The following is a 57,671-nucleotide window of genomic DNA, read 5'->3' as shown; positions in this document are numbered from 1 at the left end:
ACCACCCTCGCTTCCAGGGCCATAAACGGAGGGAAATTCGATGACAGTAATGCAATCGAATGGCATAACCCGGCCAGTCGCTGGCCGACTGCAGCGCCTGCTGGAATGGCTAATATCGACGCCACCAAACCGATACAGCCGATCCCGGGCGGTCGCAGATAATGCTCAGGTCGTCATGCAGCGATTATTGCCGGATCTGGCCTGTGATATCGCCAGCTGCCAACACCCGGCAACCGATCTGGTACCGCTGTTGGCTCCAGTACAGTCCTGGCTACAACAACAGTTCAAATCGACCCGTGCCAGCGCGCATGACGGCGTCCTGAAAACCTTATGGCTGCCCGACATCAAAGGCGCAGGCTATCGCTGTATCGCTCTATCCAGCCTCACGGAAACGGGTACGGGTACGGGTAACGATCCGGCCCATCAACCACTGCCCGCTGGCAGCTGGATGCAACCACTGGCACTGAGTCAGGGTTGTGGCTGGTTACTGGTAAACGGACAACCACTCAAGGCCCACGATCAAGAACAGCTCGAACAGTGCCTGACACTATTCACTGCCGTACTGCGACGTGGCCTCAACGGCTGGTATCAACAGCAGCAACGACTGCAACAAGCATTGCAGGAAGAGCGCCAATGGCACGCCGCCGAGTTACACGATTCGGTGGCCCAGGTACTCGGGTATCTGCGTATGAGCAGTGCCCGGCTGGCCAAGCGCTGTGATAACAACGCAGAATTGGCGCCGCTGTTACCAGATGTCCTTGATCTCTCCGAACAGTGCCTGTTTGCCTACCGTCAAACCCGCGAACTGATTGCCACCTCACGCCTGTCGACTCTGGCCAGTGAACTGGGCAGCGGACTCAATCAGCTGGTTGAGGAATTTGAAGAACGCTCGGCACTGGTGTTTGAGCTGGACAATCGCTGCGAAAACCTGCCAATCGACGATCATCAGGCTACCCAGTTGCTCTACATTGTGCGGGAATCGGTGTGTAATCTGGTGCGTCATGCCCATGCCAGCCACGCCCGTATTCGTCTCTGCCGCGAGGCCGACGATCAGCTGGTCTGCGACATTGAAGATAACGGCCGAGGTATACAGGCAACCGCCAACAGCGGCAGCTTCGGGCTGCAAATCATGCAAGAACGGGCACAACGTATTGGCGCCAGACTGACCATTGGCCCACGCCAGCCCAGCGGCACCCGCGTCCGACTGCAGTTGCCGTTAGTCTCTTCACCCGCAACCGTCCGGCACGACAGCCCGGCAGCCACTCATCCGGGGGGAAAACCATGACCTTGTCATCCAACATAACGCCCAACAGCACACACGGCCATCCATCCATACCAGCAACACCGGCCCGCGTCGTGGTGGTCGATGATCACCCGCTGTTTCGCCGGGGAGTGGTGCAGCTGCTGAACGATAGCGAACACTTCAGCGTCGCCGCCGACCTCGAACATGGTGGTGATTTGTTAGCGACACTGGAGCAGCATCAGCCGCATCTGGTGTTACTCGACCTGAATATGCCGGAAATCAGCGGCCTTGATCTGCTGCGCCAGATTCGTCAGCAGGAACTGGACATCAAAGTGGTGGTGATTACCGCTTCCGAGCACGACAGCGACCTGTTTGAAGCTCTCAGCAGCGGCGCTAATGGCTACCTGATGAAAGACACCGCGCCCGACGACATGCTGGCCCAGCTGGATGGTGTATTGTCTGGTGAGGTGGCCCTCAACAATCACAGCGTGACCCTGTTGGCCCAGGCGTTCCGGCAACCCGGCCTGAGTGATCATAGCGCCAGCCACCCGCTAGCCGAATCGGAGCCCAGCTTGCCCGGCGGCATCGACCTGACCGCTCGCGAACGCCAGACCCTGACTCTGATTGCCCAAGGCTTGAACAACAAACTGATTGCCCGCGAACTGGGCATCAGTGATGGTACGGTCAAGGTCTACGTCAAAAGCCTGCTGCGCAAACTGAATTTGCATTCACGGCTGGAACTGGCCGCCTGGGTACACCAGCACCCCGATGCCGTGAGCCTGAGTCTTTGAGTTGGTTACGCCGCAAGCCCCGGCAGCCTTCAACCCAGCTAGCAGCGGCTGACCTGCAACACCTGCTCGACAGCCTGAGTGATGCGGTCTTACAGCTTGATCGCCAGGGACGACTGACCTATGCCAACCAGGCCTGGCATCGTCTGACCGGCCATACTCTCGACGCCAGTATCGGCCGACCATTGGCAGACTTTCTGCACCCGCAGGATCGCTCCGGCTGGCTTCAGCAACTCAATGGCAACGTCACCGACGGCCAATCCCCTGAGCCACTCCAACTGCGATTGGCCAGTCATGAGCATCCCCTGGTCTGGTGTGAGCTGCGCCTGCAAACGCTGGATAAGCAATATCTCTCCGCCACCCTCTGCGATATCACCCGTCAGGTTCAGACCGACCAGCAAAACAAGGCCACCCAACGTGGTCTGAATGCCCTGATGTCGCGGCTACCGGCCATGATTTATCGCTCCCGCAACGACCGCGACTGGACGATGGAATACGTCAGCGAAGGCTGCCTGGCACTGACCGGCTATAGCGCCGACGACCTGGTCAGAATGACCCACAAAAGTTACGGCAAACTGATACACCCGGCCGACGCCGACTATGTATGGCAACAAGTACAGGAGGCACTGGCGCAGCATCGCAGCTTCGAACTCAACTATCGGCTGTTTCATACCAATGGCCAGATGCACCATGTCACAGAGAAAGGCTGCGGCGTTTACAGTAGCAACGGCAATGTGCTGGCGGTGGAAGGCGTTATTTTTGCGCGGGTAGACTGGAGAGCACAGGTGAAATCGGCCTGATCGGCCTGATGAATGCGCTACCAGCCTTCCCATCCCGTGAAATCATCTGAGCATGAGCCTGTATGGTTTGCCCGTTTGCGAGCGAACAGGCTACTGGCGTGTTGTTCGGACTCAATCAGCACCCGGCTGACATCCGGATTGACCCACAGGCTGCCGGTATAGCTGGCCAGCATGGAAACTCGCCGCTCCGTACCGTTTAAAACCGAACCGGTTAACCCAACAACAAGTCCCCATCAATCGGGAAATACTCGCTGGCAGCGTTAATCAACGCAGCCGCCGTCAGTTTGGCTACGCCATACACTTCCACCCGCTTACCCTCACCGACCCTCAGTTTATTGGCCAGTAAATCAAAATCGCCATCACCAGAGACCAGCACCACCACGTCTGCCTGCTGACCAAATTCCAGCGCATCAATGGTAATACCCACATCCCAGTCGCCCTTGGCGGAGCCATCGGCACGCTGAATAAAAGGTTTTAACCGCACATCGAAACCAATCGCCCGCAGGATATTCTGGAATTCCCGCTGTTTCTGATCACCACGGTCGGTGGCATAGGCAACGGCTTTGACAAGGTCACGCCCTTCTGTGGCTTGTGCCCAGAAGCGGTTGTAGTCGAAGTTGCGTTTAAAGGCACTGCGAGTGGTGTAATAGACATTTTGTACGTCGACAAAAATGGCGACCTTTTCAGGGGTAGCAGCAGTCATAACGGGATTCCGAAGCAAGAAACTCCGATCAAATCACACCCGGCTCTCAATCGCTATTTCCGAGCGCATTACTGCCTTGTCTTTCCCCGGTGGGGCGCCGAATAATTTGCGGTAGTCACGGCTGAATTGCGATGGGCTTTCGTAACCGACCTGATAGCCAACGCTGGCCACTTCGTGCTCGGTAAGCAGTAATCGCCGGGCTTCTTGCAAGCGTATCTGTTTTTGGAACTGTACCGGCGTGAGCTGGGTAATCGCCTTGAAATGGCGGTGAAACGAGGCGGCACTCATGCTGGCCATCGCGGCCAGATCGGCCACTTTGAAGGCTTGCTGAAAATGGGTACGTATCCAGGCCGTGACCCGACCAATACGGGCAGTATCGCTGTCTTCCAGGCCTGTTTGCAGCAGCGCAGCGCCCATCGGTGAACGTAATAATCGCCAACAAATTTCCCGTCGGATCAGCGGTTCAAGAATATCGAGGTGTTGCGGTTGATCCAGCAAGTACAGCAGGCGCATCAGCGGATCGTACAGGTCGGCGGGGATCTCACCCGTCGATAACGCCGGTTGTCTGGTGGTACCAGACATAGCGCTGGCAAGCGCAGTGACCGGCGTTACAGCAGTCTGAATGTCCGGGTGTTGCAGCAGCAATTCCGACACCATCGCCGGGTCGATGGCCAAACTGAACGCCACGTAGGGCTGCTGGCTGCTGGCGTCGACAATACGGGAGTTCACCGGCACATTCACCGACGCAAACAGGCATTGGCCACGCTGATAGTGAAACCGGGAGTCGCTCAGTTCACTGATCTTGCTGCCTTGCAGCACCACACAAAATGAGGTCGGGTAAATCGCCCGAATAGTGCCGCTGGGCTCGGTGGCGAGGGTCAGCCGCAAGCCATCAATGGCATTGTTATGGCCATGGGTATGCCACTGCCGTTCTGCCAACACTCGCAGTTGGTCGAGCGCCGTATCCTGTCGGTCATCAACAGCAGCACCTGTCGGTTCTGGCCGTTTGAATGGTATCACCCCGGATTGTGTACTCATATTGATGCTCTCCCGTTCGTTCTGCTACAGCGGCCACCAGTCTCTAACCGTCTCTCACCAGCACCGACTATCACCTGGAACCACCTTACTCTGACGTCCGTCAAAAAGAAGGCCCCGGCAAACAGTTTGACAGGATCAGGCAAGAGTCTGCGAGTTTCTGCCAGCGGTTCTGACAGCTTCTGGCGATAGCATAACCCCATGCCTTTGCCACAGTCGCACAGGCAATCACAAACCAACCAAGGTGACTTGTTATGCCAACCACACCCAATATTACTCCCCCGGCCACCAATTCAGGCGGGATGCGTATGCGTCAGCTGGGCAATTCCGGCTTGTTTGTGTCTGAACTGTGCCTTGGCACCATGACTTTTGGTGGCAGTGATGGCATCTGGGGCATGATCGGCCAGCTACAACAGCAACAAGTCGATGAACTGGTGACGACCGCACTGGCGGCAGGCATCAATTTTATCGATACCGCCAACGTCTACGGTGGTGGCGCCAGCGAACGCTTGCTGGGCCAGTCATTAAAGAACCTGTGCGTTAACCGCAGCGAGGTCGTGATTGCGACCAAGGTGCTCGGCCCCATGGGTGCCAGCCCCAATACTCGGGGGGCATCACGTGGCCACATTATGAGCCAGTGCAAGGCCAGCTTGCAGCGCCTGCAACTCGACTACATTGATCTTTACCAGATTCACGGTTTCGACAAGGCAACGCCAATCGCAGAAACCCTCGAAGCCCTCAACACTCTGGTACAACACGGGTTGGTGAACTACATCGGGCTATCGAACTGGGCTGCCTGGCAAGTGATCAAAGCGGTCGGCATCGCCGAAGCCCGTCGACTGTGCCCGATTATCTCGCTGCAGGCCTATTACACCCTTGTCGGCCGCGATCTCGAACGGGAAGTCATCCCCATGCTCGAAGCGGAAAACATCGGCTTGATGGTCTGGAGTCCTCTGGCCGGTGGCTACCTGTCGGGTAAATACGAAGGCCCGGAAGCATCGGAAGAAAACCGTCGCGCCAAGTTCGACTTCCCACCGGTCAACCGCGAGCGCGGCAGTCAGGTCATTGACGTGATGCGAGGCATTGCCGCCAAAAAACAAACCAGCGTAGCGCGGATTGCACTGGCCTGGCTGCTTCACCAGCAAGCCGTCACCAGCGTGATTATCGGTGCCAAACGCATCGATCAACTGCAGGACAATATCGCGGCAACCCAGGTGCAACTGACGCTTGAGGAGCGAGCAATGTTGGATGAAGTCAGCCGTTTGCCAGACGAATATCCGGGCTGGATGCTGGAACGTCAGCTGGAATATCGGGCGCATATGCAAGGCTGAGCCAAACGCAGCAAGGGCGGGTTAATCACCCGTCCGTCTTCGTCTTAGCCGAGTTTATTAGCCGTGACTCCAGAGTGGACGTTCGGGTGGTCTTGGGAGGGCTTTAAGGCAATGGCAGTAGCGTCACCGGGTTAGATTATTGTTTGCCAATCATCGCATCAATGATACTTAATTGATTATCTCGCTGGGGTAAAACACCCATGCAGACAGCAGCATGGGTGCCTCGTTTAGCCTATCCACACCTGTTTGGCGTTGGTGAACTCCCGAATTCCTTGCGGCCCCAGTTCGCGACCGTAGCCGGATTTTTTGATACCACCGGATGGCAGCCGTGGATCGGTTTTGACGATGCCGTTCACCGCCACTTGTCCGGCTTGCAGGCGCAGGATGGCCTGACGTTTCTGCCGTGGGGTATTGGTCCAGATGCTGGCACCAAGGCCGTATTCTGTGGCGTTGGCGACCGTGATAGCGTGCTCAAAATCGTCGACTTTCATCACCGCCATCACAGGCCCGAAGGTTTCTTCTTCAAAGGCGGCCATGCCCGGTTCGACGTCTACCAGCAAGGTCGGCGGGTAATAAAATCCCGGACGATGTAGTGGTTCACCACCCAACAGGCAGCGAGCACCGGCGTTAATGGTGTCGGCGACCTGGCGATGCAGGTTGTTCATTAAATCCTGACGGGCGATCGGGCCTATCTGGGTGTCGTCCAGCAACGGGTCGCCAATCACCAATTGTTCCATCCGGCTGGCCAGCTTGTCGACAAAGTCGTCGTACACTGGTGCTTCGACCAGTATCCGTTTGGCGGCAATACAGGATTGACCGGCATTGATCATGCGCGACAACACGACGATGTCTGCAGCCTTGTCGAGGTCGGCATCGGCCATCACGATGCAGGGGTCTGAGCCACCCAGCTCCAGTACAGCATGTTTGATTTCGGCAGCAGCAATGCTGGCAACTTTGGCACCAGCGGCACTGGAGCCGGTAAATGACACCGCCTGAATTGCCGGATGCCGAATAGCCGCTTCGATCTGTTCCGTCGCCACGGTCAGATTGACCATAATGTGGGCTGGTACTTTGTTGACCGCACATACGTCATCAAAGACCGTCTCAATCAGCTGTGCACAGCCCTGCACATTCGGATCGTGTTTCATCACGCAGGTGTTACCGGCCATCAGCGCCGGAGCGAGAAACCGGAATGCCAGCCACAGCGGCGCATTCCAGGGCAAAATACCCAACACCGCACCTAATGGTTGATAGGTGACATAGCTTTGCACAGCGTCCGATTCAATCGATTCACTGTCGAGATACACCGCTGCCTGTTCAGCGTAATGTTCGGTGCACCAGGCGGCTTTTTCCACTTCTGCCAATCCTTCCCGGATTGGCTTGCCCATTTCCAGTGCCATCATCTCGGCCAGCGCCTGCTTGCGTTCACGCAGCTTGGCCGCAACCCCCAGCATTACTTTGCAACGCAAGCTCAATCGGGCACTGCCCCAGTCTTGATAGGCGTTGGTGGCCTGTGTTATGCGCTGATTTATGTCATCCACAGACAGTGTGGGGTAAGTTTCCAGCACCATCCCGGTGGTCGGGTTTGTTACCGTCAGCATACTATCTCCTGCGGCTGCCGCTGCGGATATCCAACAGGGCAGCTCGGTTAATTCAAGGGTCTGGTCAGCCATCGAGTCTATCGATGGCTTATCGCATCAGGCATCGGCGGTTTTCTTTTTGGCTGCGGGCTTGTCTGCCAGTGCCAGCTCGGCGGGGGCAGATTCTGGCTTGCGGGCAACGGCACCCAGATCCACCAGATTGCTGCTCGGCTCCGGCTTCACCACAAAATCCCGCTCCATACTGAAGAAGGACTTGCAGCCCTGGTCAGTGATGTAAATGGTATCGGAGATGCCGCAGGTCTTGTCGCCGTCGACGCCCCACATCCAGGGAATAATATGGAAGGTCATACCCTCTTCCAGAATTGCCGAATCGCCCTGATTGAGGCTGACAATGTAGCCTTCATCCCAGCTCGGTGGAAAGGCGATGCCGATCGAGTACCCGGAGCGGGTCGCCAGCCGGGCACCCACATCGTTGTCGGAAATGATATTACGGATCATGTTATCCACATCCGAGACGGTCATGCCCGGCTGCACAAACTCGTGCACGGCATCTAACGCCTGCTTCATCTTTTCCTGCGCTTTGTACATGGAATCACTCAGCTCGCCAAGTACCACGGTGCGCATCATGGCGGTGTGGTAACGCCGATAACAACCGCCGACTTCCAGGAAGATATGTTCGTTCGGCTGCACCACCCGTCCTTCCCAGGTCGCATGACCAATCATTGAGCGAGGGCCGGAGGTGACATAGGGCATCACCGCCGGGGTTTCGCCACCAGCGCGGAACATGCCGGAGCTGATGGCGGCACCAATTTCGTTCTCACTGGCACCCGCCATGCAAGCCTCAATACCTGCGGCCATACCCGCTTCGGTGGCAGTAGCGGCCCGTTGCATAATCCCGATTTCGTGTACGGATTTACAAATCCTCCCTTGCTCAACAATGCCAAAGCAGTCCAGCAGCTTGGCATTACGCATCCGGGTGTGGATAAAGTCCTGGTGGTAGGCCGGGAAAAAGTAGGAGTTACGTTCGTAACCAATACGTTTGTTGGCCAAGCCAAATTCAGTCAGCGCATCCACCAGCATCTGGATGGCATCGCCGGTATCCGGGTAAGGACGGGTCACTTCCACCCAGGTGCGATGAATCACATTGGATTCTTCCATCGCCCGCGTGATCATGAATGGTTCGGCTTCCAGCGGTACTACCAGCGCCTGAAAGAAACTGTAGCCGGTGGTCTGGTAATCGGTCAGGTACATGATGTTTTCCGGGTCGGAAATCACCACGGCGTCGAGCCGGCGGTAGGCAATACGCTCTCGCAGGGCGTCCATCCGGCGTACGTATTCTTCGTGCGGGAAAGTCATATCATCACGCTGTCTCATCGGGCTGCCTCCAGTGCGTTGTCGGTGGCACGAACCAGAATGGCCAGTCCGGCCCTGAGGTCACTTTCAGGAATGGTTAACGGTGGAATCAGCTTCAGCACCCGACCACCGGTGCCGCAACTGGCGATCAGCAGACCGTTGTCAAAGCACTCGGCCACGATAGCTTTGGCGTGTTCGGTATCCGCCACATCGAGGCCAATGATCATGCCCTTGCCACGAATGGCAACCTGTGAATATTTGCGCGCCAACGGTGCCAGAGCGGTGTTCATCACCTCGGTGTAGTTCGCCACCTGATCCATCAGTTCACTGTCGCGGAAGTAGTTCAGCGCCTCGACACCCGCCACAAAGGACAGGTTCTGGCCCCGGAAGGTGCCGGTATGCTCACCCGGTGACCAATGTTTGTCGTGCTCCGGTTTGACCAGGTTCATCGCCATCGGTGTGCCCATACCACCAATGCCCTTGGCCAGACAGATAATGTCTGGGTCGATGCCAACATCATCAAAGCTGAAAAACGACCCGGTGCGGCCACAGCCCACCTGGATTTCATCAACAATCAATAAGGCACCATGGTCATGGGCGAGGGCTTGCAGTGCCTGCAACCATTCTTTGCTGGCGACATTGACGCCGCCTTCGGCCTGAATGGTTTCGACAATAAAGGCAGCCGGCGGCTCAACGCCGCTGGACGCATCGGCGTATTGTTCACGCAGTTTGTCCAGATGCGTGATTTCTGCAAACGGCTGATGCGTGACGTTATCGAGCGCAACGCCTGCCGCACCCCGGAAGTAACTGTTGGCGGTACAAGCCAGCGCACCCAGTGTCATGCCATGGAAGCCTTTCGAGAAGGCCACGACCTGCCGCCGTCCGGTAACCCGCCGCGCCAGTTTCAAAGCGGCTTCAACAGCATTGGTGCCGGTTGGCCCCATAAACTGCATCCGGTGCTCCATGGCGCGTGGTTCCAGAATCACGCTTTCAAACACTTCCATATAGCGACGCTTGGCGGTGGTGTGCATATCCAGACTGTGCAGCACACCGTCTTGCTGGATGTAGTCGATCACCGCCGCTTTCATGCGTTCGTTATTGTGGCCAAAATTCAGTACCCCGGCCCCGGCAAAAAAATCGATATATTCATTGCCCTGCTCATCAATCTGACGGGCGTTGGAGGCTTTATCGAACACCACGGGATAAACACGACAGTAGGCACGAATATCGGACTCACGTTGCGTAAAAATGCTCATCAATTACTCCTTCATCAAACAAAACTGGCGGAACCGGTTGGGTAACATCGGTCTGCTCAGGGTTGGGGGGCATGCACCAGCCGGGCATACAAACGGGTCACCTGTTCAATCAGGCGATCGTTAAAATCGTAATGGGGACTGTGACAGGGCCAGGCGGGTGCCGAGCCGTCATCGGAACCGACCAGCGCAAATGCGCCGGGAATCTCATTGAGGTAATAGCTGAAGTCTTCCGACGCCATAATGGGCAAGCGCACGCCATGCTCTAGCGCCTGAGCACCAAACAGTTGTTCCCACCCCTGACGCATCTGACGCGCCTGCTCCGGGTGATTGATGGTGGCTTCGTAACGGGGCTGGTGATCAACCTCTGCCGCGACGCCATAACCAGCGGCTGTGTGCTGACAGATTTCGTCGATCAGCGAATTCACCTGCAAACGGGTGGCGCTGTCTGGCACCCGGATGCTGCCGGATATGACGGCGTTCTGGGCGATCACCGTCGGAGCGCTGACCGCTTCGATCGAGGTTACACTGACCACGGCGGCCTGCTGCGGTGCCAGACGACGACTGACAATCTGCTGCAACGCCATCACCAGCGCACTGGCCGCCAATACCGGATCCCGACACAACTCCGGTTGACTGGCATGGCCGCCACGACCACTCACCCGAATCTGGAAGGTGCCGTTGCCACACATCACAATGCCATTGGGACAGGCCAGATGACCAAACGGAATCGCGGGCCAGTTGTGCCAACCGAAGATGGCGTCTACCCCTTCCAGCGCACCGTCGTCGATCATGGCCTTGGCACCATGTCCGCCTTCTTCGGCAGGCTGAAACACCAGCGTCACCGGCGCTGGCAACGCTGTTTCGTTGAGCTTCAGCCAGTGCGCCGTCGCCAGCAAGGTAGCGCTGTGGCCATCGTGACCACAGGCATGCATACAGCCATCCTGACGCGACTGCCAGGCAACGCCGGTTTGTTCCTGAATCGGCAACGCGTCCATATCGCCACGCAGGGCAATATGCGGGGAGAGAGTATCACTGGAACGAATACTCGCATGCGCACCGCCAAGCCAGGCGACCGTACCGGTACGAGCACAAGGACGCCAGCGAATACCCAGATGATCCAGTCGTTGACGCACAACCAGGGCCGTGTGCTCTTCCTCCCAACTCAACTCCGGCTGCTGATGCAACTGCCGCCTCAACACCGTGGCTTGGGTGATTACTTCAGACCAGTTATTCGCCATCACACATCCTCCGGTTCATACACAGGCTTCAGCACAGGGCGTTCCGATTAACGTGTTGGCTTGATTCAATTGTCTACTTTGCCATACGCTAAAAATTTTAATCCTTTAAAAACAATGAGTTATAGCGCACAAAAAAGTGACACGGTAGAGTGTGAAAATATTTTTAAAATATATTAAAGCTATATAAATAGTTAATTTAAAACAATCACACTATCAACAAAGTTGACAAAATAAAGAGGGTTTAGCCAGAACGGCGAGTTTTAACAACCATAGAGAATAAATAAATAGCTATAAAGACCAGAAAAAACTATACAAACAAGAGACAAGAAACTAACGATCGATAGAATGGTAATAGCGCACAAAAATAATGCCTTTAGATCTTTTTTGGTGCAAAAAAAACCCGCACTTGGCGGGTAGAAGGTCGGGGGGTGTCAAAACAAGGGCCTTGCCAGGCATTTGCAGATTCCCGAAAGATCCGCCGATGCCGTAAACCGGTGGTTGTTCTTTTAAAAGTAGCAGCCAGGACAGCATGCGCCGGGATTCGAGGAATATTTGTTCAAATAATCACCAATTGGCCAGTCTGTTTTATGGCGTACCGTCTCTGAGCTGCCAGACAGGACTTTCTCACCGACATCGTCCGCTCATGTACCGCGACCACCTGCGGACATTACCGCGCTGCCTATACACATATCGCAATGAACAAGTGATGGTTAACAGGAAATAAATCAAGGGCATATGGCAGGTGTCAGGGCCAAGTCATCCTTGATCTTGGGGAAGCGTCTATATATGTCCCCTAAATATTACTCACGTTTTTTAAAGTAACAAAGATCCAAATCCACACTCATGGATATAGCAAAAATGCTTCAAACCGGCTTTTTATGGGGGCTTATAGAATAAATGGGGAAATGATCCGAGCGATCACAACCTGGAGACGGCATTCAAATGGTTAGTTTATTTCAGCATTCTGATTAGAAAGCTTCGCTTTTTTGCCGGTACAAAGATCACTACTATGATTCTGCAAGCTAACCCAACCAAGGAGTTCATCTTATGAACAACAACGACCTCTCAGTCAACGTCTGCAGCAAAGACGAAATTGATATGCACATTGCCCAAGCCAAACAAATGCGTTCTGATTATATGGCGGCTTTTTTCAGCGACCTGATGACCAGCATCAAACATGCATTCCACATCAAATCTCACAAAATGATTTCCGGCCACTAAGTTCCAGACGTCTTTCAGGCACCACCGACACAATAATAAGTCGTCGGCACCCAGCCTGAGTCTGGCAACGATTTTTGCTTCACACTATTCGAAGACGTAATGGGGGCCACATGGCTACCCAATTGTCTCCGACCTACCCTGAACCACTCTTCTCCCTGCATTCCCTGCATATCCAAACAACCACTTGATTACTGACTGGCAAAAGGTGAAGGCCCCCCGCGACCAGAGAGCGTCCAGCGGCCTGAAGATATTCAGAAGGGTACGTCATCGTCATAGTTCGGCATACTCTGGGCGAACGGATCGCCACCTCCAGACTGCACTGACTCGCCCGCCCGCTCAACACGCCAGGCCTGCAGACTGGTAAAACATTTCTCCGGCTTACCTGGTGCATTCCACAGGCGACCAGAGAAATTGAAACTCACCTGGATTTCATCACCAAGATTGTAGCTGTCCATCAAGGCACATTTGTCTTTGATCAGTTCCAGCGCAACATAATTCGGGTATTCGGCTTTCTCACCCTCCCCCGTCAGCTTGATCACAAATTCACGCTTGGTGAAGCCGTTCTGACCGTAGGCTTTGGTCTCGTCAATGGAATGCACGATTCCCTGCAATTCAAACGCTTTGGACATGATTACCCCCTGAATATTGATGGCAATATCATAACATCGAATCCCGCCGTGGGTTTCCGATCAGTCAATACTGCGTCCTTATCTCAACTGGCTTGTACTGCTGTGGTGATGATAATGGCTGAATTTATGCCTTCAACCAGCATTTGCACACCAATAACGGCCAGAATCAGTCCCATCAGCCGAGTAATGATGCCAAGCCCGTTTTCACCGATGACCGAGAGAATTCTGGCGCTGAAAACAAAACAGTAAAAAGTAATAAAACACAGTACGGTGAACGCAAAAACGGTCAGGACAATTTCCAGCCACCCACCCGCTGCCGAATAATTCATGGCGGTGGCGATGGTGCCTGGCCCGGCAAGCAGTGGCACTGCCATCGGTGAGACCGCAATGTCAGTATCAGAATCTTCTTCGGCCGTGTGTAGCTTTGAATTTGCCCCCTGCAACATGTGATAGCCGATGATAAACACCAGCACACCGCCGGTTATGCGCAGGGCAGGCAAAGTGATGCCAAACAGGTGGAAAATTGATTTTCCCAGCACAGCAAACAACAACACAATCACAAAGGTAATGGTCAGTGCTTTTTTAGCGATTTTACGCTGCTCGCTGGCGCTTTTTTCACCAGCCAGTCCAAAAAAAACCGTGGTATTGGCGATTGGGTTCATGATGGCAAAAAAGGCCATAAAAACCGCCAGGGCATGCTCAAGTAATGGATTCATCGTGCCTTCATTTCAGAATGGAGATTAGCGACAAGGTATGGAATAACAAATGCCAAGCAGGGGGTCAGCGCGCCGCATCAATCGCATGCGCCAGCTTGTCGACCGCCTCTTTGGCGGACAGGTTCTTGCTGTTATAAAAAGCCGTCACGACGTCATAAATGGCGCTCTGTACCTGCGAACTCGTTGCCATACCATGCGCCATACTCGGTACCAGTTGAGCAGTCGCCGCGCTGGCAACAAAAGCATCCATTGAAGCATGCGCGCAGCTGTCGAATACCGCACGATCCATCCCTAACCGCGCCGGAATAGAACCCTTGTTGACGTTGAAGGTTTGCTGGAACTTCGGTTCCATTACCAGCCGCGCCAAATCAGCCTGAGCTGCCCTGGCCTTGGAATCGCGTAGCTCGAACATGGCAAAACTGTCGATATTAAAGATAAAGGCACCACTGGTATCCGGTGCGGCCAGACACACATAATCGACATCGGCATGCTGACCAGCGGCGGTGAATTCGCCTTTCGCCCAGTCACCCATGATTTGCATCGCAGCTTCACCATTACTCACCATGCGGGTGGCAAGGTGCCAGTCCCGGCCAGGTGCATCGGCATCGGTGTATTCGCGGGTTTTCCTGAAGGTTTCAAACACCTTGACCATGGTCGCGCTGGTCAGGGTTTTCTGGTTCAGATCAACAAAAGCGCTGGAGTAGAACTCCGCGCCGCCAACCCCCAGCGCCACGGTTTCAAAGAAAGTGGCGTCCTGCCAAGTCTGGCCACCATAAGCCAGTGGCAGAATACCCTTGGATTTTAATACGTTGGCCACTTCAAAAAACTGATCCCAGGTTGTCGGTATGGCAACTCCGGCCTTGCGGAACACGTCGGGATTAGCCCACAACCAATTCACTCGATGGACATTCACCGGCACCGCAACATACTCACCCTGATATTTCATCATATTGCTGACCACCGGAGGCAGTAGCTCATCCCAGTGGCCAGCGCTGGCAATGCTATCCAGCGATGTCAGTAAGCCCTGTTCGCCCCATTCCTGAATCTGCGGCCCCTTGATCTGAGCAGCAGCCGGTGGATTGCCAGAAAGTGCCCTGAATTTCAGCACGGTCATGGCGGTTTCACCGCCACCACCGGCAACAGCAACCTCTTTCCAGGAGTGGCCGCTGGCTCGCAGCTCCTCTTTCAGAACCTCAATTGCAGCAGCCTCTCCGGTAGAGGTCATGTAATGGAGCACCTCCACGTCACCCGCCAGAACAGCGGTGGACAGCAGCATCAAGGTGATAGCGCTAACGAACAGGTTGATCGTCGCCATGTGAGCAGTCCTTTTCTTATTTTGATACACGACAGACAAGGAGTCCCTGTCGGCCAGTTCAAGGTATCAAGTTCCATGCAGCAAGACAGTATGATTCAGTACGGAAAACTTGCAAAGTGCTACGAAGAAAATCTGGCGGCTGTGTGGATAACTAAATAACTACACGGCATCAACAAAAGAGGGCACCATGGTGTCTCAAATCTGTGCATCGCCCTCTCCGGCTCGACACGATAGCAGGCGTTTGCTAGCCAGACAGCTCATTATCCGCCGCCAACCAGACAGGAGCGGATCTTGCATCTGAATAGCATCAACACGCTCGAAGCCTGCGGGTTCTTGGCCACTGGTGATAAGTACCGATTTTTATCCCCGTTTGCCATGCCCTGTAATACACAAGCCGGATTATCCGGGCAGTCTGATCCATAAGCCGCGCGCAAGGAGTTGTTATGACAGCAAGCAATTATCCAGACACCTTTATCCAGCAAATTGATGATCTGGTCGCTTTGGCACCGGTGATTCCGGTATTAAAAATCGAACATCTGGAAGACGCCGTACCACTGGCCCAGGCACTGGTCGACGGGGGCTTGCCAGTGCTGGAAATCACCCTGCGCAGCGATGCTGCACTGGATGCCATCCGCGCCATCTGCAAGGAAGTCAAAGGCGCTCGCGTCGGCGCTGGCACCGTTACCAATGTCACCAACCTGCAGGCCGCTATCGACGCCGGCAGTGAATTTATCTTTACCCCTGGCGCTACACCAGCGCTGCTGGCTGGCGCTATCGCCGCCAACATTCCAATGGTGCCCGGCATACAGACCGTATCCGAAATGATGACCGCGATGGATTTTGGCTACCGTCGCTTCAAGTTTTTTCCGGCCGCTGCCGCCGGTGGCACCGCCATCCTGAAATCCATTGCCGGCCCCTTCCCTGAAGTGCGTTTCTGCCCTACCGGCGGTATTCGCCCGGCCAATGCCAACGAATACCTGTGCCTCAGCAATGTCATGTGTGTCGGCGGCACCTGGCTAACCCCGGATGATCTGCTCGAAGCCAAAGACTGGGATGGCATTCGCGAGCTGGCCAGGGCGGCCAGATCCCTGCGCGGCTGAACCAGAACAACCAGCGGCTGAGAAACAGATGCACGACGAAACGTCAGCAGGGGCCAACGGGATGTGGGCACAGCAAGCGTTGTCTCACCCGTCCTCTTGCTGTAACAACGAACAATAACAATCCGCTTACCGTAAGACAGATAAGGAATACGTCATGTCCGCCGTTACCCAATTACCCGCCTGGCAAGCTTTGCAGCAACGCATCGAAACGGCACTTGAAACCCCCATACTGTCGCTGTTCGATGACCCGGAGCGGTTTGACAAATATTCGCTCAAGGTTCAGAACATCCTGTTGGATATCTCCAAAAACCCGATTGACGATGACACCTTCCAGCAACTGCTGGAACTGGCACGCCAGTGTGATCTGGAAAAACGTCGCGACGCCATGTTTAACGGTGAGCACATCAATGTGACTGAAGACAGGGCAGTATTACATACCGCCTTGCGTAACCGTGGTCATTCACCGGTTTACGTGGATGGCGAAGATGTCATGCCCATCATTGAACACGAACTCAAACGTATGCGAGTGTTTGTCAATGCCGTACGCAAGGGCCGCTGGCGAGGACATTCCGGCAAGCGGATTACTGATGTGGTCAATATCGGTATTGGTGGCTCTGATCTCGGCCCCCGGATGGTGACTCAGGCGCTCAAGCCCTACGCCGACGACCAGATCAATATCCATTTTGTTTCCAACGTCGACGGCATGGAAATCGCCAACGTCCTGAAAGGGCTGAACCCGGAGCGGGTGTTGTTTGTTGTCGCGTCCAAAACCTTTACCACCTCCGAAACCATGACCAACGCCCAGACTGCCCGCAACTGGCTGATGGCTTCCTCGTTCGACAGCCGTGCCGTCGCCCAGCACTTTGTTGCCGTATCCAGCAATGCGGTCGCGGTAAAAGCCTTCGGCATCAAACTGGAAAATACCTTCCAGATGTGGGATTGGGTCGGTGGCCGCTTCTCGCTGTGGTCTGCCATTGGTCTGCCCATTGCCTTATACCTGGGCTTCAAGCAGTTTGAAGAATTGTTACAGGGTGCCCACGATATGGACTTGCACTTCCGTAACGAGCCACTGGAACGTAACGCCCCGATGTGGCTGGCACTGACCACCCTGTGGAACAGCACTTTCCTGGGTCGTCATAGTCAGGCCATCCTACCGTACGATTGGCCGCTAAAAAAATTCTCTGCTTACTTGCAACAGGCCGAAATGGAAAGCAACGGTAAATCCGTTGATCGCAACGGCGACATCGTTCCTTACACCACCGGTTCGATTATCTGGGGACAGCTGGGTATCGACGGCCAGCATGCCTTTTATCAGTACCTGCATCAGGGCAACACCATCGTACCCGCTGACTTTATTGGTTCGGTAGAAAGCAGCACCCCAGTAGCGGGCCACCATGAAAAACTGATGGCCAACTTCTTCGCCCAGACCGAAGCCCTGATGTGTGGCATCAACGCCGACGACGTACGTCGTGACCTGACCGCCAAGGGCATGTCGAGCGCCAATATCGAACGCCTGATCCCGCACAAGATCCACCAGGGGAATCGGCCAACCAACAGTCTGATTCTGGATCACCTGAGTCCACGCACTCTGGGTGCCCTGATTGCGCTGTATGAGCACAAGATTTTTATCCTTGGCACGATCTGGGACATCTGCTCATTCGACCAATGGGGCGTCGAGCTGGGCAAAACCCTGGCGCAAAACATCCTGCCCGAACTGCAAAGCGGCGACGTTCGTGACGATCACGATGACTCCACCCGCAACCTGATGCAGTACTTTGTCGACCAACGCAAAAGTATCGGAAATATGGAATAAACGGGAAGAGGGAATAAACGGAAAGAGGGAAAGTATTTGGGCTGCCGGAAAACGATTCAGGCAGCCATCATTGCAGAGACGCGACGAAAGCAAGATATTAGAGGACGACTATCAGCCTCAGAAATACACCCGCAAACCCAGATCCACGCTATTGATACCTGAATCATAACCATCGCCATCACTGCTCAGGTCATAGCGTGTGTAACCCAACCCGGCACCAAAAGCATCATCCAGGCGGACATCCAGACCCACGCCATACAGCAAGCCAAAACCATCCATACTGGTAGAGCCAGACGCGGTTTCACGCTCGGTCGACCAGCGATGCAAGCCCAGCTTGAACATCAGATCCGTATGTTTGAATATATGGCGACCAAAGCGGGTGGCTACCTGAATGGAAGACGTCGTGTCATTAAAAGCACCCAGCGAGGCTGAGCTTTTTACCTTGGCTTCACCCAGGCTTTGATAACCCAGCAACACATCGAAGCGACTACGATCAACCAGCTCAAAACGGGTACCGAAGAACACCCCCAGTGTCGTTACACCAACCGACTCGGATTCGCTCGTAACACCTGCCGTACCCACCGTTGCTTCAACAAAGTGATCAATGGTCTTGCCAGCACCTTCTTTGACTTCGCTCACAGCGTAATTGGTTTTGCCACAGCCCAGACAGCGAACAAAAGCCGCCTGCAACGGGGTCACCACCATGGCTTCTGCTGCTTCATCCGAATTACCACCCATCAGCGTAAACGGCAGCGTCACAGAATAAAGCACCGCACCCGCCTGCGAGATGATGAAATAGAGCGGGCGCACCAGCAAGGTGTCTGCCACCATGGCACCCACACTTGGTGTCTCTTCAAAATCTTCCGCCTGCGCCATAGCCGACATCGTCAGCACACAGGCTGCAAGTCCGATACGTAAGGAGGTTCTCAGGGCCGTCAGTTGCATCGTGGTTCCTCGTTTAGCTCCACATGAGAATGTCGCGGACTATAGCAGCACTCTGCGATCACGTCACTGACGCAACTTCCGAGCTGTGACATAGAGGTTATTCTCAATATTCTGAGAGCCACAGGCACTCAACAGGCCCGGTCTATACCTCGCAACGAACGTCTACTTTTGACAGGTCGGGCAGTACACCGTCGCTCGCTGGCCTTGCCGAATCTCATACAATACCGCCTCGCAGACCCGACACGGCTTGCCGCCACGCCCATACACCTGCAACTGCTGGGCAAAATAACCGGGATTACCATCGCTGTTGACGAAATCACGTAACGTCGTGCCTCCCTGCTCAATTGCCTGCGCCAGTACCTGACGGATACAAGCCAACAAGCGGGCAAATCTGGGTTTACTGATTTTGCCAGCTGCTGTCGTTGGCCGAATACCGGCCATAAACAGACTCTCATTGGCGTAGATATTACCGACCCCAACCATGGTGTGGTTATCCATGATAAACAGCTTGATTGCCTGCTTCTTGCCACGACTGCGCTGATACAACGACTCGGCCGACAAGCCGGACAGCGTTTCGGCTAATAACGGCTCTGGCCCCAGCGAGGCAATCTGACTCAGCTGCTCTCCCGGCGGCTGCCACAGCAACGCACCAAAGCGCCTGGGGTCGTGATAGCGCAAAATCCAGCCACTCTCTAACACCCAGTCAATATGGTCATGAATACGAGGATCTTCCTCTTCTTTCACCAATCGTAGAGACCCCGACATGCCCAGATGCCAGACCGCCGTACCGGTAGCAAACTGCACCAGCAAATACTTGCCCCGACGGCTCAGGCCCGTCACCCGTTGGCCCGCCAGCGCAGACACCTCTTCAGCAACCGGCCAGCGTAAGCGCGGCTGACGCACAACGACGCCCTGAATAGTCTGGTTCAGCAGGTACGGTTCAATACCGCGCAGGGTCGTTTCTACTTCAGGAAGCTCTGGCATGGTTTGGATTGTATCGGATGTTGATAACAGGAAGAGCCTGGCGGCGAGCGCCAGATACGAAAAAACCCGGTTATAGCTCAGGAGCTATCCGGGTTTTTCAAGCCTGCACAGGAAGGATCAATTACTTGATCTTGGCTTCCTTGTACATCACATGCTTGCGGATAACGGGATCAAATTTCTTGATTTCCATTTTCTCAGGCATGGTGCGCTTGTTCTTGTCTGTAGTGTAGAAGTGACCGGTACCGGCACTGGACACCAGACGGATTTTGTCGCGTGGCATAATCAGTCTCCTTAGAATTTTTCGCCGCGAGCACGCAGCTCGGCCAGCACCGGATCGATGCCTTTCTTGTCGATAATACGCATACCTTTAGTTGATACACGCAGACGAACAAAACGGCTTTCGCTTTCTACCCAAAAACGGTGGTATTGCAAGTTGGGTAAAAAACGGCGCTTGGTTTTGGTATTTGAGTGGGAAACGTTATTCCCGGAAACAGGACCTTTTCCTGTTACCTGACAAACCTTAGACATGGATCTAGCCCCGATTCTTAACTGTATCGATCAATCTGAATTTCGTTAGCAACCGTGGGCATGGAGCGCTTTTTCAAGCGACACCAGAGAGGCCCTGGCTGAAAAGAGTTGCGCTTTATACCAAAACGACAAGCGCCACGCAAGCTGAAGTTTGTTTTTTTGTACGAAATTCACTCGAAACCAGAGGGGGTTTCCGGCAGCCGAACGTGCTCCGCCAGAAAGTCCAGAAACACCCGGATCCGCTGTGGCATCAACGCTCCCTGACCCACGTATACCGCGTAAAAAGTCTCTTGGTCACCAGGGTTCCATGGCTCCAATACGGGTAACAAACGGCCGGTGCGAATATCATTTTCAACCTGAAAGCGGGAGAGTCGTGCAAGCCCCGCCCCCGCCAGCACCAACTGCCGTAATGCCTCGCCATTACTGACCCGAAGATGATTCCCAGGATAAATCACCGTTTCTTCCGACGTGCCATCCTGTAGCCGCCAGCCAGAATCGGCACGCCGATAATTCACATCCAGCAATAGGTGACCCGCCAGCTCGCCCGGAGTCTGCACCAGCCCCCGCTCCTCAAAATACCGGGGAGCACCGACAATAACTTTTGCAGTACTCCCCAGGTGACGAGCAATCAAGCCCGAGTCTCGCATTGGTCCAGCTCTGACCGCAACATCGGTTCGGTGCTCATACAAATCCATCACTTCATCTGCGAGCACGATGTCCAATTGCACCTGCGGATAACGTGTGTAAAAAGCAGGCACCATAGGAAGTAAAAGATGCTGCCCATAAGGGACATTGACATTCACTCTCAGGCGTCCCTTTGGCACACTGCTGGCCGCAGCACTGCACTCAGCATCATCCAGATCGGCCAGGATACGAACACCCCGTTCATAAAAGACGCAGCCTTCTGTGGTCAAACGCAATTGGCGACTGGAACGAACCAGTAGGCGTGTCCCCAAACGCACTTCCAGACGAGCAACCAACTTGCTGACCGCAGACGGCGTCATATCCAGAGCTCTGGCGGCGGCTGAAAAATTACCTGCATCAACCACCCGAACAAACACTTCGAGTTCAGCGGATCGATTGATTTCCTGACGAGCCATAAAGCCACACTCTATGAATCTATTTCATACATGGTAGGCATTCTGAATATCTGTTTCCAAGTACTTTTTTGACGGATTCTGTCGCTCAATCCATGACAGAGGAAATCAGACAATGAAACGCCACCTTTCGCTTTGGGCCACGACTCTGCTAACAGCCTTGGTCAACATACCCGTGAGCACTGCCGCCCAGACGGACCACTGGATAACCAGCTGGACAGCCAGCCCACAACCCGTTTGGGATGAATCTTTTATTTTTCCGACCAACCTGCCAGCCACATTGAAGGATCAATCCATTATTCAGAATGCACGCATCAGCCTGGGAGGAAACCGCTTTCGGCTGGTGTTGGGCAACGAATACGGCAAAACACCGATTGTTATTGGTCATGCCAGTGTGAGACTGGAGCAGGGTAGCAAAAACACAACTGTCCAGCCGACCGCAGTGACCTTTCATGGCCAGACAGTTGCCCGGATCATGCCGGGGGCGCGACTTATCAGCGATCCGATTGCATTACCGATTCCCGATCTCTCCCAAGTGACCGTCGCGCTTTATCTTCCCGAGCCAACGCCAGTCCAAACGTTCCACTGGGATGCCAGACAAACCAGCTGGCTTGTTGCTGGTGATCAAACAGCGTCGATGACAACACCGTCACAACTCAGAGACGCATTGAGCAGTACAGCCCGAGCCATCCTCAGTGGCATTGAGGTCAATACCAACCAACAGGCCAGTACCGTTGCGGTTCTGGGCGACTCTATAACCGATGGGGCGACGGCCTCTCTGGACACCAACAGCCGCTGGACTGACTTTCTGGCACAACGTCTTATCCGGGAAAATCAGGCCGTGATCAATGCCGGCATTTCCGGAGCCAGATTACTGGTTGATGGCATGGGTGAAAACGCACTGGCCAGGCTGGAGCAGGACGTACTGTCACAACCCGGTGTCAAAACACTGATCGTCCTGATGGGCATCAATGACATTGCCTGGCCAGGCACTGCCTTTGCCCCGGACAGCCAGATGCCGTCACTTGATCAATTGACCGAGGGGTATCGTCAACTCGTTCGTTTGGCAAAACGTCAGGGCATCCGTGTATTGGTCGCCACACTCCCGCCATTCAAGGGTGCTCTTCCCGATACGCCGCTGGACAATTATTACCAGCCTGAAAAAGACCAGCTCCGTTTAACACTTAACCACTGGTTTAGAACGTCTGACATTTTCGCTGGTGTTATCGATATGGCAGCGATCCTTGAAGATCCACACAACACTGGTCACCTGAATCCAGTTTATGATTCAGGGGATCATTTACACCCGGGAGATCGCGGCAACCAGGCAATGGCAGAGAGTATCAGTCTTTCATTGCTGAAACCTTCGGCCTCACCACACCGTTCTGTGACGGTCAAGCAAACTGGCGCAGGAGAGTGACATGTTGTTTTCTCCTTATCAGCTGGGACACCTGCTCCTGCCCAATCGCATCATCATGCCCCCCATGACCCGAGCCAGAGCGACCAGCGGCGGGCTTGCAACCCGGCTAATGGCAGACTATTACGCCCAGAGAGCATCGGCTGGCCTGATTATTTCGGAAGGCACCCAAATTAGCCAGCAAGGCCAGGGCTACGCCTGGACTCCGGGGATATACACACCTGCCCAAGTGGCAGCATGGCAACACGTTACCCATGCTATTCATCAGCAAGGTGGCAGAATCTATGCCCAACTGTGGCACGTTGGCAGGCTCTCACATACGTCATTGCAAGCTGATGGGCAGTCGCCGGTTTCATCATCAGCACTACAAGCCAAAGGGGTGCAGGTGTTTATTGACCCGGAAAAACGAGGTCCGGCACTCGGCTCAGGCGAAATGGTCCAGCACTCCATGCCCAGGGCGCTGGAGCCGGGTGAAATCGGGGACATTATCAACGACTTCCGTCAGGCCGCCGAAAATGCCCTCAGAGCAGGCTTCGATGGTATCGAGCTGCACGCGGCCAATGGCTATCTGATCAATCAGTTTCTGGACTCCCGGGCGAACACCCGCGAGGATAAATACGGCGGATCACTGGAAAACCGGTTAAGGTTTTTGTCCGAAGTGGTAACGGCCACCACGCAGGTATATCCACCAGCCCAGGTAGGCGTAAGACTGTCTCCCCTGACCACACAACAGGGCACCATTGACGATACGCCAGAAGCTACTTACCTTGCTGCCGCTTCCCGTTTGCAGGAACTGAACGTGGGTTACCTGCATATTGCCGAGGCCGACTGGAGTGATGCGCCCATCATGCCGATACCGTTCAAACAGGCCATACGGCTTATTTTTCATGGCACCCTGATCTATTCCGGGAACTACAATCTGGATAAAGCCAATCAGGCAATCTCGACCGGCTGGGCCGACCTGATCGGATTTGGCCGACCATTTATTGCCAACCCGGATCTGCCTGAACGATTACGCTCTGGCTACCCTCTGTCATCGTTAAACCACGCCCATTTGTTTGGAGGAGACTCGGCAGGCTATACCGACTACCTGCCATACACAGCCAACTAACCAGAAGCTAACCAGAAAACGTTCCGGGTCTGGCGGCAAGTGTTACACCCAGCCCCGCTCGGCAAAGGACACTTCTTCGCCATCACCAACAACAATATGATCAAGCACCCGGATATCCATCAACCCCAGTGCTTGTTGCAGCTTATCGGTAATATGCCGATCCGCCCGGCTTGGCTCCGCCACTCCGGAGGGGTGATTATGGGCAAAGATCACAGCGGCTGCGCCGCAGGCCAGCGCCTGCTTAGCCACCTCACGCGGATAAACCGCCGCACCGTCAATCGTGCCCTGAAACAGCTCCTTGTACTTGATAACCCGGTTCTGGTTATCCAGAAACAGGCAGACGAACACTTCGTGGTCGCGATCCCGAATCTGCGATGCCAGATAACGCCGGGTCAGTTCCGGGCTGGTCAGGGCATCACCTTTTTGCAACTGCTCGGCCAAATGACGCCGGGCCATTTCCAGCACCGCCTGTAACTGGGCAAACTTGGCTGACCCTAACCCCAACGGCTGACAAAAACGCGTTTCACTGGCCATCAGCAACGGTCGCAGACCGCCGAAGTCTGCCAATAGCTCGCGTGCCAGATCCACCGCACTCTTGCCCTTGACGCCGGTGCGCAGGAAGATCGCCAGCAACTCCGCGTCAGACAATGCCTCGGCTCCTTGGGCCAATAATTTTTCTCGGGGACGTTCCTGGGCTGGCCAATCGGTGATTGCCATAAGCTGCCTCCTTGCAGTGATGTGGGCATCCGTTATATCTGCGCTGTACGTGTGTGCCGACAGTGCCTGCGCCATGAAAGACGCCTTCAATCCGCCGCTGCGTTATACTGACGCCATTTTACCCCGGTACTGACGAGTCCTGCCATGCTGCAACTAGCCAATAAACGTATTTTACTCGGTATAAGTGGCGGCATTGCTGCTTACAAATCGGCCGAATTGGTGCGTACCCTGACCAAGGCCGGTGCCGACGTTCGCGTGATCATGACGTCAGGCGCACTGGAATTTATCACGCCGTTAACACTACAAGCCTTGTCGGGAAATCCGGTACATCATGCCCTGCTGGATGAAACCGCAGAAGCCGGCATGGGCCATATCGAGCTGGCTCGCTGGGCCGACACCATACTGATTGCGCCAGCCACTGCCGACGTCATCGCCCGCCTTGCCGCTGGCATGGGCAACGATCTGTTAACCACGGTTTGTCTCGCCAGCGCCGCGCCGCTCTGCCTGGCACCCGCCATGAATCAGCAAATGTGGGCCGCACCGACCACCCAGAACAACCTCGCAACCCTGACACAACTGCTCGGAGAAAAGCTGGCCCTGTTTGGCCCCGACTCCGGCGCCCAGGCCTGTGGCGATATTGGCCCCGGCCGCATGTTGGAACCGGAAGCCATTGCCCGCCTGCTGGCCAATCGTTTCACAACCGGTGCATTGGCCGGTAAGCGCGTGGTGATTACCGCAGGCCCAACCCGCGAAGCCCTCGACCCGGTGCGTTACATCAGCAATCACAGCTCCGGCAAAATGGGTTATGCCTTGGCTCGGGCAGCACAGGAAGCCGGTGCTGAGGTAACGCTGATTTCCGGCCCCGTCCACCTGCCAGCACCGGACAGGGTTACGCTGGTATCGGTGGTTTCTGCCACCGATATGCTGGCCGCCGCATTAGCAACACTGGAGCACTGCGACCTGTTTATCGCCAGTGCCGCTGTCGCCGACTACCGCCCGGCAACGATTGCCGAACAGAAGATCAAAAAGGCGGGAGATGAAATCCAGCTCACGCTGGTCAAGAACCCCGACATCGTCGCCACCATTGCCCAACATAAAAATCGACCGTTTACCGTTGGCTTTGCTGCCGAAACCAACGATGTCGATGCCTACGCCCGCGCCAAACTCGAACGCAAAAACCTCGATATGATTATCGCCAACGACGTCTCGCGCCAGGATATCGGCTTTGGTGCCGACGATAATGCCGTCACGCTCTACAGCAAACACGGCTCGACCGAATTTACGGTCATGAACAAAGCCTTGCTGGCACGGCAACTACTCGCCGCCATTGCTATCCAGCTCGCGGTGCTATAAACCGCCTCGGTGCATCCACCGCTCATAAACAAACAGGAACCCGTTACCGTGAATACACTGCAATTCAAGATTCTCGACCAACGCCTGGGAGATACCATCCCGCTGCCAGAATACGCCACTCCCGGCTCGGCAGGGCTGGATCTGCGAGCCTGTATTGAAGAAGACAGCCTCACCATTGAGCCGGGCCAGACCGTACTGATCCCTACCGGTATGGCGATTTATATTGAAGATCCTGGCCTCGCCGCCATGCTGTTGCCCCGCTCTGGCCTCGGCCACAAACACGGCATCGTGCTGGGCAACCTGGTCGGCCTGATCGACTCCGACTACCAGGGGCCGCTCATGGTATCGTGCTGGAATCGAAGCGCTGAAGCCTTCACGCTGAATGTTGGCGAACGCCTGGCGCAACTGGTGCTGGTGCCGGTAGTGCAGGCCCAGTTCCGTCAGGTTGCAGAATTTACCGAAACCGAACGTGGCACTGGTGGTTTTGGCCACTCTGGCCGTCACTGATCGGCCCGTAGCGAGCCGTCGCCGCGTCAGGCTATACTGCCGCGCTTGCCACCAATAACTTGAACCATACCGCAAGGCCAATCGAGCGAACGGCCTTGCCCTGTACCCGATGGAGCACCACCATGCCGCTGAACCGCGATGACGCCATCAATACCGTCAACGTTCTGAGCCAGGCCCTGCCCTACCTGCAACGCTTTGTAGGCAAAACCATTGTCGTCAAATATGGCGGTAATGCCATGATCGACGACGAGCTGAAAAACAGCTTTGCTCGCGACATGGTGATGCTGAAGCTGATTGGCATCAATCCCATTGTGGTTCACGGCGGCGGGCCGCAAATCGGTGAGTTGCTGAACAAACTCAACATCGAAAGCCACTTCGTTAACGGCATGCGGGTCACCACCAGCGAAACCATGGACGTGGTCGAAATGGTACTGGGTGGTCTGGTTAACAAGGACATCGTCAATCTGATCAACCAGAACGGCGGTAACGCCATTGGCCTGACCGGCAAAGACGGCCAGCTGCTGCACGCGCGCAAGTTGCACGTCACCAAGGCAACACCCGATCTGGAAAAACCGGAAATCATCGACATTGGCCACGTCGGCGAAGTTGCCAGCATCAACACCAAGGTGCTGGATATGCTTAACGATAGCGACTTTATCCCCGTCATTGCCCCCATCGGCGTAGACTCCGAAGGCCACTCCTACAATATCAACGCCGACCTGGTCGCTGGCAAGGTCGCCGAGGTGCTGAAAGCCGAAAAGCTGATCCTGCTGACCAATATCGCCGGACTGATGGACAAACAGGGCAACATTCTCACCGGCCTGACCACCCAGCAAGTAGACGACCTGATTGCGGATGGCACCATCTACGGTGGCATGTTACCCAAAATTCAGTGTGCCCTCGATGCCGTGCACGCTGGCGTCACCAGCGCCCACATTATCGACGGTCGAGTTGCACACTCCACCCTGCTGGAACTGTTCACCGATGAAGGTGTGGGCACCCTGATTACCAACCGCAAAGGCTGACAGGAGAACCCATGGCACAGGCGGAAGACAAGCTGTCCCGCAGAGACCAGATACTTCAGGCTCTGGTACATATGCTGGAAACCCAGCCCGGTGCCCGAATTACCACGGCCAACCTGGCAAAGGAAGTCGGCGTATCAGAAGCGGCGCTGTACCGCCACTTCCCCAGCAAGGCAAAGATGTTTGAAGGGCTGATCAGCTTTATCGAAGAAACCATCTTCAGCCGCATCAACCTGATCCTGCAGGATATCGACAGCGCCGAAGCGCGTTGCCAGCATACATTGATGCTGGTACTCACCTTCGCCGAACGTAACCCTGGCATGTGTCGCCTGTTATCTGGAGATGCACTGTCGGGTGAAACGGAACGCCTGCGCCAGCGCATCCAGCAATTTTTTGAACGGCTGGAAACCCAGTTCAGACAGATTATTCGGGAAGCCGAATTACGCGAAGACAAACTGCCGCAACATACCGCCAGTGCATTGGCCAATTTGTTGACTGCTGTGGTAGAAGGCAAAATACGCCAGTTTGTGCGTACCGAGTTTGCACTGAAGCCAACCGCCTACTGGGATGAACAATGGCTCGTGCTGCAAAGCCAGCTGTTAAGAACAAAACAAATCCCGACCAACTAACGGACAGGCCCGATTCAGACTGCGCCACAAGCTGTCGTTGGATGTCGCGACAGGCTGTGGTGCAAGATTCCGGTTGGTTTATCGACTGACAGGAGGCTTGGCTTTGGAGAAACGGTCAACCCGCTCAAAATCCACCTCGTCATACAAGGTGCCGGGGGGATATACCTGTAATATTCGCACCCGTTCATATTGTTCTGCGTACTCTCGGGTAATACGCCCCAACTCGGTGCGTCGATCGCGGATATCCCGCTTGCTATCAGCGAGCACTCCCGACACTTCATTCAGCTCCTGCTGAATATCCCCAGGGACTTCCACACCTCGGCTGGTAAAACCCTCTGCCTGACGCTGCGCCTGCGCCAGCTTTTGCTCCAGCGCCTCCTGGCGACGTTCCTGCAGGGAAATGTAAGTACCCACTTCCTCTGCCTTGCGCAACCGTGCCCGTTCAACATCGGATGGCTGCTCATACAAACGCAGAAGATTAATATCCGCTTCTTTTTGCTGTGCCATTTTTTCCTGGCGCTGCTGCTCTGCGGCCTCTTTGGTGCGCCGCACCACCAGCTCTTCCGCCGTGGGGGCTGGTGGCACAACATCAATGACCATGCCGTTGCTGCCCAGCACCTCATACCCCTGGCCGAGCAGCTCTGCCGGAATACGATCCCGCAGTACCGTGCGACCATCGACCTGAAAACGGTACAGCTTTGCGGCCATGGCTTCGGTCGCCAGTAACGACCCCAGCAGAAAGATCAATAACCGACCGCTGGCCAGCCTACCACTCCAGCACATTCGCATCAGCACACCCCGTACTGCGCCCGATAGGCCTCAATGGCTGACGCATGGTTTTTTAAAGCATCCTGAGTCGCGACATAATCCAGCACCTGATTCAGATTCACGATACTGGCCACCCGGATACCAAAATCACGTTCTACCTCCTGAATCGCCGACAGCTCACCCTGGCCTTGCTCCTGACGATCCAGCGCAATCAGCGCCGCAACCGCTGTCGCCCCGGCCGTATCGGCAATCAGCCCCATGACTTCCCGGATTGCCGTCCCTGCCGTGATAACATCGTCTACAATCACAACACGGCCCGCCAATGGAGCACCCACCAGATTGCCCCCTTCACCGTGGGTCTTGGCTTCCTTGCGGTTAAAAACGTAGGGAACATCTTTTTGATAGTCATTGGCCAGCGCCACCGTCATGGTCGCGGCCAGGGGGATGCCTTTGTAGGCCGGGCCAAAAACAACATCGTACTGCAGACCGGAATCTTCCAGCGCAGCGGCGTAAAAACGGCCCAGTCTGGCCAGCGCCAGACCACTGTTAAACAATCCGGCATTAAAAAAATAAGGGCTGATTCGACCGGACTTTAGCGTAAACTCACCAAACTTCAGGACACCCTGCCGAATAGCAAATTCGATAAATTCTTGTTGATAGGCTTTCATATCGTATCCTGAAAAGGGAGCCAATAATAAACAGAACGGATAACACAAAGGCAGGAACTGGTCAGTAGCAGACCGGGAAGCAGACACGCCAGCGGCGGGTCGCTGGCTCAAAACCACCTTCCCGGGTGCCAGACAAGCACGATAAGTGAGACAACTCACAACCAAATATGGCCTCAGTTTACCCGCACTTAGATTGATGGGTTATGATACACGCTTCACTAGTTGGGAACCACGTATGCGAGTTATCACTTTACAGGTAGACGGACTGCAACAGGCGGTAGATAACGGCCTGTATACATGGCTGACAATGGCAGACGCCGATGTCGTTGCCATTCAGAATCTGCGCGCCAAGGAATATCAGCTGTCTGACGATGTCGTCTACCCGCGAGATTTTAACGCATACTTTTTCGACGCCGAAGCCGACGACTACTCCGGTGTTGCCATCCTCACCCGGGAGGTTCCCAAGGCCATCATGACCGGCCTGGCGTTTTCCCAGTGCGATATGCAGGGCCGCTACATTCAGGCCGACTTCCCTCATGTCAGTGTTGGCTCCATCCTCTTCCCTGCCGTTGACGCCTTTAACAACCTGGACGACAAGTTGGCCTTCCAGAAATCGTTTCTGGAACACCTGCAAAAAAATCGCCGCAAGCGCCGTGAATTTATTATCTGCGGCAACTTTGAAGCCGCCCACAAAACGGTTGACCTGGCCGACTGGCAAGCCAACCAGAACTCACCAGGCTTTTTGCCGGAAGAACGTGCCTGGTTTGATCAGATCTTTGGCCCGGCAGGCTATGTCGATGCCTTCCGCGAAGCCAACTTTGGCGAAAACCAGTTCACCTGGTGGCCAGATGCCGAAAGCGCACGCCGCAACCAGAATGGCTGGCGCAAGGACTATCAGATTTGCAGCCCAGGCATTCGCCAATACGTTGTTGATGCCAAAATAGAAAACAGCCTGCAATTTGGTGATCACGCTGCCGTCATGATCGAGTACGAATTCGACGACGAGTAAGTCCTGGGGCGACGGACGGCCACACAAACACCAGCCATAAAAAAGCCCGCCTGGCCAAACGCCTGCGGGCTGGGGTACTCAAAACGACGAATCAGCTGTTCAATGCGTCGATTTGCTTCTGAGACAACTCATTAATGCCTTTCTCCGCCAGCGCCAGCATGGCATTCAGCTCATCACGGGTGAAGGTGTTACCTTCGGCGGTGCCCTGCACTTCGACAAAACCGCCATTGGCTGTCATGATCACATTCATATCGGTTTCGGCGTCGGAGTCTTCCAGGTAATCCAGATCCAGCACCGACTCACCCTTGTAAATACCGACAGAGACTGCGGCAATCATCTGCTTCAACGGCTCTCCCTTCACCTTGCCGTTTTTCTTTAACCAGCTCATCGCATCCACCAACGCGACACAAGCACCGGTAATCGCCGCCGTGCGAGTACCGCCATCGGCCTGAATCACATCGCAATCAATGGCAATAGTGTTTTCACCCAACGCTTTCAGATCCACCGCTGCGCGCAGGCTGCGGCCAATCAGACGGGAAATTTCCACCGTCCGACCCTGCTGTTTGCCTTTGGCGGCTTCACGAATCATGCGCGAGCCGGTTGAGCGTGGCAGCATACCGTATTCTGCCGTGACCCAACCCTGGCCCTTGCCACGCAGAAAAGGTGGCACACTGGTCTCCACACTGGCGGTACAAATTACCTTGGTGTCACCAAATTCTACCAACACAGAACCTTCCGCATGTTTAGTGTAGTGACGGGTAATGCGAACTTCGCGGAGTTGATCAAGGGCGCGACCACTGGGTCTCATACAATTTCCTTTTCTGTGCTTCAAACATATTGGGGCGGCATTATAACGACATAGCAGGGGTGTCTGGCCACCGCTACAATGCCCAACACGATAAACGAACGGAGAAACACCATGGTTTACAGCATGACAGCCTTTGCCCGCCAGCAGGCCGACACACCCGCCGGCCAGGTTATCTGGGAGCTGCGGTCGGTAAACCATCGCTATCTGGAACCGCATTTCCGCTTGCCCGACAGCTTCCGCGAACTGGAACCGGCACTGCGTGAACTGATGAAAAAACATCTCAATCGCGGCAAGGTGGAATGTGCATTGCGGCTACAATCCGGCCAGCAAGTTCAGGCATTAAATCTGAATCAGCCGCTGCTGAAGCAACTCAACCAAGCCATAACCGCCGCCACAGCCAGTGTCCCGACAGCCGCCGCTGCCAATGTGCTCGATATTCTGCAATGGCCCGGTGTGATGGAAAACGAAACTGTCGACGCCAAGGTCGTTCAACAGGCCACCTTGCAAGCCTTTGAAGACTGCCTGAAAACCGTCAGTCAGCGTCGCGCTCGTGAAGGTCAGAGTCTGGCGGACTTAATTCTCCAACGCCTGGATAATATGAGCAGCCTGGTGGCCAAGGTGGAAGCTCACCTGCCAGAAGCGCTGGCCGCCCAACGGCAACAATTACAACATCGCCTTGCCGATATGCTGGGGGAACGGGAAAACGCTGCCAATCCTGAACGGCTGGAACAGGAAATGGTGATACTGGCACAAAAAGCCGATGTCGCCGAAGAACTCGACCGCTTGCGTACTCATATCCAGGAAGTCAAAGCCATTATAAAGCGCCCGGAACCGATTGGCCGTCGGCTCGACTTTATGATGCAAGAGCTGAATCGTGAGGCAAATACCCTGTCCTCAAAATCGCTGACCACGGTCACCACACAAGCGGCTGTCGAAATGAAAGTACAAATCGAGCAAATGCGCGAGCAGATCCAGAACATAGAGTGATGTTCTTGGGTGTTCATCACTGTTCTTTAGTCCATTAAAAATCAAAGGCTTATGAAATTTTAACGGTCACCGCGTTCATGTAAGTTCTGCCAAGTTTGGGTAGTTATGGGTAGTAGATTGGGGAGTATTTTCTCGCTATATTGTATCGGCGAGATTGTACTCCCCAATTTTTTAAGGCAGGAAAGTGGGCAAGCTATACGACAAGACCGTCAAGAAACTGATCAAAGAGAAGCCATCCGTGCGGCATGCCGATGGCAATGGTCTCTACCTCATGACCCCGAAGCGCGGCGATGCCTACTGGATGCTGCGCTATACCACCCCAGCTACCAAGCTCCGGCGCGAATACACCATCGGCAAGGTGGACGACTGGTCATTGGCCGACGCCCGTGATGAGGCGGCGAAGCTGAGGTTGGCGATCAAGCGTGAGGGTGCTGACCCGGTTCAAGAGCGGCAGAAGGTCAACCAAAACCCCTTCAAAACGCTCAATGACCTGTACGCGGACTACTACGAGCTTCGCAAACGAGAAATCGCGTCTCACCATAAAGAGAAGAGCCTGTACGAGCGTGAGGTCGCCTGGCGCATCGGGAAGGTGGAACTGGAAAAGATCCGGCCAGTGGATGTCAGTGAAATCCTGCGCGACGTGGCCAATGGTTATGACGACAATAAGCCTCGCCCGACCCTCTCAAATGACTTGATGCGTCTGCTGAGGAACCTGTTTGATCATGGCATCAAACTGGACGTCACCCGGTTCAATCCCGCCTCGCCATTCCGCCCCAGGGATGCCGGTGGGGAGGAGAAGGCCGCCAACTACCCGATGAATGAGGAAGAGGTCATTGAGTTCTTCAACAAGCTCCGGGTTATTCCGGCGCAGTTCAGCCGTGAAAACTACCTGGCCTGTGCTTTGTTGATTGCGACCTGTACGAGAAAAATGGAGCTTCTGGCAGCGCCTTGGTCGGAATTCGATCTGGAGAACCGTATCTGGTACCTGCCCGAGGAAAGGACCAAAAAGAGAAGGGCCATCGATATCCCGTTGGCGGAACCCGCCGTGGAATGGTTGAATGAACTGAAAGTACGCTCCTGTGGGAGTGAGTGGGTCTTCCCAGCTCGCAGGATCAGCAAAAAAGCACGGACTCCGCACGTATGCGAGAATACGCTCAACCATGCGCTCAAGAAGCTCTTTGAGAAAAAGCTCTTCTCATTTGACAAGCGCCGCGTCCACGATCTTCGCGGCACGGCCCGTACGAAACTGGGTAAGCTCGGCTTTGATGACAATCTGGCCCAGCGCTGCCTGAATCAGCTGCCCGGCAACCGGACTGACCGGGTCTATAACAAGCATGCGTATTTTGAAGAACGAAAAGAGGCTCACGAGGCGCTCTGCGAATGGTTAGCGCCCATCGTGAGAGGTGAAGTTAGTTCTGGAGAGTAAAAGGGGCCAAATCAAGCCCCTTGCTGTTCGATCCAAGCCAACAGATCCGATAGTCGCCACGCCACCGAGTTGCAGCCCAACTTGAGCCCTGCCGGAGCCACTCGCTTTCTTTCCAAAGTCCACCACTGCGTCCGACTGACACCCGTAATCGTTCGACGGTCCGACTCCCGAACCAGCCGCTCACACTGTCCAGAACGAGCCAGAAGCTTGGTGCGCACCTCTTCCGAAGGCGGACTGAAGGTTTTATCAATCATCCTCCTCTACCTCCGAATCACCAGTGGGAATAGTGGGAAACTGGGAAAGTCCATCTCCATCCGGTAGCGCTTCCCAATACGCCTTGATGCGATCAGGCCACAGGGCGAAAAAACGCTCCGATCGATCCCGCAGCTTGATTTTCATGGTGCCACGGCTCTGCTCATTGGTTTCCATGAAATCTCTCTGGATAAGCGGCTCAATTTCCCGAGTGTATCGACTACGAAGGCCAAGCTCCTTGATCAGAGTATTTTTGGGTATCAGCCACTGCGTCTCACCGGCCACTTTGCGTCGCAGACCAATTGCTCTTCCGTAATCCCCCCGCTCTATGTCAACAAGGCGGTGATTCCATTTGTAAATCGCATCGCGAAGGCGAGCCAAAATGCGGTGCTCCTCCGAATTGAAGATGTGACCTCGGCTCCGAAGCCAGGCTCCAACTGCTTGGTGTACCGCTCGAACTGACTCCGCTTCCGACCAGGGGAGTAGGTAGTTCCGGCAGGCTAGGCACAGAGCAGCGGTGATCAGTGCGAACCGCCTGATCACCCGGAGGACTTGCGAAGCCATATGAGAGGTCTTCCATTGGTCCGTCAACCGGGCGACCTCATTCTGGATATAGCCGGGCAAGTCATCCACATCTTCTGTGAGACGCTCAAGCCAGTGCCGGAACAGCGTGCCATGGTAGTGCCTGGTGCGGCTTTTCAACGCGTCCACGAACTCTTGGGGGCTGCTGAAGCCATGCACCTCGTCAAAGGCTCCAAATTTTCCAAAAACGGGGATCTCGACAAGACGATTCTCTTGGCCGGCTTTAACCGACTTTCCTATTTCCTGAAACACTTCCGACAGCCATACCTCACCAGTACTTAACGCCAGCGTTCGCCAGTGCGTTTGTTCAGCAAGATCCCCTGAGATATTCGCGCGCAGCTTACTGGCACCGGTCATTATGTGATACGTCGCCACATCGACATCTTCCGGCCGAGCCAGGCCAATCTCGTCCAACGCTAACAACATGTCGTTGTGCTCAGCAGCGACGGCTGCCAAGCCATTGGCATTCGCTACCCAGTTCCTCACGAACGTTGGTGCTCCACAAACACTCGCGGCCACCTGCAGCAACGTCGTTTTCCCGGTGGAGCTATTACCAACCAAGTGAAAGGCCCCATTTTCAAGCTCCGCATGCTTTAGCAGGGGCGCCGCGAGAGCCACCCCGACGCTGAGGATCGCCAGCGGGTTGCCGCCACAGAGCTTCCCCACTTGATTCTGCCAGTCTTGAAGAGACCCGCTTTCCTGGAGCAACGGTGAGGTCGATAGCTGCCCTACAAAGTGGTGCTGCTCATCCGCCTGACCTGCCGTCCAGCTGCTCGTCGCGAAAATAGGCCCATGCCAGCCGCTGCGGTCGACGGTTGTGGCCGGAGGCGCCTTTGCCATTTCCTCCAGCAAATACCGCTGCAGTCGTGTCCAGCTAATATTGCCGGGTTCGAGCGGGTAGCCGGTGTCCACCAACAGCTCTCGTATCTGACGAGCGTTATCACCGTTCAGAGTCCTCGCATACACCACCTCGCGCAGCAGGACGTTGTCCATATTTTTCCACTGCAGCAGCGCGCCGTGGCCGTGTTTTTTATTGGAGAGGCGGGTTCGGGCAACAACCTCTATCCACCCGCCAACCCTCTGCCACTCTTCAGAGCTGTAGCAGTACAGCCCTGAGTCTCTCAATTGATATTTCATTCGCGCCTCCGTCACAGCCGGTCTAGCCAGTCACGAACATCCTGAATCCGGAACCTGACGGCCCTTCCTTGCGGGCTTGGCTTTATGGGGGCAGGGAAACGACCGGCTTTCACGTACCGTCGAAGCGTGGCTTGCGAAAGCTGGGTGACGGCACAAACCTCTTCATAGGTGAGCAAACGCTCGTTCGTCTCGTTGAAATACTGTCGTTGCATAATCCACTCCTGATTCGTTGTTTAACGGTCAGGAGTGATTATGAATAGTCCTGAATTCACACCAGAACCGTGGAATTGGCCAATTTGGGCGCAAAGAGAAAAAGATATTAAAACACTGAATTTAAAGGATAAATTTTAGGGTTTAGGCGCTTTCTATGTGGCGGCCATCGGTTTTTGGATAAATTCTGGCGAAAATGTGAACAGTCTCCGCTAGCCGCCATCATCACGGCATCATTTTATGAAGCGGTAACTCCCGCTGACTTTCACATGTGAAAGTCAATGCTGGACGTGATCAAAACAGCCTCTCAAAAAGCCTTGTCGAGACCCTGTTATTTCACGGGACGTGCCTGCATCACACCGGTGCTCCAAAAGGTCTCTTCCAAGCCCCTTGTAAGTACCCCGAGGAAGTAACGCCACTGTATACCGGTGTTGTCACTGAGGTGGTAAGCCAGGGTCCCAAATAAATAATGGAACGCGGACCCTTCAGCCCATGCGAGCTATTTCATGGAGTGTGGGAGCGCAGCGGCAAAGTCCCAAATCAGGTAGTTACGTGGACAGGAATTGGAAAGGTCCCATGGCTTGAAGGAAGGAGTCTGCCTCCAACTCTGTCTTTTCGTCCGAAAAAGGCAAAAGCGCATGGCAGCTTCAAGCACTCAGTTGCTTACGATTGTTGGCAAATCCATAGCGAGGAGCCAGCCATGAGCAAACGAATGACCCACCAGGAAATCTGCGAAGAGTGGGAGGCGGTCAGCCGAGCCCAAAATGTGAACCACCAACGTGGTATCAAAGCCGCCATAACGCAATGCCGTCAGTTTCTGACGGCGATTCACCAGCAAGCGGACGTGGAGCAAGCGAGGTACCGCTATCTGGCGCAGCGGCTCTGTGATCACTTCTGGTCCCACAACGTCGCGCATCGTACCGACCAGACACCCGGCTATCCCGGGCACTTCGGCTGCCGCGTCCGACTCCGGAGAAGAAAGCTGGAGTTGTCCTGGTACTACAATCGCTTCGTCCAGCAGAAGAGCGGCGAGGGACGATCAGTGTTCAGTGAGTACATCCGCAAAGAAGGTCGGTTCCGCTATCACAAACCGGCCTTCACGCGGGCCCAGGATTGGGAGCAACCGCTCATCATGGAGACTGAGACCGGTTTTGAGATGTTGCGAAGGCTCAATGCCAACCAGGCGGAGCTTTGTCGAATCGTGCGGAAAAGCGAACGCCTCCTGAAAGATCTGGAGGAGCACCTCGGTGGACTGAAGGAGGCTGCCAGCGGGAGTGCAAGCCCCTCAAGCGAGGAGGGCTGTTGGCGGTAAAAGGCATGCCGCTCACACCGCAGGTGTTGATTGCGTGGGGCTATTGATGGGATCGCCCAGATTTCAGGTGGCTATATATGCCGTTCTTTGCTGGTCTATCCGGGTCAAATCGGTTGAATGCAGCGTGGTACCTCTATATATTGATCAGTCAATGTAGTGTAGGGCTGTTCCGCCCATGAGACCGTGCCGCCTCAGATAAGGTGGCAACACCATCGCCCATAGGAAGCGAAAACATGGCCGAGATGGAAGATCGCTGGTTATCCGTAGACGAAATAGGCAAGCACCTCGGTGTCAGCAATGACACCGTGTACCGCTGGATCGACAAGCACGCAATGCCCGCCCACCGCATGGGGCGGTTTTGGAAGTTCAAAAAAGTCGAAGTAGACGAGTGGGTCAAGGGCGGTGGCGCCGCCGAGACGAGCAAGGGTGAGCGTTCCGAATGACCCAAGGCCGGTATCGCATCTCCTTCACGTCCGGCAGCCTGTATCACCGCGAATCGGTGAAGCTGGCCGAGCTGTACCTGTCGCTCCGTGACTGGGATGAGGTGCGTGCTCAAGCGCTGCATGACAACCTGCTACAGGCCAGAACGGAAAGCACGGCAAAGCGCACCTGTAGAGAGGCGATTGCACGCCTGAAGACGTTGACCGAAAGCGAACTGACTTTCCTGGCCGAGGCAAACCACCAGGACCAGGCTCATCTTCTGTGGGTTGCCGTGTGCCGACTGTACCGCTTTATCGCGGACTTTGCGGTGGAAGTGCTACACGAACGGTTTGTCGCGATGAAGCTGGATCTCAGTTTTGAGGATTTCGATGCCTTCTATAACCGTAAATCGGAATGGCATGACGAACTGGATAATGCCAGCGCCTCAACGCGCGATAAATTGCGGCAGGTCCTGTTCAGAATGCTGCGGGAGGCAGGGTTGTTAGCTAAGGACAAAACCATAAACGCAGTTCTGCTAAGCCCCAGGCTGGTTGAGTTGCTGCGTCAGAACAATCCTGACGAGTTTTTCTACTTTCCAGTCTATGAATCCGATATCAGGGGGATGTCAGCTTGAGAAAGGACATTGCCAAAATGCCGATGCAGGAGCGACTACAGCACCTGTTCAGCGTGGTTTCCGGCCAGCGATTCCTGAACAAGCAGGGACTGGGTAATGAAGTGCCTTTCTTCATCTGCCCCTACCGGCCTGAAGAAGCGGTCGAGATGGAGCGTCTTCAGCGGCAGTTGGTTAACCGGCTGGAGCAGGCGGGCATCCGGATCCTGAGTATCAATCTGTACGACCTGGCCATCGATATTTTGAAAGAAAGAGACATCTGGGAGCAGGTGTTGGAGCTGGAGCCCACGGTCTCAAAGGATCAGTTGAAAGAACTGCTACAGGGGGTGCTGGACCCGGAAGCCCATTTGGTGCCCGCTATTGCGGCAAAACTGCGGTCCGTTGAGTTTGACGTGCTGTTTCTCTCAGGGGTGGGCGAGGTTTTTCCCTACATACGCTCCCATAACGTGCTCAACAACTTGCAGAGCACCGCCAAAGAACAACCAACGGTGATGTTCTTCCCGGGCTCCTATACCCACTCGCTGGAAACCGGTGCATCGCTGGACCTGTTCGGCAGGTTGCATGACGACAAGTACTACCGTGCGTTCAACATCTTTCATTACGAAGCCTGAGCGGACGATACGATTCGAGGCGTAATCATTAAGGGAAAGTACAATGACATTGAAGAATATTTTTCTAAAGCCCGTTGACCGCCCCATTGAAGGCGTTATCAAAGCCGACGATGAAGCCAGTCTTCGCCTCGAAATCGAAGAATACGTACTGACCAACGAAGTCGAGAAGCGCCTCGAAGAGTTCCTGGACGCCTATAACAACTACGAAGGGGCGAACGGGGTATGGGTCTCCGGCTTCTTCGGCTCGGGTAAGTCACACCTCCTCAAGATGCTGGCTCTTCTGCTTGAAAACCGGGAGATGGACGGTGCTACGACACTGGATCTGTTCCTTCCCAAGTGTAGCGAGAATGAAATTCTCCGGGGCGACCTGAAGCGAGCTGTCTCAATTCCGGCGAAGAGCATTCTGTTCAACATCGATCAGAAAGCCGATGTCATCAGCAAAACCCAGATTGATGCGCTTCTGGCCGTGTTCGTTAAAGTCTTCGACGAAATGTGCGGCTACTACGGCAAACAAGGGCACATTGCCCAGTTTGAGCGCGATCTGGACGGCCGTGGCCTGTACGAACAATTCAAAGCCGAGTACGAGACCATCGCCGGCCGCCCCTGGCAGAAAGGCCGGGAGCAAGCCCTTCTGGAAGGCCCGAATATTGCCCAAGCCTACGCCGCTGTGACCGGTGGCGACCCGCAGTCGGCAGCGGGCATTCTGGACAAGTACCGCAGCGAATACCGAGTCTCGATTGAAGACTTCGCGGACAATGTGAATGCCTATATCGAGAAGCAGGCAAAAGAGGGTGGCCACAAAGAGTTCCGCCTGAACTTCTTTGTGGACGAGGTCGGCCAGTACATTGCCGACAACACCAAGCTGATGACCAACCTGCAAACCATTGCCGAGAGCCTCGCCACCAAGTGTCGGGGCCGGGCCTGGATTATCGTCACCGCGCAGGAAGAGATGAAAAACGTGGTTGGCGAAATGGGCAAGCAACAAGGCAACGACTTCTCGAAAATTCAGGCACGGTTCAATAACCGCATGAAGCTGTCCAGCGCGGACGTGGCAGAGGTCATCCAGAAGCGCCTGTTAACCAAGACCGAAGAAGGCGTCAATCAGCTGTCGGACGTCTATCACGCGCAGGCAAACAACTTCAAAACCCTGTTTGACTTCGCGGATGGATCGGCCACCTACCGGAACTTCCGGGACAGGGACCACTTCATCCACAGCTACCCCTTCGTCCCCTACCAGTTCGCGCTGTTTCAATCGGCGATCCAGAATCTGTCGCAGCACAACGCCTTCGAGGGTAAGCACAGTTCCGTCGGTGAGCGCTCCATGCTGGGGGTTTTCCAGCAGGTGGCCATCCACATCGGCAACCATCAGGTGGGCCAGCTGGCCACCTTTGACCTGATGTTTGAAGGCATCCGCTCTGCACTGAAATCACAAATACAGCGGGCGATTATTCAGGCAGAGAACCACCTCGATAATGCCTTCGCCATCCGGCTGCTGAAGGCCCTGTTCCTGGTCAAATATGTCAAGGAATTCAAGCCCACGGTGCGTAACCTTTGCGTGCTGATGCTGGATGCCTTCGATCAGGATCTGCCGGCACTTCGCACCAAGGTCGAGGAAGCCCTGAGCCTTCTGGAGCAACAGACCTACATACAGCGCAACGGGGACCAGTACGAGTACCTGACGGACGAGGAAAAGGACGTCGAGCAGGAGATCAAGAACACCGAGGTCGAATCATCGGATGTCGCGGACGAGCTGGAAAAGATCGTTTTCGACTTTGTCATCAAGCAGCGCAAGATTCGCTATGACGCCGGCTCCTCCCAGAATCAGGGGCAGGATTACTCCTATTCGCGCAAACTGGATGATCGTCTGCATGGGCGTGAATACGAGCTCTCGATCAATGTCATCAGCCCGTTCCACGAGCATACTGACAACGAGCAGATGCTACGCACAGCCTCGACCTACAAGGCGGACGAGCTGTTCGTGCTCATGCCGTCGGACGAGCGCCTGGTGCGCGATCTGCTCATGTTCAAGCGCACCGAGAAGTACATCAAGCAGAACATTTCCGTTACCCAGCAGGAAGCCGTTAAGCGGATCCTGAATGACAAGGGCTTTCAGAACCGTGAGCGCGAGGCCAGGCTCCGGCAGCAGGTTCACACCCTCATTGGCAAGTCCAAGTTGCTCATTGGCGGCGCCGATGTGGAAGTGGCGAATGAGGACCCCCAGACCCGCATTATTCGGGGCTTCCATGAGCTGATTTCACGGGCTTACCCCAACCTCCGCATGTTGCGCGGCGTTTCCTACACGGAAAACGACATCAGCAATTGCCTCAACCGTACAGACGATGGCCTTTTCGGTAATGACGCCACGGCCCTGGCGGAATCCGAGCAGGAACTGCTGGCATTCATTCAGAGCAACAATCGGGGCGGTGTCCGCACCACCCTCAAGGGCTTGCTGGAGAAATTCGAACGCAAACCCTACGGCTGGTATTACGCCGCGATTCTCTGCACCCTGGCCAACCTGTGTGCCCGTGGCAAGGTGGAGGTTCGTCTCGACGGTAACATCCTGGAGGACAGCGAGCTGGAGCGCGCCCTGCGTAACACTCACGGCCACGGCAACGTGGTGCTGGAACCACAGATTGAGTTCACCGCCTCTCAGGTCCGAGCCCTCAAGTCGTTCTACGAGGACTTCTTCGATAGCCCACCCCGCAGCAGCGAAGCCAAGGCCCTGGGCAAAGAGGCCGGCGAAGCCTTCCAGGACATGTACCACGACCTGGATCGGCGGATAGCGCAGGTCGATCAGTACCCGTTTCTCAATGCCTTGAAACCTGCCCTGGTGACGCTGAAAGAAGTCGCCGGAAAGCCCTACACCTGGCACCTGACGGAATTGGGCAAGCAGGAAGACCAGCTGCTGGACCTGAAAGAGGATGTCATCGACCCCATCCGCAAGTTTATGGGCGGTTCACAAAAAGACATCTATAACCAGGCTCGGTCCTTCCTGCAGAGCCAGGAGCCCAACTTCATCTACGTCTCTGGCGATGAGGTTGAACAGATCCGTTCCACCCTGAACGATCCCAATTGCTACAAGGGGAGCCGTATTCAGCAGCTGAAGGGCCAATTGGACAGTCTACAGGGCCGCATCGACGAGAAAGTGCAGCAAACCCGCTCCCAGGCAGAAACGTCCCTAAAGACCATGCAGGAACGCATGCAAAGCATGGATGAATATCAGTCCCTGCCGGAGCCGCGCCAGGATGAGCTCAACAAACCCTTCCGAGATCTGATTGATTACATCGGACAGGAGCGCTTGATTGCTGTGATCAAGGACCGGACCCGATACTTTGAAGAAGAGGGCTACCAGAAGCTGCTGGGCAAAATGGTGGCGCTGGCCAATCAGAAATCAGCACCGGCAGACGACCCCGATCAGCACCCAGGTAGCCAGAGTGAAGACCAGAGTGACGGGGGGACTCCCGAGGTCAAGGAATCGCCCGCCGACTATGTTCACACCCGCAACCTCCGTGTCGCGTTCGACAAGGCCTGGTTGGCCGACGAGGGTGATGTGGACCGGTACCTGAATGCCCTGCGCGAGGCCCTTCTGGTTGAAATCCAGCAAGGCCGCAAGGTCCAGATTTAAGCATGCCGAACCGTCTAACCGGTCGATGTTGGGGATAGCCATGCACGAAGCCGAACAGGAAATCCGGGCGCTCATTCGCGGTGGCGAAAGCCTTGCCGTCGAGTTCAAGAGCGACGTCAAAAGCCTGCCGGACCGGGACCTGGTGGCCGCGGTGGTGGCCCTGGCCAACACCGAGGGCGGCGACCTGTTCCTGGGCGTTGAAGACGATGGCACCCCGACTGGGCTGCATGCCAATCACCGCAACCTCGCCGGCCTGCCCGCGCTGATTGCCAACAAGACCATTCCCTCGCTGGCCGTGCGCGTTGAGTCCCTGGAGCTGGAAGGGCAACCTATTGCCAGGATCCAGGTGCCCAAGTCCCGGCAGCTGGTGTCCACCTCGGATGGTCTGCTGCAACGTCGGCGCCTGAGAATGGACGGCACTCCGGAGGCCGTGCCCTTCTACCCCCATGAGTTTGTTCAGCGCCAGTCCAGCCTGGGGGTAACGGACCCCTCTGCCTTGCCGGTGGAAAACCTGGCGGTTGAAGACCTGGACCCGATTCAGCGCATCCGGATCCGCAACGCCATCAAGAAGTACGGCGGCGACCAGAGCCTGATGCCCCTGGCGGACGATGAGCTGGACGGCGCCCTGGGGCTGACTGTGAGCGTGGGAGGCATGCGCCGCCCCACGGTTGCAGGCCTGTTGCTGCTGGGGAATGAAATGCAGCTCCGGCAACACCTACCCTCCCACGAGGTAGCCTTCCAGGTGCTGCGCGGTACCGATGTCCTGGTCAATGAGTTCTACCGCAAACCGCTGCTGGAGACCTTTGAAGAGGTCGAAGTGCTGTTTCGCGCCCGGGTGGAGGAAGAGGAGATTCAGGTCGGGCTGTTTCGCGTGCCCATCCCCAACTTCGACCGCCGGGCCTTCCGGGAAGCCTTTGTGAACGCCCTGGTTCACCGCGACTACAGCGCCCTGGGCGCCGTACACGTCAAACTGGACGACGACGGCCTGAGCATCAGCAATCCCGGTGGTTTTGTCGAGGGCGTAAACCTGGACAACCTGCTGGTGGCCGACCCTCGCTCCCGTAACCCCTTGCTGGCTGACATTATCAAGCGCATCGGCCTTGCCGAACGCACTGGCCGGGGCATCGACCGGATCTTCGAGGGTATGCTCCGCTACGGGCGCACCGCCCCCGACTACTCCATGTCGTCCGCTCACACCGTCTCCGTGCGCATGAGCGCAGCGGACGCGGACGCCGAATTCCTGCGGATGATCGTCGAGCGTGAGGAACAGACCGGCGCCGCCATGCCCATCGACAGCCTGATCATCCTGTCCCGGCTGCGCAATGAGCGGCGCTTAAGAACGGCGGACCTGGCCAAATCCGTGCAAAAGCCCGAAACCGTGGTCCGGGGCACCCTGGAAAAGCTGGTGGAAGCAGGCATGGTGGAAGCCCACGGCACCGGCAAGGGCCGCACTTACACCCTGAGCGCCAAGGTTTACCGGGGGGCGGGACAGAAGGCGGCCTACGTTCGCCAGGCGGGGTTCGATGCCATCCAACAGGAGCAAATGGTGCTGAATTTCATCGATACCCACGGCAGCATCAAACGAGCGGATGCCGCTGATCTGTGCCATATCAGCCCTTTCCAAGCCACTCGGCTGCTCAACCGCTTGAAAGACAAGGGTGTGATACGCCCGGTAGGCCAGGGGAAGGGGACTCGATATGAGCGAAGCTGATAAAATACGTGCGGCGCACGAAAAATACGAGCGAATACGAGCGCCGCGCGTATTTCCGCATGCAAGTGAGGGCAGTGGCCGACCGGGTGCTGGATCAGGGGATAGTGAACAATCGGGAAGTAATGATGATAGACCGGCTTGAACTCAAAAACTTTACGTCATTCGGTGATCTGGACATCGATTTCTCACCCAAGATCAACGTGATCATTGGTGAAAACGGTACCGGCAAAACACACTTGCTCAAGGCGGCCTATGGGCTTTGTGCCGGCGCATCGTTTTTCAAGAGCAAGCCGGATCTCGGTAAAGCCGAGCTCGAAGCGGCCTTAACTACCAAGTTCTTACGCCTGTTCATGCCTCTGGATGACAAGCTCGGGAAGATGCACCTTCACGGGGCTAGGGAACACGCGAGTTTAACCGCGCAGTTTGCAGAGGGGCAGAAGGTCAACGCGACCTTTTTCAACAACTCCTCTGAGCTTTCAATCAAGGATTCGCAAAGCTACGCCAAGTACCGGGCTGAGCCAGTGTTCATCCCAACCAAAGAAGTGCTCTCTCTGGTCAAAGGTATGGCCGACGAAACACACGATCAGAAGACGGTTGAGCTGATATTCGATGATGGCTACGTCGATCTTGCCAAGGCCCTGACCAAATCCAGTGATGAAGACCTGGACGTGCGAATCAACCAAGATCCGAGGCTGAGTTCGATCGTTCCGCAATTGGTCAGCCTGATTGGTGGCCGTTATCAGTGGGAAAACGGCGGCTTCTGCTTCCAGCCAGGTGAATATCGGGAAAAGCCCTCTCCTAAACGAACCAATTCCAAGTCCGCCCAAGCGTATCAGGATTCCACCGTGACGGAGTTCGTCGCAGAAAGCGGTCGTCAGTACTCCAGCAGCATGACAGCGGAAGGCTTCAGAAAGATCGGTATTCTGCACAGGTTGCTAAGTAACGGCGTGCTGTCTCCTGGTTCCAGTGGCCCCCTGTTCTGGGACGAACCGGAATCCAATATGAACCCCAAGCTGATGAAGCTGCTTGTTCAGGTTCTTCTGGAGCTGGCAAGAAATAACCAGCAGGTCATTCTCGCCACCCATGATTATGTACTGCTCAAATGGTTTGACCTCCTGGCCCGCCCAGGGCAGGGAGATCATATTCGCTTCCATGCACTGGTCAACAAAGGTGGCCAAGTTACTCTTCAATCAGCGAATAGCTATAAAGAGCTGGATAACAATGCCATAGCGAACACGTTCAATGATTTATACGACGAAGAGATCAAGCGCTCGCTCGGGGGAAAGGTATGACTCTTCTCTCCGAGGACGATCTGGAATTCGATTTCAGCGATGCTATTGAAGCCGTCCGCTTCGATGACGACGCGCTACATGGGCAAAGCACCATGAAGCGCGTTGATTTTATTGCAGAGTATGAGGATCGCTTGGTTTTTGTGGAAGTAAAAGACCCTGACAACCCTGTCGCGACCAATCCTGAAGCATTCAGACAAAAGCTCGTCAGTGGCAATTTAATACCGGATTTGGCGGGGAAGTATAGAGACAGCCTTTGGTTCCGAGCCCTCAGCGGTAAGGTGGGAAAACCAGTTCATTATGTCGTCCTGCTTTCCATGGCCGCTCTCGATCCCGCATTGCTGCTAGCTAAACAAGATCAGCTGCACCGCTGCCTGCCATTGAATCACAAAGACTGGTCTCTGTCGTTTGCACAGGCGTGCGTCATTCTCAATCTGGACCAGTACAAGAAACAATTTGGAACCCATACCGTCCGCAGAATAAGTGCGGGAGCCTAATTCATGGAAACATCGAAACTTAAAAAATTCGCCCAATTTGCTCGCCGCAGCCTCCTCGAACAGGTTACAGCCAAGCTCAAACTGGTACTCGCCGACGAGAGTCCCGCCCGGCGAGAAAGGCCACAGGTGATTAAAAAACTGGAAGAGGCGGTAACCGGCCAAGGCAAAGAGCAGGTTATCGAGCGGGTGGCCTACATCTGGTTCAACCGCTTCTGCGCTCTGCGTTTTATGGACGTGAATCGTTACAACCGCATTGGCATTGTTTCCCCTGCTGAGGGGCAGTTCCAGCCAGAGATCCTGGCGGATGCCAAAATGGGCCATATCGATGAAGAAATGGTGTCGGAGTCAACCCGCCAAAAGATCTTTGCCCTGCTGGATAGCAAAACACCCAGTCAGGATCCGCAGGGGGAAGCCTATCGCCTACTGGTCGTAGCTGCCTGTAACTACTGGTACAGCGCAATGCCGTTCTTGTTCGAGCGTATTGACGACTACACCGAGCTTTTGATGCCGGATGATCTGCTCTCCGGCAACTCCATTCTGGCCTATACCCGCGAGGCTATGACACCGGATGCCTGTAAAGATGTTGAGGTAATCGGTTGGCTGTATCAGTTCTATATCTCCGAGAAGAAAGACCAGGTATTTGCTGACCTGAAGAAGAACAAGAAGGTTACTCCCGAGAATATCCCGGCGGCGACTCAGCTGTTCACGCCGCACTGGATTGTGCGTTATCTGGTGGAGAACTCTCTGGGGCGCCTCTGGATGCTAAATCGCCCTGATTCTGGCTTGATCGAGCAGATGGATTACTACATCAAGCCGGAAGAGCCCGAGACCGACTTTTTGCGGATCAGTAGCCCGGAAGAGATCAAGATCTGTGACCCGGCCTGCGGCTCGGGACACATGCTGACGTATGCCTTCGATTTGCTGTATGCCATTTACGAAGAGGAAGGCTACGAACCTAGTGATATTCCAGCCCAGATTCTGACTCACAACCTATACGGCATTGAGATCGACGAGCGTGCTGGAGAACTGGCCGCTTTTGCACTAACGATGAAGGCGCGGGCCAAGCAACGCCGGTTCTTTCGTAAGCCAATACAGCCCAATATTTGTGTTCTCGAGAATGTTCGTTTCGACGAGGGTGAATTAAAGGAATACATGGACGTTGTCGAGCGCGACCTGTTCACTGCGCCGCTAAAAAGCACCTTGCGTCAGTTCGAAGAGACGGACAACTTTGGCTCTCTGATCCGTCCAGATGTGACCGATGTGGACGGTATTCTGAGGGCTTTGGAAGCCAAGGACGTATCAGGACAATTGTTCCTTAGCGAAACGCATAAGGAGGTGCTTAAAGCTCTACGGCAGGTCGATTACCTTTGCCCGAAATACCATGTGGTGGTCGCCAATCCGCCGTATATGGGGAGCGGGGGTATGAACGGGAGGCTTAAAGCTTGGGTGAAGGACCACTATCCAAAAAGCAAAGCTGATCTATTTGCTATGTTTATGGAGCGAGCCCTGGATTTAACAGTAAAGCAGGGCAGCATGGCCATGATCAATATGCAGTCTTGGATGTTTCTATCTGCATACGAGAACCTCCGATCTCACTTAATTGCTAAGTCGAGCTTTTTGTCAATGGCGCATCTTGGAGAGAGAGCTTTTGACACTATTGGTGGCGCTGTTGTGTCAACAACTGCTTTCGTCATGGAGAATATCGCCAAGCCGTTAAGAGAGGCTACATATATCCGCTTAGTAGATGGGGAAAATGAATCGTCAAAGTCTTCAATGCTTAAAGAGGCCGCAAAAAATCCACGGTCAAAACTAAGATTTTCCTCGGCCACGGATGATTTTGCCAAAATACCGGGCAACCTGATTGCGTATTGGCTCACACACCGCTTCGCCATTAATTTTGAAAAACTGCCCCGATTGGGGGAATCTTTTACAACTCGGGAGGGGCTTACCACAGGTAGCAATGATACTTTTCTACGGCAATGGTTCGAAGTGTCATTGGATTGTTCAGCATTTCCGAAGGATACCGAAAGAACTGCAAGATGGTTCGCTTATTTGAAGGGTGGAGAATATCGGCGTTGGTCTGGCAACACCGGACATCTTGTAGATTGGGAGAATGAGGGTGAGAGAATTCTGAACTTCATTGACCAAAAAACTGGAAGAATACGATCCCATAACTATAACGGCGAGTGGGCATTTATGCCCGGTATAACGTGGTCTAGTGTGTCCGGAGAGCGCTTTTCAGTTAGGAGTGTTTCTGGAGGCTATATGTTTGATACCACAGGGTCAATGGGTTTTGTAAATCCAGATTCGGATAGACTAGGCGTTGTTGCCTATCTGAATAGCACAGTAGCAGCCGCATATATGAAAGTGCTTTCCCCTGCTATTCGTTTCCAGCCTGGACATGCTCTTAATTTGCCATTTGACAAGCGCCCCTTGTCAACAGCTCATGCTATTGCATCGCAATGTATATCTCTTTCACAGTCGGACTGGGATACTTACGAGACCTCTTGGGACTTCACCAGTCTGCCGCTACTGAATCCTGAATTTCGCCATACAGCTCTGCAATCCACCTACAAGAAGGTTCGTACTCGCTGGCGCGAAATGACGTTGGAGATGCGGCGGCTAGAGGAAGAAAACAACGACATCTTTATCAATGCTTATGGCCTCCAAGATGAGCTGACACCAGAGGTGCCGCTGGAAGAGGTTACACTGACCTGCAACCCTCACTACCGTTACGGCAACAACAAAAGTGAGGAAGAGTTGGAGGCGCTTCTGCTGGCTAACACCATGCGCGAGCTGGTCTCCTACGCCGTTGGCTGTATGTTCGGTCGCTATGCTCTGGAAGAGCCGGGGCTGATCTTGGCCAACCAGGGAGAGACCATCGAGGACTACCTGAAGCGGGTTCCGGAGCCGAGCTTCCCGGCAGACGATGACAATGTCATCCCCATGCTCGATGGCGACTGGTTCACCGACGACATCACCGAACGCTTCCGTGAATTCCTGCGCATCGCCTTTGGCGAAGAGCACTATGGGGAAAACCTCCGCTTTGTCGAGCAGGCACTGGGCAAGGATATCCGCAAATACTTCCTGAAGGACTTCTACAACGACCACGTGCGCCGTTACAAGAAACGCCCCATTTACTGGCTGTTCTCCTCACCTAAGGGCTCATTCAATGCGCTGATCTACATGCATCGCTACCAGCCCCACACCGTGGGCACGGTGCTGGAGTATCTGCGGGATTTCAAAGACGAGAAGCTGCAAGCCCGGAAAAACCATCTGGAGGCCGTCAGTATCAGCGCCGGGGCCTCCCAGGGTGATAAGACCAAGGCCCTGAAAGAGATAGAGAAGATCAACAAAATTCTCGTCGAATTGGATGACTACGAACGGGATGTACTTTATCCCCTGGCTACCGAGCAGGTGGAAATCGATCTCGATGATGGGGTGAAAGCGAACTATCCGAAATTTGGCGAAGCCTTGAAGAAGATTCCTGGCCTCTCATGAAGGAGGGCTAACTATGAAATTGAAAGAAATTGCCGTTAAAGGCTTTAAATCTATCAGCAACCACGACTACGAGCTTATTGCCTTTAACGATGTCACGGTGCTTTTGGGGGCAAATGGCTCCGGGAAAAGCAACCTGATTTCACTGTTCCGGCTGCTGGGGTTTATGACCACCGGAGCATTGCAACAGTACGTTGGTAGGCAGGGTGTCAGCCAGCTTCTGTTCTATGGCCCAAAGGTGACCGAATCGCTGAGTTTCAGCGTGAAACTGGAAGATGACAGCACCACCGACTCCTACGATGTAAAGCTATCCTATGGGTTGCCGGACCGGCTGTTCGTCAGCGGTGAACAGGTAAGCTATCACAAAGCCGGTCACCCCAGGCCGCAAGAATACTTTCTGTCCAGTGGTGGCCCTGAAGCGGAGCTGGGGCAGGATGATCGGCCCACCAGTAAAGTGCTTACCGGTCTGCTCAGAGGCATACAGACCTTCCAGTTTCACGACACATCCGACACCGCCCGAATCAAGGACCGGGTGTACGTTGATGATGTGTCCTACCTGCGCAGCGATGGGGGCAACCTCGCGGCCTTCCTCAAGATGTTGAAGGAGTCGGATAGCTATCGTCCTTACTACGAACGAATTGTCCGGCATATTCGCAAGATCATGCCGCAGTTCAACGACTTCGTGCTGGATACCCTTCCTGGCAATGACCGTTTCGTGCGACTGAACTGGTCTGATACCTACCGCCAGGATTATCTCTTTGGTCCGGATCAGATTTCCGACGGGTCTCTTCGCTTCATGGCGCTGACCACGCTGCTGTTGCAGCCACCGGCGTTGCTTCCAAAAGTGATCGTTCTGGATGAGCCGGAGTTGGGTCTGCATCCGGCTGCCACGCTTGAGCTTGCCGGTATGATCAAACGTGCATCCCAGAAAACGCAGGTGGTCCTGGCCACCCAGTCTACACGTCTGGTCGATGAATTCCTTCCGGAGCAGATTGTGATCGTGGAGCGCGATTCTAAGACCGGCGCCAGCTCGTTCCACCGTCTGGAACCGGAGGCGCTGGGTGAATGGTTGCAACGGTACAGCCTCTCGGAGCTTTGGGAGAAAAATGTGTTGGGAGGGCAGCCGTGATTCGACTGCACATAACCGCAGAGGGCCAGACCGAGAAAGCCTTCGTCGACCAGGTTCTGACACCCCATCTGGCGCACTTTGATGTCTACACCGACGTGCGCTGTGTGTTAACGAGCAAGGACAAACGGGCAGCCAAAGAATACCGGGGTGGCTTGATCAGTTATCAGAAAGCAAAAGCCGATATCGAAACCTGGATGAAGGAAGACGCCAACCAGGAATGCTGGTTTACCAGCATGTTCGATTTATATGCCTTGCCAGAGGATTTTCCAGGATTTGACGAGGCGGAATTGCTGGAGCCTTATCAAAGGATCGAACGGCTCGAAGCTGCTTTTGGCAATGAAATGAACAGGCCAAACTTTATTCCCTATATCCAGTTGCATGAATTCGAAAGCCTGATTCTTGCTGACCCGGCCAAGCTGGATTGGGAGTACCTGGAGCACGACCAGCCAATTGGGAATCTCGTGAAGATGGTCGGCACCCAAAATCCGGAGCTCATCAATGACGGTCGAGAAACAGCGCCATCGAAACGGATTCTCAAAGAGATACCGGAATACGACAAGGTGACATCGGGGGTGTCGGTTGCGGCTCACATCGGCCTCGATGCTCTACGGGCCTCTTGCAAACACTTTGATGAGTGGGTGTCGCGCCTGGAGAAGCTCGGGGGCAAAGAATGAGCCAGCAAATCAATTATGCGCTGAGCAGGCTTTTCGATAAGCACCGGGTTGTGTTCTGGTACGACACCAAGCAAGAGCTGCGCAGTGACTTCGAGGCGGTTTCCATCCCGGACGTGGAGAAGCTGGAGATTGCCAACAACGAGTATGGCCTGAAACATCGCATCCTGCGGGAGGCACCGGAACAGAAATTCTTGCTGTACAAGGAGGGGCCGCAACCAGAGGATCTGGATAACTGGTTGCTTGACGTACAGCTGGCCCACGGCGAGTTCCGGACCGACCAGGTGGCCATCTGGCTGTCCGAACTGGAATTGGGCCTGGAGTTTGCCGAGGTGGCCCAGGCTCACGCGGAGTTTTTCCAGGCGATCAAGCGCAAGGAGGCGTTGAAGAAGTTGCTGAAATCGGACGACACTGCCGGCAAGCTGCGCCTGAAGATGCTGGCCGTGTGTGCCGGTAGCGAGCCCCGTATGGACTCGGTGGTGGAAACCCTGCTGCAGCAACAGGCGGAAGAGCGCGATGATGGCATTCGGCTGATTGAGCGTTGCGGTCTGGACAGCTTCCTGTGGGAGCAGCTTGCCCGCTTCTACGGCTACGAGGCCAGTGAGCCCAGCCTGCGCGATTTTGTGATCGAACTGTTCAAGTCCTGCTACGCCATGGGCACGGACGGCGAGGTCAAGTTGACCGGCGACGCCCTGGTGTTCCTCAAACGCTGGAAAGACAGCCGGCAGTTCGAGCAGGGGTTTGAAACCCTGTCTGCCGAGTGTGCCGAGGTGCTGGGCATTGAGCAGGATCTCGGTAAACGGGATTTCCGGGACCTGGTTGAGCTGGACTACTTCCGGCTAATCGACCAGAAGATTATCAGTGACCTGGTGCGGGCGGTGGTAGGCCGCACGGTCACTAGTGGTGATGTGGCGCTGTGGGTGCGGCAGCGGCGCCAGGGCCACTGGTACGGGGAGTTCCGACACCTGTATGAAGCCATTGAGTTGGCGGCCCGCTTTGTCCAGATGCTCGGAGAGGCTCGTCTCACCATGGAAAGCCTCTCCGACGGCATTCAGCGATACAGCCGTTCCTGGTTCCAATTGGATCAGCTCTATCGCAAGTTTACCTACCATGTGCGCATGTCCGGCCAGGCATCGTTGATGGGGGAACTTAGTGAGCAGGTGGAGAACCTGTATTCCAACAACTACCTGCTCAAGCTGGGCGATGGCTTCCAGGTTCACGTGGATGCCGCGCCGCGCTGGGAGGGCTATCCGGTCGTTCAGCAAAAGGCCTTTTTCGAGCACTGGGTTCGCCCGTACCTGCGCAAGGACAAACGGATCTGCGTGATCATTTCCGACGCCATGCGCTACGAGATTGGTGACGAGCTGCTGGGCCTTATCCGGCAGGAAGATCGCTACAGCGCGGAGCTCGAACCGGCTCTCTCGACCCTGCCCAGCTATACCCAGCTCGGTATGGCGGCGCTACTGCCCAACAAGTCCTTGGCGATCGCAGACAACGATACCGGCACGGTACTGGTGGATGGCCAAAGCTCACAGGGCACGGTCAACCGTACCAAAATCCTGCAAACCGCCCTGGATGGGCGGGGTCAGGCCGTCAAGGCGGAGGATTTTATGCAGCTCAACCGGGAAGATAGCCGGGAGCTGCTCAAGGGTAATGATGTGCTGTACATCTACCACAACCGCATCGATCACACCGGTGACAAGATGCATTCAGAGGGGCAGGCCTTTGAAGCCGCAGAACAAACCCTGGATGACCTAATTCGTCTGATCAAGAAGCTCACGGCGGCCAACGCCAATAACCTGCTGATCACCGCTGACCATGGCTTTATTTACCAGAACCGTGAGCTGGATGAGAGTGACTTCCTGGGCGACGCCGTTTCTGGCGATGATATTCGCTACCGGGACCGTCGGTTCGTGCTGGGTAAGGGACTGACCGCCTCTCCGGCTTTCCATCACTTCTCGTCCGAGCAGCTTGGGCTGGATGGCGATATGGAAGTGCAGATTCCCAAGTCCATCAACCGGCTGCGCCTTAAAGGCTCTGGCAGCCGCTTTGTGCATGGCGGCGCATCCCTTCAGGAGGTTGTGATTCCGGTCCTGAAGGTTAACAAGAAGCGCCAGAGTGATGTCAGCGCCGTTGAGGTGGACATCCTGCGTGGGGCCAGCTCGGTGATCACTTCCGGCCAACTGGCGGTCACCTTGTATCAGTCCGGACCGGTTACCGAGAAAGTACAGCCTCGCCACCTGCGGGCCGGGATTTATACCCAGGCAGGGGAGCTGATCTCGGACAGTCACGAACTGTCGTTTGACCTGACCTCGGAGAATCCCCGAGAGCGGGAGCTTCAGGTACGCTTTGTGCTGAGCCGTAAGGCGGATGAGGCCAATGGCCAGGAGGTTTTCCTGAAGCTGGAAGAACAGCACGCCGGTACCTCCCACTACAAGGAATACAAGTCGCTCAGGTATTTGATGCGGCGGTCCTTTACCAGCGATTTTGATTTCTGAGGGTTATAGCCAATGAGCACGCTTGACCAAAAGATCAACGAACACTTCCCCGGGTTGGTGGTGCGCAAAGACCTGGTGAAAACGGTCAAGGGCAACGCCATCGTCCCGTCATACGTGCTGGAGTATCTGCTCGGCCAGTACTGCGCCACCAACGACGAGGCCACGATTCAGACCGGTATCGAAACGGTCAAGGAGATTCTGGCCAAGCATTATGTCCACCGGAACGAGGCCGGACTGGTGCGCTCGAATATCAAGGAAAAGGGCCGCTACAAGGTCATCGATAAGATCAGCGTGGCCCTGAATGAGAAGACGGATGCCTACGAGGCGCAGTTTTCCAACCTGGGAATCAAGAAGGTATTGGTGGATTCTGGGACCGTGAAGGCCCACCCCAAACTGCTGGTAAGCGGCGTCTGGTGCATTGCGGACATCGAATACGTATTTTCTGAAGACCAGAACGTCAGCCCCTGGATTCTGTCCACCCTCAAGCCGATTCAGCTATCTCACTTCGACTACGACGCTTACGTTGCCGCGCGGCAGCAGTTCAGCACCGATGAGTGGATTGACCTGCTGATACAGAGCATCGGCTTTAACCCGGAGATGTTCGGACGGCGCAGCAAGCTAACCCAGCTGGTCCGCTTGATTCCTTTTTGCGAGCGGAACTACAACCTAATCGAACTTGGCCCCAAGGGGACGGGTAAATCCCACGTTTACTCCGAATTCTCGCCCCATGGGATCCTGGTATCGGGTGGTGAAGTCACCGTACCCAAGCTGTTTGTGAATAACTCCAGCGGCAAGATCGGCCTGGTGGGCTACTGGGATTGCGTGGCCTTCGACGAGTTCGCCGGCAAGCAGAAGCGAGTAGACAAGGCACTCGTCGACATCATGAAGAACTACATGGCCAACAAGTCCTTCTCCCGGGGCGTGGAAACCTTGGGCGCCGAGGCGTCCATGGTGTTCGTGGGGAACACCCGGCATACCGTTCCTTACATGCTGAAGCATTCGGACCTGTTCGATGAGTTGCCGGACAAGTTCTACGATTCTGCCTTTCTGGACCGTATCCACTTCTACATCCCCGGGTGGGAGGTCGACATCATCCGGGGCGAGATGTTCTCCGACGGCTATGGCTTCGTGGTGGACTACCTTGCAGAAATCCTGCGCTCGATGCGGAACTATGATTATTCCGATCAGTACCGCGAGCACTTTACTCTTTCTTCGGATATCTCGACCCGAGACCGGGACGGTATCAATAAGACCTTTTCCGGCTTGATGAAGATCCTGTTCCCCCAGGGCGGAGCAACCAGGGATGAGGTTGAAGAAGTGCTGCGTTTTGCCATCGAGGGGCGCAAGCGGGTCAAGGACCAGTTACAGCGGATTGATACCACCTACGGCGAAGTCCGATTTTCCTATCAGGATCAACAAGGCCAGGAAATACTGGTCACGACACTTGAGGAAGAAGAGTACCCGGGTTACTACCACCAGACGGTGTCCACCCCTGATGACGGGGGGGTAGACCCTGAGCTAGCAGCAGACGTTAAAGTTGGCGAGCCCAAAGAGCCCCGCGCCTCTGAACCCGTACTGGAGGAAAAGCACCTGACCTTCCAGGAAAATCAAAAAGGCATCTCATTCGACGGTTTGTTTGGCGCATACCTGAAAGGAGCCAGTGAGATCACCGTTACAGACCCCTACATTCGGCTTTTCTACCAGATCCGCAATTTCATGGAGTTTCTCGAAGCCATCGTGAAGAACAAGGCCGAGGAAGATGAAGTGGCGGTTCACCTCGTCACCGTCCGGGACGAGTTCAAGGGTGACCTACAAGACGAGAGTTTTGAAAAAATCCAGGAATCCGCTCGCACAGTAGGTATCGACTTCACCTGGGAGTTTGACGAAAGCGGCACCATTCACGCCCGCCATATCGTCACGGACCACGGCTGGAAGATATCGCTGGACCGAGGGTTGGACATCTTCCAGCACTACGAGATGAATGAAGCCTTCGCGTTTGCCAACCGGTTGCAGCAGTTTCGGTCTAGCAAGGCCTTTGAGGTGACGTTTATTAAAGTTTAGGGAGCGGAAAATGAATATCGAGATTAAAAATTGCAATAACATTGATTGGGCTAGTTTGGTTCTTTCTGAAAATACGCTGAACATAAAGTTCGCACCAAACGGAACCGGAAAAAGCTCAATTGCTCGGGCAATTACCCTCGGTACGACTGAAGGCTCAAATTTAAATGAACTCATCCCATTTAAGCTTAGAAAATCCAATCCAGATGGATTAGCACCTGAAGTTACCGGCACAGAAAACATCAATACTGTCATGTGCTTCAACGAGGAGTACGTCAGTCAGTTTGTGTTCAAAACTGATGAGTTGCTCAGCAACAGCTTTGATATATTGATTAGAACAGACGCCTACAGACAGAAAGAGCAGGAAATTGAAAGTTTGATCCAGGACATCAAACAACTGTTTTCCGGAAATCAAGAATTGGAAACCTTGATAACCACCCTAAAGGAAATGGGAAATGCTTTCAAGTTGACCAAATCCGGCTTGTCCAAATCTTCGACAGGAATGAAAGGACTATCTTCAGGCAACAAAATTCAACATGTTCCCCCTGGCCTTGAGTCTTATACACCGTTCATTCAGAGCGAAAACAGTGTTAACTGGATTGACTGGCAAACAAAGGGGTACGAATTTTCAGAACTATCTGATAGTTGTCCATTTTGCACCTCGCATGTAGCTGAAAAGAAGGATCAGATCAAGAAGGTTGGCGAAGAATATGATAAAAATACGATTAAGAACCTGATCGCCATAATCGGTGTGATCGAAAAGCTGGGCGACTTCTTTTCTAAAGAGGCGAAGGGTAAGCTGAAGGCAATTACAGAACTGAAGGACGGACTTGAAAAAGAACACGAAGCATTTCTTGCTTCGGTAAAAAGTCAAATCGATAATTTCACTGAGAAGCTCGAAAATCTTAGAACACTTTCTGCGTTCCAATTTAAAGACGGTGAAAAAGTTTCTGAAAAACTGCCTGCCTATAAACTGGACCTGGCTTTTTTCTCGGAGCTTAATTCAGAAAGGATGCTGGAAGCCATCACTCCGATTAACGACTCTATCGACGAAGTAATTGCACAGGCCGGCCAACTTCAGGGAAAGATCAGTCAGCAACGAAGCGAGATGAAGAGAACGGTCGAACGGCATCGGAACGTGTCAACGTCATTTGAGCCAGTTTTTTAAACATTACATTGCTTTTGTAATCGCCCGTGGCAACGTTGGGAAGTTCACGCCTTTTTCGATTGTCGCCTGATCAGCATCCTCTGGCACCGGATTGATGCAGACTTCGGCTGGTGGCAGCGGTACGCTTGAACGGCCTTTACTGAAGCGCTCCGGGTGCTGAGCGTACATCTCGTCCAGTGCCGCTTGCCGGAGGTGAGCGATTTCAAGGTATTCCCCGCTAAACACCTGATGGGGCGTAAAACCGGCCAGGCTGC

At 54.7% G+C, this 57,671-nt stretch carries 53 protein-coding genes; 30 read left to right on the top strand and 23 right to left on the bottom strand.

Features of this window, described 5'->3' with window-relative positions; all coding sequences use genetic code 11:
- Window positions 1-40 precede the first annotated feature (40 nt).
- The 3 genes from WG929_RS10305 to WG929_RS10295 are packed head-to-tail and all read left to right on the top strand — an operon-like array spanning window position 41 to window position 2,831.
- A complete protein-coding gene (locus WG929_RS10305; RefSeq protein WP_369855884.1) occupies window positions 41-1,285 on the top strand; it encodes a sensor histidine kinase in 1,245 nt (414 codons plus the stop codon).
- Window positions 1,282-2,034, top strand: coding sequence for a response regulator (locus WG929_RS10300; protein ID WP_369855885.1), 753 nt, complete (start codon window positions 1,282-1,284; stop codon window positions 2,032-2,034). The genes WG929_RS10305 and WG929_RS10300 overlap by 4 nt, the downstream gene beginning before the upstream one ends.
- Entirely contained in the window at window positions 2,031-2,831 is an 801-nt protein-coding gene (locus WG929_RS10295; protein WP_369855886.1) for a PAS domain-containing protein, read from the top strand. Before WG929_RS10300 ends, WG929_RS10295 begins: the two co-directional genes overlap by 4 nt.
- 17 nt (window positions 2,832-2,848) lie before the next feature.
- Here WG929_RS10295 and WG929_RS10290 read toward each other — a convergent pair whose 3' ends face one another.
- The 3 genes from WG929_RS10290 to WG929_RS10280 are packed head-to-tail and all read right to left on the bottom strand — an operon-like array spanning window position 2,849 to window position 4,572.
- The gene (locus WG929_RS10290; RefSeq protein ID WP_369855887.1) at window positions 2,849-3,004 is read right to left on the bottom strand and encodes a hypothetical protein; all 156 of its coding nucleotides are present in this window, start codon (window positions 3,002-3,004) and stop codon (window positions 2,849-2,851) included.
- A 38-nt stretch (window positions 3,005-3,042) separates the two neighbouring features.
- A complete protein-coding gene (locus WG929_RS10285; RefSeq protein ID WP_369855888.1) occupies window positions 3,043-3,534 on the bottom strand; it encodes a LabA-like NYN domain-containing protein in 492 nt (163 codons plus the stop codon).
- 33 nt (window positions 3,535-3,567) lie between these two features.
- Entirely contained in the window at window positions 3,568-4,572 is a 1,005-nt protein-coding gene (locus WG929_RS10280; protein WP_369855889.1) for an AraC family transcriptional regulator N-terminal domain-containing protein, read from the bottom strand.
- A 251-nt stretch (window positions 4,573-4,823) separates the two neighbouring features.
- On the opposite strand from WG929_RS10280, the gene WG929_RS10275 reads away from it, so the two are divergent.
- Window positions 4,824-5,900, top strand: a complete 1,077-nt coding sequence (locus WG929_RS10275) for an aldo/keto reductase (RefSeq protein ID WP_416205957.1) — start codon at window positions 4,824-4,826, stop codon at window positions 5,898-5,900.
- A gap of 227 nt (window positions 5,901-6,127) precedes the next feature.
- Here the strand turns inward: WG929_RS10275 and WG929_RS10270 are convergent, their stop codons facing one another.
- From WG929_RS10270 to doeB2, 4 genes are all read right to left on the bottom strand, one after another.
- The gene (locus WG929_RS10270; RefSeq protein WP_369855891.1) at window positions 6,128-7,501 is read right to left on the bottom strand and encodes an NAD-dependent succinate-semialdehyde dehydrogenase; all 1,374 of its coding nucleotides are present in this window, start codon (window positions 7,499-7,501) and stop codon (window positions 6,128-6,130) included.
- 96 nt (window positions 7,502-7,597) lie between these two features.
- The gene (gene doeA, locus WG929_RS10265; RefSeq protein WP_369855892.1) at window positions 7,598-8,875 is read right to left on the bottom strand and encodes an ectoine hydrolase; all 1,278 of its coding nucleotides are present in this window, start codon (window positions 8,873-8,875) and stop codon (window positions 7,598-7,600) included.
- Window positions 8,872-10,110, bottom strand: a complete 1,239-nt coding sequence (locus tag WG929_RS10260) for an aspartate aminotransferase family protein (protein ID WP_369855893.1) — start codon at window positions 10,108-10,110, stop codon at window positions 8,872-8,874. Before WG929_RS10260 ends, doeA begins: the two co-directional genes overlap by 4 nt.
- A 56-nt stretch (window positions 10,111-10,166) precedes the next feature.
- Entirely contained in the window at window positions 10,167-11,348 is a 1,182-nt protein-coding gene (gene doeB2 / locus WG929_RS10255) for a N(2)-acetyl-L-2,4-diaminobutanoate deacetylase DoeB2 (protein ID WP_416205956.1), read from the bottom strand.
- A gap of 1,047 nt (window positions 11,349-12,395) precedes the next feature.
- On the opposite strand from doeB2, the gene WG929_RS10250 reads away from it, so the two are divergent.
- Window positions 12,396-12,569, top strand: a complete 174-nt coding sequence (locus tag WG929_RS10250) for an RSP_7527 family protein (RefSeq protein WP_369855895.1) — start codon at window positions 12,396-12,398, stop codon at window positions 12,567-12,569.
- Window positions 12,570-12,820: 251 nt separating this feature from the next.
- On the opposite strand, the gene WG929_RS10245 is transcribed toward WG929_RS10250, so the two are convergent.
- The 3 genes from WG929_RS10245 to WG929_RS10235 all read right to left on the bottom strand — a co-directional run bounded on the left by WG929_RS10245 (window position 12,821) and on the right by WG929_RS10235 (window position 15,229).
- Window positions 12,821-13,198, bottom strand: coding sequence for a DUF3127 domain-containing protein (locus tag WG929_RS10245; protein ID WP_369855896.1), 378 nt, complete (start codon window positions 13,196-13,198; stop codon window positions 12,821-12,823).
- 83 nt (window positions 13,199-13,281) lie between these two features.
- Entirely contained in the window at window positions 13,282-13,914 is a 633-nt protein-coding gene (locus tag WG929_RS10240) for a MarC family protein (protein WP_369855897.1), read from the bottom strand.
- 64 nt (window positions 13,915-13,978) lie between these two features.
- Window positions 13,979-15,229, bottom strand: a complete 1,251-nt coding sequence (locus tag WG929_RS10235) for an ABC transporter substrate-binding protein (protein ID WP_416205955.1) — start codon at window positions 15,227-15,229, stop codon at window positions 13,979-13,981.
- Window positions 15,230-15,672: 443 nt separating this feature from the next.
- Here WG929_RS10235 and WG929_RS10230 point away from each other — a divergent pair, with 443 nt between their 5' ends.
- Together WG929_RS10230 and pgi are read left to right on the top strand one after the other, a co-directional pair.
- Window positions 15,673-16,329 carry a bifunctional 4-hydroxy-2-oxoglutarate aldolase/2-dehydro-3-deoxy-phosphogluconate aldolase gene (locus WG929_RS10230; protein WP_369855899.1) on the top strand — a complete coding sequence of 219 codons (657 nt, stop codon included), beginning with the start codon at window positions 15,673-15,675 and terminating at the stop codon, window positions 16,327-16,329.
- A 154-nt stretch (window positions 16,330-16,483) separates the two neighbouring features.
- On the top strand, window positions 16,484-18,142 hold the full coding sequence (gene pgi / locus WG929_RS10225) for a glucose-6-phosphate isomerase (RefSeq protein WP_416205954.1): 1,659 nt from the start codon (window positions 16,484-16,486) through the stop codon (window positions 18,140-18,142).
- A 117-nt stretch (window positions 18,143-18,259) separates the two neighbouring features.
- Here pgi and WG929_RS10220 read toward each other — a convergent pair whose 3' ends face one another.
- The 5 genes from WG929_RS10220 to WG929_RS10200 form a co-directional block, all read right to left on the bottom strand.
- Window positions 18,260-19,087 (bottom strand): outer membrane beta-barrel protein, encoded by an 828-nt coding sequence (locus WG929_RS10220; RefSeq protein WP_369855901.1) that lies wholly within the window; start codon window positions 19,085-19,087, stop codon window positions 18,260-18,262.
- Between the two features lie 162 nt (window positions 19,088-19,249).
- Window positions 19,250-20,071: a bifunctional DNA-formamidopyrimidine glycosylase/DNA-(apurinic or apyrimidinic site) lyase gene (gene mutM, locus WG929_RS10215; protein ID WP_416205953.1), complete on the bottom strand. Its 822-nt coding sequence runs from the start codon at window positions 20,069-20,071 to the stop codon at window positions 19,250-19,252.
- Between the two features lie 121 nt (window positions 20,072-20,192).
- Complete coding sequence (rpmG, locus tag WG929_RS10210) at window positions 20,193-20,351, bottom strand: 50S ribosomal protein L33 (protein WP_369855903.1); 159 nt, start codon at window positions 20,349-20,351, stop codon at window positions 20,193-20,195.
- A gap of 11 nt (window positions 20,352-20,362) precedes the next feature.
- On the bottom strand, window positions 20,363-20,599 hold the full coding sequence (gene rpmB / locus WG929_RS10205; protein ID WP_303432752.1) for a 50S ribosomal protein L28: 237 nt from the start codon (window positions 20,597-20,599) through the stop codon (window positions 20,363-20,365).
- Window positions 20,600-20,769: 170 nt separating this feature from the next.
- A complete protein-coding gene (locus tag WG929_RS10200; protein WP_369855904.1) occupies window positions 20,770-21,699 on the bottom strand; it encodes a LysR family transcriptional regulator in 930 nt (309 codons plus the stop codon).
- 112 nt (window positions 21,700-21,811) lie between these two features.
- Between WG929_RS10200 and WG929_RS10195 the strand changes: the two genes are divergently transcribed.
- Window positions 21,812-23,116, top strand: a complete 1,305-nt coding sequence (locus WG929_RS10195; protein WP_416205952.1) for an SGNH/GDSL hydrolase family protein — start codon at window positions 21,812-21,814, stop codon at window positions 23,114-23,116.
- Between the two features lies 1 nt (window position 23,117).
- Entirely contained in the window at window positions 23,118-24,224 is a 1,107-nt protein-coding gene (locus tag WG929_RS10190; protein WP_369855906.1) for an alkene reductase, read from the top strand.
- A gap of 42 nt (window positions 24,225-24,266) precedes the next feature.
- Here the strand turns inward: WG929_RS10190 and radC are convergent, their stop codons facing one another.
- Window positions 24,267-24,941 carry a RadC family protein gene (radC, locus tag WG929_RS10185; protein ID WP_369855907.1) on the bottom strand — a complete coding sequence of 225 codons (675 nt, stop codon included), beginning with the start codon at window positions 24,939-24,941 and terminating at the stop codon, window positions 24,267-24,269.
- A 144-nt stretch (window positions 24,942-25,085) separates the two neighbouring features.
- Between radC and coaBC the strand changes: the two genes are divergently transcribed.
- From coaBC to slmA, 4 genes are all read left to right on the top strand, one after another.
- A complete protein-coding gene (gene coaBC, locus WG929_RS10180; RefSeq protein WP_416205951.1) occupies window positions 25,086-26,294 on the top strand; it encodes a bifunctional phosphopantothenoylcysteine decarboxylase/phosphopantothenate--cysteine ligase CoaBC in 1,209 nt (402 codons plus the stop codon).
- A 48-nt stretch (window positions 26,295-26,342) separates the two neighbouring features.
- A complete protein-coding gene (gene dut / locus WG929_RS10175; protein ID WP_369855909.1) occupies window positions 26,343-26,801 on the top strand; it encodes a dUTP diphosphatase in 459 nt (152 codons plus the stop codon).
- A gap of 122 nt (window positions 26,802-26,923) precedes the next feature.
- A complete protein-coding gene (gene argB, locus WG929_RS10170; protein WP_369855910.1) occupies window positions 26,924-27,826 on the top strand; it encodes an acetylglutamate kinase in 903 nt (300 codons plus the stop codon).
- 11 nt (window positions 27,827-27,837) lie between these two features.
- Window positions 27,838-28,452, top strand: a complete 615-nt coding sequence (gene slmA / locus WG929_RS10165) for a nucleoid occlusion factor SlmA (RefSeq protein ID WP_369855911.1) — start codon at window positions 27,838-27,840, stop codon at window positions 28,450-28,452.
- Between the two features lie 78 nt (window positions 28,453-28,530).
- Here slmA and WG929_RS10160 read toward each other — a convergent pair whose 3' ends face one another.
- Window positions 28,531-29,241 (bottom strand): hypothetical protein, encoded by a 711-nt coding sequence (locus tag WG929_RS10160; protein WP_369855912.1) that lies wholly within the window; start codon window positions 29,239-29,241, stop codon window positions 28,531-28,533.
- Window positions 29,241-29,888, bottom strand: coding sequence for an orotate phosphoribosyltransferase (gene pyrE, locus WG929_RS10155; RefSeq protein WP_416205950.1), 648 nt, complete (start codon window positions 29,886-29,888; stop codon window positions 29,241-29,243). Before pyrE ends, WG929_RS10160 begins: the two co-directional genes overlap by 1 nt.
- A gap of 235 nt (window positions 29,889-30,123) precedes the next feature.
- On the opposite strand from pyrE, the gene WG929_RS10150 reads away from it, so the two are divergent.
- A complete protein-coding gene (locus WG929_RS10150) occupies window positions 30,124-30,897 on the top strand; it encodes an exodeoxyribonuclease III (protein WP_416205949.1) in 774 nt (257 codons plus the stop codon).
- A 91-nt stretch (window positions 30,898-30,988) separates the two neighbouring features.
- Here WG929_RS10150 and rph read toward each other — a convergent pair whose 3' ends face one another.
- Window positions 30,989-31,705 (bottom strand): ribonuclease PH, encoded by a 717-nt coding sequence (rph, locus tag WG929_RS10145; RefSeq protein WP_416205948.1) that lies wholly within the window; start codon window positions 31,703-31,705, stop codon window positions 30,989-30,991.
- Between the two features lie 111 nt (window positions 31,706-31,816).
- Here rph and WG929_RS10140 point away from each other — a divergent pair, with 111 nt between their 5' ends.
- Together WG929_RS10140 and WG929_RS10135 are read left to right on the top strand one after the other, a co-directional pair.
- Window positions 31,817-32,692, top strand: a complete 876-nt coding sequence (locus WG929_RS10140; protein ID WP_416205947.1) for a YicC/YloC family endoribonuclease — start codon at window positions 31,817-31,819, stop codon at window positions 32,690-32,692.
- Window positions 32,693-32,876: 184 nt separating this feature from the next.
- Complete coding sequence (locus WG929_RS10135) at window positions 32,877-34,118, top strand: tyrosine-type recombinase/integrase (protein WP_416205946.1); 1,242 nt, start codon at window positions 32,877-32,879, stop codon at window positions 34,116-34,118.
- 11 nt (window positions 34,119-34,129) lie between these two features.
- On the opposite strand, the gene WG929_RS10130 is transcribed toward WG929_RS10135, so the two are convergent.
- The 3 genes from WG929_RS10130 to WG929_RS10120 are packed head-to-tail and all read right to left on the bottom strand — an operon-like array spanning window position 34,130 to window position 36,301.
- Window positions 34,130-34,372: a helix-turn-helix transcriptional regulator gene (locus WG929_RS10130; RefSeq protein ID WP_416205945.1), complete on the bottom strand. Its 243-nt coding sequence runs from the start codon at window positions 34,370-34,372 to the stop codon at window positions 34,130-34,132.
- Complete coding sequence (locus WG929_RS10125) at window positions 34,365-36,089, bottom strand: DUF927 domain-containing protein (RefSeq protein ID WP_416205944.1); 1,725 nt, start codon at window positions 36,087-36,089, stop codon at window positions 34,365-34,367. The genes WG929_RS10130 and WG929_RS10125 overlap by 8 nt, the downstream gene beginning before the upstream one ends.
- Before the next feature lie 11 nt (window positions 36,090-36,100).
- Complete coding sequence (locus WG929_RS10120; protein WP_008174219.1) at window positions 36,101-36,301, bottom strand: helix-turn-helix transcriptional regulator; 201 nt, start codon at window positions 36,299-36,301, stop codon at window positions 36,101-36,103.
- A gap of 698 nt (window positions 36,302-36,999) precedes the next feature.
- Here WG929_RS10120 and mobI point away from each other — a divergent pair.
- The 14 genes from mobI to WG929_RS10050 all read left to right on the top strand — a co-directional run bounded on the left by mobI (window position 37,000) and on the right by WG929_RS10050 (window position 57,417).
- A complete protein-coding gene (gene mobI / locus WG929_RS10115; RefSeq protein WP_416205943.1) occupies window positions 37,000-37,611 on the top strand; it encodes a conjugative transfer protein MobI(A/C) in 612 nt (203 codons plus the stop codon).
- 233 nt (window positions 37,612-37,844) lie between these two features.
- The gene (locus WG929_RS10110; RefSeq protein WP_008174223.1) at window positions 37,845-38,054 is read left to right on the top strand and encodes a helix-turn-helix domain-containing protein; all 210 of its coding nucleotides are present in this window, start codon (window positions 37,845-37,847) and stop codon (window positions 38,052-38,054) included.
- Entirely contained in the window at window positions 38,051-38,665 is a 615-nt protein-coding gene (locus tag WG929_RS10105) for a DUF1819 family protein (protein ID WP_239296659.1), read from the top strand. Before WG929_RS10110 ends, WG929_RS10105 begins: the two co-directional genes overlap by 4 nt.
- 17 nt (window positions 38,666-38,682) lie before the next feature.
- A complete protein-coding gene (locus WG929_RS10100; RefSeq protein ID WP_416205942.1) occupies window positions 38,683-39,273 on the top strand; it encodes a DUF1788 domain-containing protein in 591 nt (196 codons plus the stop codon).
- Between the two features lie 43 nt (window positions 39,274-39,316).
- The gene (gene brxC / locus WG929_RS10095; RefSeq protein WP_416205941.1) at window positions 39,317-42,898 is read left to right on the top strand and encodes a BREX system P-loop protein BrxC; all 3,582 of its coding nucleotides are present in this window, start codon (window positions 39,317-39,319) and stop codon (window positions 42,896-42,898) included.
- Window positions 42,899-42,938: 40 nt separating this feature from the next.
- Window positions 42,939-44,609 (top strand): ATP-binding protein, encoded by a 1,671-nt coding sequence (locus WG929_RS10090; protein ID WP_416205940.1) that lies wholly within the window; start codon window positions 42,939-42,941, stop codon window positions 44,607-44,609.
- 8 nt (window positions 44,610-44,617) lie between these two features.
- The gene (locus tag WG929_RS10085) at window positions 44,618-45,901 is read left to right on the top strand and encodes an AAA family ATPase (RefSeq protein WP_416205939.1); all 1,284 of its coding nucleotides are present in this window, start codon (window positions 44,618-44,620) and stop codon (window positions 45,899-45,901) included.
- The gene (locus WG929_RS10080) at window positions 45,898-46,395 is read left to right on the top strand and encodes a hypothetical protein (RefSeq protein ID WP_228232946.1); all 498 of its coding nucleotides are present in this window, start codon (window positions 45,898-45,900) and stop codon (window positions 46,393-46,395) included. Before WG929_RS10085 ends, WG929_RS10080 begins: the two co-directional genes overlap by 4 nt.
- Before the next feature lie 3 nt (window positions 46,396-46,398).
- The gene (pglX, locus tag WG929_RS10075; protein ID WP_416205938.1) at window positions 46,399-49,896 is read left to right on the top strand and encodes a BREX-1 system adenine-specific DNA-methyltransferase PglX; all 3,498 of its coding nucleotides are present in this window, start codon (window positions 46,399-46,401) and stop codon (window positions 49,894-49,896) included.
- 13 nt (window positions 49,897-49,909) lie between these two features.
- Window positions 49,910-51,022: an AAA family ATPase gene (locus WG929_RS10070; protein WP_416205937.1), complete on the top strand. Its 1,113-nt coding sequence runs from the start codon at window positions 49,910-49,912 to the stop codon at window positions 51,020-51,022.
- A complete protein-coding gene (locus WG929_RS10065; RefSeq protein ID WP_416205936.1) occupies window positions 51,019-51,696 on the top strand; it encodes a DUF4276 family protein in 678 nt (225 codons plus the stop codon). The genes WG929_RS10070 and WG929_RS10065 overlap by 4 nt, the downstream gene beginning before the upstream one ends.
- A complete protein-coding gene (pglZ, locus tag WG929_RS10060; RefSeq protein ID WP_416205935.1) occupies window positions 51,693-54,191 on the top strand; it encodes a BREX-1 system phosphatase PglZ type A in 2,499 nt (832 codons plus the stop codon). Before WG929_RS10065 ends, pglZ begins: the two co-directional genes overlap by 4 nt.
- A 12-nt stretch (window positions 54,192-54,203) precedes the next feature.
- A complete protein-coding gene (gene brxL, locus WG929_RS10055; protein ID WP_141068078.1) occupies window positions 54,204-56,252 on the top strand; it encodes a BREX system Lon protease-like protein BrxL in 2,049 nt (682 codons plus the stop codon).
- Between the two features lie 10 nt (window positions 56,253-56,262).
- The gene (locus tag WG929_RS10050; protein WP_416205934.1) at window positions 56,263-57,417 is read left to right on the top strand and encodes a hypothetical protein; all 1,155 of its coding nucleotides are present in this window, start codon (window positions 56,263-56,265) and stop codon (window positions 57,415-57,417) included.
- A 3-nt stretch (window positions 57,418-57,420) separates the two neighbouring features.
- Here WG929_RS10050 and WG929_RS10045 read toward each other — a convergent pair.
- Window positions 57,421-57,671: hypothetical protein (locus tag WG929_RS10045; RefSeq protein ID WP_416205933.1), on the bottom strand; the 251-nt coding region annotated here is incomplete at its 5' end.

The sequence above is a fragment of the Oceanobacter antarcticus genome (genome assembly GCF_044962685.1).
GTDB lineage: Bacteria > Pseudomonadota > Gammaproteobacteria > Pseudomonadales > Oceanobacteraceae > Oceanobacter > Oceanobacter antarcticus.
The sequence above is the reverse complement of the archived record's forward strand: the minus strand, read 5'-3'. Positions and strand labels throughout refer to the sequence as shown.

Excerpts from the sequence above, each read along its gene's own strand:
- WG929_RS10080 (WP_228232946.1), top strand. The coding sequence starts at position 45,898 with ATGACTCTTCTCTCCGAGGACGATCTGGAATTCGATTTCAGCGATGCT.
- pgi (WP_416205954.1), top strand. The coding sequence starts at position 16,484 with ATGTCCGCCGTTACCCAATTACCCGCCTGGCAAGCTTTGCAGCAACGC.
- mutM (WP_416205953.1), bottom strand. The coding sequence starts at position 20,071 with ATGCCAGAGCTTCCTGAAGTAGAAACGACCCTGCGCGGTATTGAACCG.
- WG929_RS10240 (WP_369855897.1), bottom strand. The coding sequence starts at position 13,914 with ATGAATCCATTACTTGAGCATGCCCTGGCGGTTTTTATGGCCTTTTTT.
- WG929_RS10100 (WP_416205942.1), top strand. The coding sequence starts at position 38,683 with ATGCCGATGCAGGAGCGACTACAGCACCTGTTCAGCGTGGTTTCCGGC.
- WG929_RS10305 (WP_369855884.1), top strand. The coding sequence starts at position 41 with ATGACAGTAATGCAATCGAATGGCATAACCCGGCCAGTCGCTGGCCGA.
- rpmG (WP_369855903.1), bottom strand. The coding sequence starts at position 20,351 with ATGCCACGCGACAAAATCCGTCTGGTGTCCAGTGCCGGTACCGGTCAC.
- WG929_RS10220 (WP_369855901.1), bottom strand. The coding sequence starts at position 19,087 with ATGCAACTGACGGCCCTGAGAACCTCCTTACGTATCGGACTTGCAGCC.
- WG929_RS10280 (WP_369855889.1), bottom strand. The coding sequence starts at position 4,572 with ATGAGTACACAATCCGGGGTGATACCATTCAAACGGCCAGAACCGACA.
- WG929_RS10270 (WP_369855891.1), bottom strand. The coding sequence starts at position 7,501 with ATGCTGACGGTAACAAACCCGACCACCGGGATGGTGCTGGAAACTTAC.
- WG929_RS10235 (WP_416205955.1), bottom strand. The coding sequence starts at position 15,229 with ATGGCGACGATCAACCTGTTCGTTAGCGCTATCACCTTGATGCTGCTG.
- WG929_RS10250 (WP_369855895.1), top strand. The coding sequence starts at position 12,396 with ATGAACAACAACGACCTCTCAGTCAACGTCTGCAGCAAAGACGAAATT.
- WG929_RS10130 (WP_416205945.1), bottom strand. The coding sequence starts at position 34,372 with ATGATTGATAAAACCTTCAGTCCGCCTTCGGAAGAGGTGCGCACCAAG.
- argB (WP_369855910.1), top strand. The coding sequence starts at position 26,924 with ATGCCGCTGAACCGCGATGACGCCATCAATACCGTCAACGTTCTGAGC.
- WG929_RS10230 (WP_369855899.1), top strand. The coding sequence starts at position 15,673 with ATGACAGCAAGCAATTATCCAGACACCTTTATCCAGCAAATTGATGAT.
- brxC (WP_416205941.1), top strand. The coding sequence starts at position 39,317 with ATGACATTGAAGAATATTTTTCTAAAGCCCGTTGACCGCCCCATTGAA.
- coaBC (WP_416205951.1), top strand. The coding sequence starts at position 25,086 with ATGCTGCAACTAGCCAATAAACGTATTTTACTCGGTATAAGTGGCGGC.
- pglX (WP_416205938.1), top strand. The coding sequence starts at position 46,399 with ATGGAAACATCGAAACTTAAAAAATTCGCCCAATTTGCTCGCCGCAGC.
- pyrE (WP_416205950.1), bottom strand. The coding sequence starts at position 29,888 with ATGAAAGCCTATCAACAAGAATTTATCGAATTTGCTATTCGGCAGGGT.
- WG929_RS10275 (WP_416205957.1), top strand. The coding sequence starts at position 4,824 with ATGCCAACCACACCCAATATTACTCCCCCGGCCACCAATTCAGGCGGG.
- WG929_RS10160 (WP_369855912.1), bottom strand. The coding sequence starts at position 29,241 with ATGCGAATGTGCTGGAGTGGTAGGCTGGCCAGCGGTCGGTTATTGATC.
- WG929_RS10285 (WP_369855888.1), bottom strand. The coding sequence starts at position 3,534 with ATGACTGCTGCTACCCCTGAAAAGGTCGCCATTTTTGTCGACGTACAA.
- WG929_RS10195 (WP_416205952.1), top strand. The coding sequence starts at position 21,812 with ATGAAACGCCACCTTTCGCTTTGGGCCACGACTCTGCTAACAGCCTTG.
- WG929_RS10150 (WP_416205949.1), top strand. The coding sequence starts at position 30,124 with ATGCGAGTTATCACTTTACAGGTAGACGGACTGCAACAGGCGGTAGAT.
- rph (WP_416205948.1), bottom strand. The coding sequence starts at position 31,705 with ATGAGACCCAGTGGTCGCGCCCTTGATCAACTCCGCGAAGTTCGCATT.
- WG929_RS10300 (WP_369855885.1), top strand. The coding sequence starts at position 1,282 with ATGACCTTGTCATCCAACATAACGCCCAACAGCACACACGGCCATCCA.
- WG929_RS10140 (WP_416205947.1), top strand. The coding sequence starts at position 31,817 with ATGGTTTACAGCATGACAGCCTTTGCCCGCCAGCAGGCCGACACACCC.
- doeA (WP_369855892.1), bottom strand. The coding sequence starts at position 8,875 with ATGAGACAGCGTGATGATATGACTTTCCCGCACGAAGAATACGTACGC.
- brxL (WP_141068078.1), top strand. The coding sequence starts at position 54,204 with ATGAGCACGCTTGACCAAAAGATCAACGAACACTTCCCCGGGTTGGTG.
- WG929_RS10110 (WP_008174223.1), top strand. The coding sequence starts at position 37,845 with ATGGCCGAGATGGAAGATCGCTGGTTATCCGTAGACGAAATAGGCAAG.
- WG929_RS10070 (WP_416205937.1), top strand. The coding sequence starts at position 49,910 with ATGAAATTGAAAGAAATTGCCGTTAAAGGCTTTAAATCTATCAGCAAC.
- radC (WP_369855907.1), bottom strand. The coding sequence starts at position 24,941 with ATGGCAATCACCGATTGGCCAGCCCAGGAACGTCCCCGAGAAAAATTA.
- WG929_RS10190 (WP_369855906.1), top strand. The coding sequence starts at position 23,118 with ATGTTGTTTTCTCCTTATCAGCTGGGACACCTGCTCCTGCCCAATCGC.
- WG929_RS10260 (WP_369855893.1), bottom strand. The coding sequence starts at position 10,110 with ATGAGCATTTTTACGCAACGTGAGTCCGATATTCGTGCCTACTGTCGT.
- slmA (WP_369855911.1), top strand. The coding sequence starts at position 27,838 with ATGGCACAGGCGGAAGACAAGCTGTCCCGCAGAGACCAGATACTTCAG.
- WG929_RS10090 (WP_416205940.1), top strand. The coding sequence starts at position 42,939 with ATGCACGAAGCCGAACAGGAAATCCGGGCGCTCATTCGCGGTGGCGAA.
- WG929_RS10245 (WP_369855896.1), bottom strand. The coding sequence starts at position 13,198 with ATGTCCAAAGCGTTTGAATTGCAGGGAATCGTGCATTCCATTGACGAG.
- WG929_RS10290 (WP_369855887.1), bottom strand. The coding sequence starts at position 3,004 with ATGCTGGCCAGCTATACCGGCAGCCTGTGGGTCAATCCGGATGTCAGC.
- rpmB (WP_303432752.1), bottom strand. The coding sequence starts at position 20,599 with ATGTCTAAGGTTTGTCAGGTAACAGGAAAAGGTCCTGTTTCCGGGAAT.
- pglZ (WP_416205935.1), top strand. The coding sequence starts at position 51,693 with ATGAGCCAGCAAATCAATTATGCGCTGAGCAGGCTTTTCGATAAGCAC.
- mobI (WP_416205943.1), top strand. The coding sequence starts at position 37,000 with ATGAGCAAACGAATGACCCACCAGGAAATCTGCGAAGAGTGGGAGGCG.
- WG929_RS10125 (WP_416205944.1), bottom strand. The coding sequence starts at position 36,089 with ATGAAATATCAATTGAGAGACTCAGGGCTGTACTGCTACAGCTCTGAA.
- doeB2 (WP_416205956.1), bottom strand. The coding sequence starts at position 11,348 with ATGGCGAATAACTGGTCTGAAGTAATCACCCAAGCCACGGTGTTGAGG.
- WG929_RS10105 (WP_239296659.1), top strand. The coding sequence starts at position 38,051 with ATGACCCAAGGCCGGTATCGCATCTCCTTCACGTCCGGCAGCCTGTAT.
- WG929_RS10050 (WP_416205934.1), top strand. The coding sequence starts at position 56,263 with ATGAATATCGAGATTAAAAATTGCAATAACATTGATTGGGCTAGTTTG.
- WG929_RS10120 (WP_008174219.1), bottom strand. The coding sequence starts at position 36,301 with ATGCAACGACAGTATTTCAACGAGACGAACGAGCGTTTGCTCACCTAT.
- WG929_RS10200 (WP_369855904.1), bottom strand. The coding sequence starts at position 21,699 with ATGGCTCGTCAGGAAATCAATCGATCCGCTGAACTCGAAGTGTTTGTT.